This window comes from Catellatospora paridis, assembly GCF_009720365.1.
Taxonomy (GTDB): domain Bacteria; phylum Actinomycetota; class Actinomycetes; order Mycobacteriales; family Micromonosporaceae; genus Catellatospora; species Catellatospora paridis.
Genome location: NZ_ML769322.1, coordinates 172,952 through 229,898, shown reverse-complemented (window position 1 = coordinate 229,898; position 56,947 = coordinate 172,952). Strand labels below are relative to the sequence as shown.

The window sequence follows — 56,947 nt, the reverse complement described above, 5'->3', positions numbered from 1 at the left end:
GACGAGCCGCCCACCACTGCGGCGTTGCGGCAGGTGCTGGACGGCGCCGCGCAGGTGGTCGTCGTCGAGGCGTCCCCGGACGAGGTCGACGCACCGGACGCGGCCCGGATCGAGTTGTCCGGCGAGGGCATCGCCGAGCTGGCCCGGCTGCTGGCCGTCGTGGACGGCGGCACGGGCGACCGCTGCCGCTGCCCGGGCTGGCCGACGATCCTCGTGCGTGACGCGTCCGGCCGTGACATCGCCCAGTGGACCCTGCACCACCAGACCGGCCTGCGGGGCGTGGGCGACGGCGACGCCGACCTGCGGGACGGCCCCGCACTCTCGGACTGGCTCGCCGCCCGCGGCCTGACCGGCTCCCGCGAGACGCAGCAGTTGCTGGCCGAGTACGAGGCCCAGGAGGAGCACCGCCGGGTCGCCTGGGTGCGGGCCGCGCCGCCGGGCCTCACCGAGGTCGCCGAGGCCGCGTCGCGGCGGGAGGACGACGGGGAGGAGCGGCTCGCCGAGCTTGCCGTCCGGCGGTATCCGGACCCCGCGGAGCGGATCGCGCTGCTGCTGGCCTGGGCGGGCTTTCCGGCGCACGCGCCGCCGGTGCCCGGGGGCGGCACGCCCGCGTACGAGCTCGCGCCGGAGCAGATGCTGCTGTCCGAGCCCGCCGAGTCGATCTTCGAGGTGCTGGCCGCAGCACCCACCGCGGCTCAGCTCGACGGGGCCGCGGACCTGTTCACGGCCCTCTCCTGGAAGAAGAAGCGTCCGGACCCGCCCGAGCCGCTGCGGGCCGTGCTGATCGCGCACGTTTCGGCGACCGGGACCGATGAGATGCGATCCCGGATGCGCCACGGGTACGGCCGGCCGGGCTGACGGCATCAGGTCCAGCGGCGGACGTACTCACCGTCGGGGTCAAAGCGTGCGGCCTGCCGGTCGGGGTTGAAGCGGCGGTACGGCTTGGTGTCGGTGCCGGTCCCGGCCACCCACTGCCAGTTGCCGTAGTTGTTGGCCACGTCGGCGTCGATGAGCAGCCGGTTGAACCAGGCCGCGCCGTCGCGCCAGTCCAGCCCGAGGGTCTTGGTCAGGTAGGACGCGGTGACCAGCCGGGCCCGGTTGTGCATCCAGCCCTCGGCGGCCAGCTGCTTCATGCCCGCGTCCACGATGGGCACCCCGGTCTCACCGGCCTGCCACGCCTGCAGCGCCACCGGGTCGTCCTGCCACTGCTCCTGCGCCCCCGCCCGGAAGGCCTGCGTGCCGAGCTTCGGGAACGCGGCCAGCAGCTGGTGGTAGAAGTCGCGCCAGCACAGCTGCCGCAGGTACGCCTCGGGCATGCCGTCGGTGGTGGCCAGGGCGAGCGGGGACAGGCAGCCGAAGTGCAGGTAGGGGCTCAGTCGGGAGGTGGCGTCGCCGGGCAGGTCGTCGTGCCGGTCGGCGTACGCGGCGGCTTTGGTCTGCCAGGTCTTGACGCGGCGCAGGGCCTCGCTCTCGCCGCCGGTCATCGGGCTGGGCGACTCGCTCTTCGCGTCGCCGAGCACCGTGCGCGGGTCGTCGCCGGTCACGCCGTCGGGCAGGTTGATCTTCCGCGGGGTGGCGACGGTGCCGCGCCAGCGCCGTGCCTGCCAGGCCCGCCAGTACGGGGTGAACACCCGGTAGTGGTCGCCGCCGGTCGACGGGGTGACCTCGCCCGCGGGGACGATCGTGACACCGGGGAACAGTTTGAGCGCGAGCCGCTCGCGCGCGCAGGCTCGGGCGAGCCGCTCCTGGCGGCGTGCGGCGTATCCGGAGACGTCGGCGGTCAGCGCGATGCCCTCGGCCGCGACCTCCCGGGCCGTGCGCACCGCCTCGGCGACCGGGTCGCCCGAGCGCACCAGCAGGTCGCCGCCGCGCCGGCGCAGGCCGTCGCGGAGATCCTGCAGGCTCTCCAGCAGGAAGCGGCGGCGGTTGTCCGGCACGCCCAGCGCCGGGTCGGCGACGAACAGCGGGACCACCCGTTCTGCGTTGGCGCAGGAGGCGGCCAGCGCGGGATGATCGTGCACGCGCAGATCACGGGTCAGCAGTACGACGACGGTTTTCATGATCATCCCCAGGCGTCGGCGGGAGATAACGATGCAGCAATCAACGCAACTGTACGCCGCGATAGGCTCCTGACGTGGCAGGCGAGGACGAAGGGCTGAGCGCGGGCGCCGTCGCCCGGCGGCTCGGCATCGCCGTCACCACGCTGCGCACCTGGCACCAGCGCTACGGCCTCGGCCCCAGCGGCCACGACCCCGGCCACCACCGCCGCTACGACGCCGACGCGCTGGCCCGCCTGGAGACCATGCGCCGGCTCACCGCCCAGGGCGTGCCGGCCGCCGAAGCCGCCCGCGTCGCCCGCTCCGCCGGAGCCGACGGGATCGCCCAGCTGACCGAGCAGCGCCCGCACACCCGCGACGGCGGCGGCCACACCATCGCCGTCGGCCGGGCCGGCGCGCAGGCCCGCGGCCTGGCCCGAGCCGCCATGCGGCTGGACGCGCTGACGGTGCGCCACCTGGTGGAGGAGTCCGTCGCCGAGCACGGCGTCGTCGACGCCTGGCAGGACCTGCTCGTGCCCGTGCTCGTCGGCATCGGCACCCGCCATGCCGCCACCGCGCGCCTCATCGACGTCGAACACCTCGTCTCGCGCTGCGTCAGCGAAGTCCTCGGCGGCGTGCGCCGCCCCGCCCCCGGGTCGCCGGTGCCGGTGCTGCTGGCCTGCGCCGACGAGGAGCAGCACAGCCTGCCCCTGGAGGCCATGGCCGCCGCGCTGGCCGAACGCGGCATCGCCGCCCGCCTGCTCGGCGCCCGCGTCCCGCCACGCGCCCTGCTCGACGCCGTACGCCGCACCGGCCCGGCCATCGTGGTCGTGTGGTCGCACCTGCCCGAGACCGCCGACCTCGCCACGCTGCGAGCCTTGCTGGAGCTGCCGCGCCGCCCCGCCGTGATCGCGGCGGCGGGCCCCGGCTGGCCCGACGAGCTGCCCGCCGGTGTGCTGCGGCCGCGCACGCTCGACGAGGCGCTCACGCTCGTCGCCACGGTCAGCCCGGTGCGCTGACCGCCGGCCTGCCGCCATGTGCGCGGGCACCACCGGCGGGGGCCCCTTTCGTCGGCCGCCACCATCACCCGGACCTCGCCCGGCCATACGCTCGGGGACATGACGAGCCGGAACATCCTGGGCTGCATTCGTACCGACGCCTCCGCCGGGCAGGCCCATCGCGGGACGGCATGATCGTGCCTACGGTGGAGAAGGCGGCGCGCTCACGGCACGCCCGGCTGGGAGAGTGGGGCGACGTGACGCAGCAGATCACCGTGGACACGGTGGTGCAGGCCGAGGAGCTGGCGCGGGCCGCGGCCGACCGGCTGGGCGTACGCATGCGCGAACTGTCCACCGTGGCCGAACAGAACCGGGCGGCGGACCTGCTGTGCCGGGTCTGGCGGGCCGACTCACCCGACCAGCTCATCAACGGCGGCATGCTGCGCGCGCTGGAGCACTCCGGAAACTACGTCGTCGGGGCATACCGCGGCGACGACCTGATCGGCGCGGCGGTCGCCTTCTTCGGCGCGGGCCACCTGCACTCGCACATCGCCGGCGTGGACCCGGCCCGGCAGAGCGGCGGCGTCGGGTTCGCCCTCAAGCAGCACCAGCGGGCCTGGGCCCTGGCGCGGGGGATCGGTGAGGTGTGCTGGACCTTCGATCCGCTGGTGCGCCGCAACGCGTATGTGAACCTGCACAAACTCGGCGCGACGGCGGCGGACTACCTGCCGGACTTCTACGGCGAGATGAACGACGGCATCAACACCGGCGAGGCGACCGACCGCATCTACGTCCGCTGGGAGCTGCTGTCCCCGGCCGCAGTGGCCGCCGCCCGAGGCGAGGTGCACGAGGTCGACCTGCCCGCGCTGCGCGCCGCGGGGGCGGCCGAGCTGCTGGGCCGCACCGAGCGCGATGCGCCGGTCCTGCCCGCGGCCCCGCCGCCCGCGGACGGCAGGGTGCTGCTGGTCGCGGTGCCGGGTGACATCGAGCGGCTGCGGGTGGAGAACCCCGTGGGGGCGAAGGTGTGGCGGCCCGCGGTGCGGGACGCGGTCTGCGGAGCGCTGGAGGCCGGCTACCGGATCACCGGGATGAGCCGTGACGGATGGTACGTGTTGGAGGAAAAGTCGTGAAGGTGACCGGGTTCGAGCTGCGTCGGATCGCGATGCCGCTGGTCAGTCCGTTCCGGACCTCGTTCGGGGTGGAGCACGACCGCGACGTGCTGCTGGTGCGCGCGGTCACCGAGGACGGGGCCGAGGGCTGGGGCGAGTGCGTGGCCATGTCCGAGCCGCTGTACTCCAGCGAGTACGTCGACGGGGCCGCCGAGGTGATCCGGCGTTTCCTGATCCCGGCCGTGCTGAGCCTGCCGGACGCGGATCCGTACCTGGCCGAGGTGCCGTTCGCGAAGATCAAGGGTCATCCGATGGCGAAGGCGGCGGTGCAGACGGCGCTGCTGGACGCGAAGCTGCGCACGGCCGGGCTGCCGCTGGCGGCGCACCTGGGCGCGGTGCGCGACCGGGTGCCCGCGGGCGTCTCGGTCGGCATCATGGACTCGATCCCGGAGCTGCTGGAGGCGGTCGAGGGCTACCTGGCCGAGGGCTACCTTCGGATCAAGTTGAAGATCCAGCCCGGCTGGGACGTCGCGCCGGTGCGCGCGGTGCGCGAGCGCTTCGGCGACATCCTGCTCCAGGTCGACGCGAACACCGCGTACACCCTGGCCGACGCCCGTCACCTGGCCAAGCTGGACCCGTTCGACCTGCTGCTGATGGAGCAGCCGCTGCCTGAGGACGACATCCGCGGTCACGCCGAGCTGGCCAGGCAGGTGCGCACACCGATCTGCCTCGACGAGTCGATCACCAGCGCGCGGGCCGCGGCCGACGCGATCGCGCTCGGTGCGACGTCGGTCGTCAACATCAAACCCGGCCGGGTCGGCGGCTACCTGGAGGCCCGCCGCGTGCACGACGTGTGCGCGGCCAACGGGGTGCCGGTCTGGGTCGGCGGCATGCTGGAGACCGGCATCGGCCGCGCCGCGAACGTGGCCCTGGCCGCGCTGCCCGGCTGCGTGCTGCCCGGCGACACGTCCGCCTCCGACCGCTACTTCCGCCGCGACGTCACCGCCCCGTTCGTGCTGGCCGAAGGCCACCTGGCGGTGCCCACCGGCCCGGGCATCGGGGTCGACCCCGATCCCGACGCCCTCGCCGAGGTCACGACCGCCACGGAGTGGATCGCCCGATGACGCGGCAGGCCGGTATGCCCTGGTCGGGCTGTTGGTCGTGCCGGTGGGGCCGTCGTCGGCGACAATGACGGGGTGGCAACGCGTACCCGACCAGGTGTCGACTGGCTGGCACTCGTCGTCGCCCTGCTGTGCCTGGGGTCGGCGGTCGGTTATGTCGTGCTCGCCATGGGGCAGGGCGACGTGCCGGTGCTCTGGTTCGTGGGCGGCCTGCTGGTCGCGGCGGCGCTGACGCTGCACGGGTCGGTCCGCTCGCGGCGGTTCCGGGCTCCCGCGCTGCTGGCGTCCGGGGTGCTGCTCTGCGCACTCGGCGCGCTGGCCCTGTTCTCCATCGGCCTGCCGATCGTGGCGGCCGGACTCATCGCCTTCACCGCCGCGGCCCGCGCCCGCGTCGCCTGACCTTCCCGCCGCGGATCCACCCCCTCGACCGGCGCACGCTGTGCGAGCCGGTCGGCCCCACCCTGTGGAGGAATGACACCATGCACGACCTGGTGCTGCGCGGCGGCACGGTGTACGACGGCCTCGGCGGCCCCGGTGCCGCCGCCGACGTGGCGGTCACGGGCGACCGCGTGGTCGCCGTCGGCGCGGACCTGGGCCCGGCCCGGCGGGAGATCGACGTGACCGGCCTGGCCGTCGCGCCCGGCTTCATCGACGCGCACAGCCACTCCGACCCCGTGCCGCTGATGCCCGAGCCGCAGCCGTTCAAGCTGTTCCAGGGCGTCACCACGGAGATCGTCGGCAACTGCGGGTTCTCGTTCGCGCCCCTGGACGACGCCACGATCGAGGCCACCGGGCCGCTCTTCGCCGAGCTGGCCGGGGGCGTGCCGGTCGTGCCGCGCGACTTCGCGGGCTACCTGGCCGACATCGCGGCCGCCGGGCCGACGAACCACATCGCGGCCCTGGTCGGGCACAACACGCTGCGGGCGTACGCCAACGGCATGGACGAGCGGTTGCGCCCCGGCGCGCTGGAGCAGATGTGCCGGCTGGCCGACGACGCGTTCGCGGCCGGGGCGGTCGGCCTGTCCAGCGGCCTGATCTACCCGCCGGGCAGCTACGGCGACACCGCGGAGCTGGTCGCCCTGGCCCGGGTCGCGCACCGCTGGAACCGCCCCTACACCACCCATATGCGTAATGAGGACGACCGGCTCGGCGAGGCGCTGGACGAGGCGATCGCCATCGCCACGCAGGCCCGGGTGCGCCTGCAGGTGTCGCACTGCAAGGTCGCCGGGCAGGCCAACCACGGCAACGCCAAGCTGTTGCTGGCGAAGCTGCACGAGGCCCGCCTCGCGGGGGTCGACGTGCGCGGCGACCAGTACCCGTACCGCGCGGGCGGCACATTCCTCAACGCGCTGCTGCCCGGCGCGGCCCTGGTCGGCGGCACCGACGCGATGCTGGCCCGGCTCGGCGACCCGGCCGACCGGGCCCGGCTGCGCGCCCTGGCCGAGGACCTGACGCAGCCCAACGGCTTCTGGGCCCGGGTCACCCCGGCCGACGTCCTCATCACCACCCACGCGACCCGGCCCGAGGTCACCGGGCGCACCCTGGCCGAGCTGGCGGGCGCCGGCGACGCCTTCGACACGCTGTGCGAGGTGCTTTTCGCCGACCCGGGCGCGGGCATGGTGATCACCCTGATGGCCGAGGACGACGTCGAGACGATCATGGTCGATCCGCTGGTCGGCATCGGCTCGGACAACGGCCCGCCGGTCGGCCTGCAGCACCCGCGCACCTGGGGCTGCTTCCCCCGGGTGCTGGGCGAGTACGTGCGCGAGCGCGGCCTGCTCACCCTGCCCGAGGCGGTCCGCAAGATGACCTCGGCGATCGCCGACCAGTTCGGACTCACCGGGCGCGGATACGTCGGCGCGGGCGCGGTGGCGGACCTGGTCGTGTTCGACCCGGCGACGATCGGCCACGACGGAACCTACGCGGTGCCCGACGTGCGGCCGACCGGCGTCGAGCACGTCGTGCTGGCAGGTCACGTGGTCGTAGAGGCGGGGCGGTTCACCGGAGAGCGGCGCGGCCACGTGGTGCGCGGCTGACGGCGCCGACGGCGGGTCCGGCCCGAGGCGGAGCCCGCCGGGTGCCCGCGAGCTGCTGTGCGTTCGCTGAGAACGTTGAGAGGGCGCTGAGAACTGCTGCGTGATCGACCCTTGTGATCAGCAGGGGTCGATGCGACGATGCATCTACTCGTGTGGAGCCACACGCGGAACGGGCGGCCGAGGGCAACCGGTGGGACCGGACGGCGCCTGGTTGGCCGCTGCGCGGCCGCCGCGTGTCCGTCCCGTCCACGGCCCGATCCGGGACAAGCGGCCGGCACCCGCTCCACGAGGAGAGCTCATGAGTTTCCGCACGTTGAGGCGTCGCGTCGCGCTGGTCGCGGTCGGCGCCATGGTCGTGGTCACGGGGGCGACGATCGCGTCCCCGGCCCACGCCGCCGTGTCCTGCCAGGTGACCTATACGAAAGCCTGGGACAACGGCAGCGGCTTCGGCGCCAACATCAACATCACCAACACCGGCGACCCGCTGACCAGCTGGTCGCTGACCTGGACCTGGCCCGGCAACCAGGGCGGCATCCAGGGCTGGTCGGCCAACTACAGCCAGTCCGGGCAGAACGTCACCGCGACGAGCCTGTCCTACAACGGCAACCTGGCCACCGGCGCGTCGACCGGCATCGGGTTCAACGCCTCGTACAGCGGCACGAACACGAACCCGTCCAACTTCGCGATCAACGGCACCTCCTGCGGCGGGACCACGCCGACGGTGAGCCTGGTCGTGTCGCCGACGTCGGTGAGCGTGCCCGAGGGCGGCACCGCGACCTACGCGGTACGCCTGTCGGCCCAGCCGTCCGGCAACGTCACGGTCGCCACGACCGCGGGTTCCGGTGACGCCAACCTCACCGTGTCGTCGGGTGCGAGCCTGACGTTCACGACGAGCAACTGGAACACCAACCAGATCGTCACCCTGGCCGCGGCCGAGGACTCCGACACGAGCAACGGCACCAGGCCGTTCACGGTCGCGTCCAGCGGCCTGACGACGGTGACGGTCAACGCGACCGAGGCCGACAACGACACGGTCACGCCGCAGTCGCTGGTGGTCTCGTCGACCAGCGTGAGCGTGCCCGAGGGGTCCACGGCGACCTACACGGTGCGCCTGGCCGCGCAGCCGTCCGGCAACGTGACGGTCACCAACACGGCCGGCTCCGGCGACACCAACCTGACGGTGTCGTCCGGCGGCAGCCTGACGTTCACCACGAGCAATTGGAGCACCCCCCAGACGGTGACCCTGGCCGCGGCCGAGGACTCCGACACCGCCAACGGCACGAGGCCGATCACGGTCGCGTCCAGCGGCCTGACCTCGGTCACGGTGACCGCGACCGAGGCCGACAACGACACGGTCACCCCGCAGTCCCTCGTCGTCACGCCGACCAGCGTGAACGTGCCCGAGGGCAGCACCGCCGTGTACGCGGTGCGCCTGGCCGCGCAGCCGTCCGGCAACGTGACGGTCACCAACACCGCGGGTTCCGGCGACACCAGCATCACCGTGTCGTCCGGCGCGAGCCTGACGTTCACGACCGGCAACTGGAACACCACGCAGAACGTCACCCTGGCCGCGGCGCAGGACAGCGACAGCACCAACGGCACCCGGCCGATCGCGGTCGCGTCCAGCGGGCTGAGCTCGGTGACCGTCACCGCGACCGAGGTCGACGACGAGAACACCGCCAACTCCTACATCACCGAGTTCACCACGCAGTACAACAAGCTCAAGGACCCGGCCAACGGCTACTTCTCGCCGGAGGGCATTCCGTACCACACCATCGAGACCCTGCTCGTCGAGGCGCCCGACCACGGCCACGAGACGACGTCCGAGGCGTTCAGCTTCTGGATCTGGATGGAGGCCCAGTACGGCCGGGTCACCGGCAACTGGACCCCGTTCAACAACGCCTGGAACATCACCGAGCAGTACATCATCCCGTCCGCGGCCGCCCAGCCGGGACAGAGCACGTACAACCCGAGCGACCCGGCCGACTACGCGCCCGAGTCGTTGCAGCCCAACGGCTACCCGGTGGCGCTGAGCACCAGCGTGGTCGCCGGCCAGGACCCGCTGGCCAACGAGCTGCAGAGCACGTACGGCAACCGCAACATCTACGGCATGCACTGGCTGCTCGACGTGGACGACGTGTACAAGTACGGCACCGGGCGCACCGGCGCCGAGTGCGGCGACAGCACGCAGCGCGTCACCTACATCAACACGTTCCAGCGCGGGCCGCAGGAGTCCACCTGGGAGACGGTCGCGCACCCGTCCTGTGACACGGGCCGGTTCGCGAACTTCCCGTCGCTGTTCATCGCGGGTTCGGGCACCAACCAGTGGCGGTACACCAACGCCCCGGACGCCGACGCGCGTGCCGTCGAGGCGGCGTACTGGGCGCTGCAGTGGGCCACGGCCCAGGGCAACCAGTCGCAGATCTCGGCGACCATCGCCAAGGCCGCGAAGATGGGTGACTACCTGCGGTACGCGATGTACGACAAGTACTTCAAGACCCCGGGCTGCACCTCCACCTCCTGCGCGCCGGGCAGTGGCAAGAGCAGCTCCAACTACCTGATGTCCTGGTACTACGCCTGGGGTGGCGACATCGGCGGGGCGTGGTCGTGGCGCATCGGCTCCAGCCACAACCACCAGGGCTACCAGAACCCCCTCGCGGCGTACGTGCTCGGCTCGTCCGGCCCGTCGGCGCTGCGCCCGCAGTCGCCCACGGCGGCGACCGACTGGGACACCAGCCTCACCCGGCAGCTGGACTTCTACCTCTGGCTGCAGTCGGCCGAGGGCGCCATCGCCGGTGGCGCGACGAACAGCTGGAACGGCAACTACTCGGCGCCGCCGTCCGGCACACCGACGTTCTACGGCATGGCGTACGACGTCAAGCCGGTCTACCACGACCCGCCCAGCAACCAGTGGTTCGGTTTCCAGGCATGGTCGCTGCACCGGGTGGCGGAGTACTACTACGTCACCGGCAACGCCAAGGCCAAGCAGATCCTCGACAAGTGGGTCGCCTGGGCGGTCGCCAACACCACGCTCGGCTCGGGCTCGGCGTTCACCATCCCCGGTGACATGACCTGGTCCGGCCAGCCGTCCGGCAACTTCAGCGGCGGCGGCACCCCGGCGGCCAACCCCGGCCTGCACGTCACGGTGTCCAAGACCAGCAACGACGTCGGTGTCGCGGCGGCCTACGCCCGTACGCTGACCTACTACGCGGCCAAGGAGAACGGCTCGACCCTGGGCAACTCCGCCAAGGCGACCGCCAAGGGCCTGCTGGACCGGATGATCCTGCTCAAGGCGAACGACACCAAGGGCATCGTGGTGCCCGAGGTCCGCGAGGACTACAACCGGTTCGACGACGTGTGGAACTCCACCACGCAGACCGGCATGTACGTCCCGTCGGGCTTCAGCGGCACCATGGGCACCGGCGTGCCGATCAACTCCAGCTCGACCTTCATGTCCGTCCGCCCGTTCTACGCCACCGACCCGGCCTGGCCCGCGGTCCAGGCGTACATGAACGGCACCGGCCCGGCCCCCACCTTCACCTACCACCGCTTCTGGGCACAGTCGGACATCGCCATGGCGTTCGCCGACTACGGCAGCCTGTTCCCCGCAGGCTGACCACCCACCCCGGGCGGGCCACCCGGCCCGCCCGGCCCCTCCCTATCCCGCTGATCATGAACTTATGGGCAGGTTCGACGGCGTGTCGCCGCCCTGGCACCGTGATCGACATCGGTGCCGGGGCGGGACCGTCGGACGGATGTGGGAGAGTGCCTGCCGTGGATGTGGGGGAGTTCTGGGGGCTCATCGAGCGTGCGGTGCGGGAGGATCCCGGCCGGGCGCGCCGTGCCGGCTGGATCCAGGCGCAGCTCGCGGCACGTGAGGTCGACGAGATCCTGGAGTTCGAGGCGCACCTTGACGACGCGTCCGACCGCGCCATGACCTGGCTGATGTGGGGCGCGGCGTACCGGATCTTCGGCGGCTGCTCGGACGACGGCTTCTGCTACTTCCGCACCTGGCTGATGAGCCTGGGCCGGGACGCCTTCGAGCGCCTGGTCGACGACCCGGACGCGCTGGCGCACCTGCCGCAGGTCCGCAGCCTGGCCGGGCGCGTGCGCGGCGACTGGCGCGCCGAGGAGTGGCCCGAGTGGGAAGAGCTCAACTACGCCGCCTCCGAGGCCTTCGAAGGGGTGCGCGGCCACGGCGCGAACATCTACCGCGCGGTCGAGGAGCACCGACGCAAGCCCCGGCTGCAGACGCTGCAGGACGAGCACTGGAACTTCGACGACCCGGCCGAGACGGTCCGCCGCCTGCCCGAACTCGCCCGGCTGTTCCCGGACCCGCCGGCCGGGCCGCTGCCGCCCGTGCCCGCAGTGCCCGGTGGGCCACCCGCCCCGTCCGACGAACCGGACGACGCCCGGGGCAGCGGTCCGGTTCCGGAGATTCCCGGGCAGCTGACGATCCCCGGCCTGCCTGAGTGACCGGCCCGCGACGATTCCCGGCCCACCGGAACGACCGGGCCGTGACGATCCCCGGCCCACCGGAGTGACCGGGCCGTGACGATCCCTGCCCACCGGAGTGACCGGGCCGTGACGATCCCTGCCCCACCGGAGTGACCGGGCCGCACGCCTGAGCCCGCCACCGGCGGGTTGACGGCGTATGGCATGGTTCGAGCCGGCCCGGGTATCGGGTTGCCCGACAGTGGGGAGGCCATCGTGACGGACGACAGGGACACCGACCGGCCCGTCGAGGACCCGGGTGGGGACGGTGCCGAGGCGGCGGGCGAGGACTCGGGCAGCGCGCTGGCGCTGGGCATCGCGCTGGGCGTCGCGCTCGGCGCGGCCTTCGGCATGGCGCTGGGCAACCTCGCCATGGGCGCCGGCATCGGCATGGCCATGGGTGTCGCGCTCGGCGTCGCCATCCAGGCGCAACGCCGCAACTCCAAGCCCTGATCCCGCCCCGTCCTGCCGCACCTCCAGGTGATCATGAAGTTGTGCACATGACACGCCGTCGAGCCGTGCCATAAGTTCATGATCAACCCGGAGGGGGTGGTCAGGGCTGGTGGTGCAGTTCCAGGACGAAGGCCTCCGCGGGGCGCAGCGGGGGAGCGAGCAGGCCGTGGCCGGCGAGCGCTGCGCCGGTCAGCACCAGGTCCGGCTGCCACGGGCGGCCGTGCAGTTGCGGGCCGGGCAGCTCGGGCAGCAGGGACACCCGGTAGGACGCCGCCGGGTCCAGGCCGGGCAGCCGCAGCCGGGTGGCGCCGTCGCGGGCGCTGGAACCGAGCTGGGCGTACGCGTACAGCGCGTGCCCGCCGTCCGTGGCCACCACGCCGTGCAGGAACGCCGTCGGGTCGGGATGGTCGGCGCGCACCGTGCGTCCGGTGTGGAGCAGCCCGCGCAGCCGCCGGTATGCCGCGATCCAGGAACGCAGGGCCGTCCGCTCGTCGTCGGTGCAGCCGGTGATGTCCCATTCGATGCCCGCGTGGCCGAACAGCGCGGTCGCGCAGCGGAACGCGAGCGAGGTGGCGCGGCCGTTGGTGTGCGAGACGGGCGGGCCGACGTGGCTGCCGACCAGCTCCGGCGGCAGCAGCAGGCCGGTCCAGCGCTGGATGTGCTGGCGCTCCAGCGGGTCGTTGTTGTCCGAACCCCACACCCGGTCGGTGCGGGCCAGCACGCCCAGGTCGACGCGGCTGCCGCCGGACGAGCACGACTCGATCTCCAGGCCGGGGTGCCGCGCGCGCAGCGCGTCGAGCAGCCGGTACACGGCCTCGGTCTGCGCGTGCACCCCGGCCGCGCCGTCGTGCACCGCCTCGACCAGGTCGCGGTTGTGGTCCCACTTCAGGTACGCCGGGCGGTACTCGGTGACCAGCGCGTCGAGCCGTTCCAGCAGATGCTCGAAGACCTCGGGGCGGGCCACGTCGAGCACGTGCTGCCAGCGCTGCTCCTCGGGCAGCCGGCCGGGCGCGGCCAGCACCCAGTCCGGGTGCAGCTCGGCCAGCCGGGAGCGCGGGTTGACCATCTCCGGCTCGACCCACAGCCCGAACTGCATGCCGAGGCGGGTCACCTCGTCGACCAGCGGGTGCAGCCCGTCCGGCCACACGTCGGCGTCAACGTGCCAGTCGCCGAGGCCCGCCTTGTCGTCGCGGCGGCCCAGGAACCAGCCGTCGTCCAGCACGAAGCGCTCCACGCCCAGCTCGGCGGCGGTGCGCGCGAGCGCGGTCAGCTTGCCCAGGTCGTGGTCGAAGTAGACCGCCTCCCAGGTGTTCAGGGTCAGCGGCCGGGGCGAGACCGGGTGCGACGGGCGGGCGCGCAGCCAGCCGTGCACGGCCGCGGACAGCCCGTCCAACCCGGACGCCGAGTAGGCGAAGTGCGTCCACGGGCCGGTGTAGGTCTCGCCCTCGGCCAGCCGCACCTCCCCGGGTGCCAGCAGTTCGCCGCCGCCGAGCACGCCGTCGCGGTCGGGCAGGCGCTGGGCGAGGTGCTGGTGGTCGCCGGACCAGCCGACGTGCACGCCCCACACCTCGCCGGTGCGGAAGCCGAAACCGGGGGTGCCCGCGGTGAACAGCGACGGCGCGCCGAAGCCGGTGCGCCCGCGGCGGCTCTCGTGGGCGATGGTCTGGTCGCCGAACGCGCTGCGCTGCGGCGCCCGCTCGCGGGACCAGCGGCCGGTGAAGTCGAGCACCTCGGCAGCCTGGGCGGGCACCGGCAGCAGGCAGAGCAGGCTGTCGACGTGCCACCGGCCCGGAGCGGCGTTGGTGACGGCGTGGCGCTGGCGGATCAGGCCCTGCGGGGTGAGCTCCAGGTCGGTGCGCACCGCGATGCCCGCGACCTCGTCGTGGGACGTGGCGGTCACCGTACCCCCGCCGGTCGGATCGATGGCGACCGTGACCGGCTCGGTCAGGCTGAGTCGCAGGTGGCCGGGCCCGCCGTCGCGGTGGCCGGACAGGCCGGGGCGACCGGCCCAGCGGTCGTGCTGGGTGGGCAGCAGCGGTGCGGTGGGCGGCAGCGCGTTGCCGCCCGCGTCCTGCGCGGCGGCCAGCTGCTCGAGCAGGTCGGGCCGGGTCTCGCCGAGATCGGCACCCCAGTGCAGCACCTGCGGCACGCCGGGACCGGCCACGTCGAGCACCAGCGACACCCCGGCGGCGCGCAGCGCCACCAGCTCCGAACCGCCCACTGAATTCCACCTGTTCCAACGAAATCCAACATCACCGGACGGCGTCGAGCGTAGGAGCCGGGGCGTCGTCCGTCAACGAGCAGTGAAGGTGAACTCGCCGTACTCGGCCGCCGGGGTGAAGCCGAGGCCGGTGTACAGCGCCCGCGCCGCCGCGTTGTCGGCCTTGACGTTCAAGGTCACGTGGTCGACGGTGTCCCGCAGCAGCCGGCACAGCGCGGACACCGCGCCCCGGGCCAGGCCCTCGCCGCGCGCCTGCGGATACGTGGTGACGTTGCCCAGCGCCGCCACCCGGTACTTCGGCGACCACACGTGCACGCCCGCCACCGCCAGCAGCTCGCCGTCGCGGCGCACCCCGACGTACTGCCCGGTCTCCAGCATCCGCGGGTCGAACCAGTTGCCGGGGTACGCGACCTCGTACAACGCCAGCAGTTCCGGCAGATCGGTGGGGGTCAGCACAGCGCCGAGCGGGGCGGCGAGCGCGGCCGGGTCGGTCAGCGCCATCTTCAGGTGCGGGCCGCCCGGCGCGGCGTCGAAGTCCGCGCCCAGCACTTGCTCTGCGCCGGGGGACAGGTGCGCGTAGAAGCGCCGCGGCAGCAGCGGCACGAGCCCCGCCAGCAGTCCGTGCGACGCCCCCGGGCGGTGGTCGAAGGCCAGCAGCGTGGGCATGCCGCCGCCGTGGTAGACCAGTGCGACCGCGTCGCCGTCGCGATACCAGGCGGTGTACGGCCAGAAGAAGTCGTCGAGATCGCCGAGCTGGTACGCGTGCAGTGCGGGATCGCCGCCCAGCAGCCGCGCCAGCTCGTCCCGGTCGTGCACACTCGTCACCGCCACCGCTCGATGATCACACGAGGGTTTGGTCGGGCCGGTGCCGGGTGACACTGGAACGGTGATCGTCGTCGGCACGTCCGGCTGGCAGTACGCCGACTGGCGCGGCCCGTTCTACCCCGCAGGGCTGCCACAGCGCCTCTGGCTGCGGCACTACGCCGAGCACTTCCCGACCGTCGAGGTCAACAGCGTCTTCTACCGCCTGCCGCCGCGCGAGACCTTCGCACAGTGGCGCGAGCAGCTGCCCGACGGTTTCGTGATGGCGGTCAAGATGAGCCGCTACCTCACCCACATCAAACGCCTGCGCGATCCGCAAGAGCCGGTCGACCGCTTCCTCGGCGTGGCAGGCGCGCTCGGCGACCACCTCGGCCCGGTGCTCCTGCAGCTCCCGCCGACCCTGCGCGCCGACCCCGCAGCCCTGTCCGCGGTGCTGGCCTGCTTCCCGCCGCACGTCCGCGTCGCCGTGGAACCCCGCCACCGCTCCTGGTGGACCGACGACGTCCGCGCCGTCCTGGCACACCACCACGCGGCCCTGTGCTGGGCCGACCGCCTCGGCCGCCCGATCACCCCGCTCTGGCGCACCACCGACTTCGGCTACCTGCGTTTCCACGAGGGCCGCGCCAACCCCCGCCCCCGCTACGGCCGCGCCGCCCTCGACACCTGGCTGGCCCGCCTCGCCGACACGTTCCCCACCAGCACCCCCGTCTACGCCTACTTCAACAACGACTCCCACGCCGCCGCCATCACCGACGCCCAAGCCCTCACCGCCCGTACGAAAGGAAGGGCATCGTCGGCTCGCGTCAGCGAGACGAGCGGCAGCTCTGCACATCGCCCTGCGTAGAGGAAGGGCACCTTCTTAACGCCAACCTGGGGGCGAGCCGGCTTGTCGGGGCACGAACACAGTGCCGCCGCCCCGGGCCGCAGGTGCGGTCCGGGGCGGCGGTCGGTGGGATCAGGCCTTGGCGCTGCGCAGCTTCAGCGGATCGGACGGGGCCTTGCTCTTGGCCGCCTCCATCTTCGCGCCCAGCTCCTTGAGGTCACCGCGGCTCATCGCCTTGCGGACCTCCGGGAACCACTCCTGCTCCTCCTCCTTGACGTGGTGGCGGACGTTCTCCATCAGCACCGTCATCTTGGCGTCGAAGCGCTCGTCATGCGGGTCGGTGCCCGCCAGCTCGGACAGCATCCAGGCCACCACGTGGTGCTCCTCGACGCTTTCCAGCACGTGCTCGCCGGTCTTCGGAGCCGCCTTGCGCGCCGTCGGGTAGAACAGGGTCTCCTCGATGTACGCGTGCGTGGTCAGCTCGCTGATCACCTGGTCGACGATCTTGCGCTTCTTGGCGTACGCGGAATCGCCGGCCTTCTCGAACTCCTTGAACAGCTTCTCGACGACCTTGTGGTCGTCCTTCAGCAGCGCGATCGCGTCCTGGCCCACGGCGGCCGCCGGCATGGACTTCTTGCCCTGCGAGGTCTTGGCCGCGGACTTGGGGGCGGTCTTGGCGGTCGTCTTGGCCATGGTCTTGGTGGCCTTGGCTGCCTTCTTCGCCGGGGTCGTGGCCTTGCGCTGGCGGGTGGTGCTCGCCGTCTGGCTCATGGTTCCTCCCGAAGGTCCGATTAGTCGTCCTTTCGTTGTCTACCCGAATTGGGGTGCTGGTAGTCCTGGATCCGCAGATTCGCGGCGGCCGGTAGGGTGGCCGCGTCGGCGGGCGGGCCGCGGACGTGCCGAACGGGGAGAGACGCCGTGACCGTGGGCTCGGGGCCGGCCTGGCTGAACGACAGCGTGCTGTACCAGATCTATCCGCAGACCTTCGCCGACTCCGACGGCGACGGCATCGGCGACTTCGCGGGCGTCGAGCAGCGCCTGGAATACCTCCAGTGGCTGGGCGTGAACACGGTGTGGTTCAGCCCCTGCTTCACCTCGCCGTTCGGTGACGCGGGCTACGACGTGGCCGACTACCTCGCCGTCGCGCCGCGCTACGGGACCAACGACGATCTGGTGCGCCTCGTTGACGCCGCTCGCGCCCGCGGCATCCGGATCATGCTGGACCTCGTCGCCGGACACACCTCCGACCAGCACCCCTGGTTCCTGCACTCGCGCGACGACGCCGCCGACCACCGATACGTCTGGGCCGGCGACGAGGTCGCGGGCCAGCCGGGCTGGGTTCCGTCGCAGGGCCGGCGCTCCGGCCACTACCTGCAGAACTTCTTCGACATCCAGCCCGCCCTGAACTTCGGTTACGCCCGCCTCGACGCCGCCGAGCCGTGGCGGCAGCCGGTCGACGCCGCAGGCCCGCAGGCCAACCGGGCGGCGCTGCGCGAGATCATGGCGTACTGGCTGGATCGCGGCGTCGCCGGCTTCCGGGTCGACATGGCGTCCTCGCTGGTCAAGGACGATCCAGGGTTCGTGGAGACGTCGCGGCTGTGGCGCGAGATGCGGGCCTGGCTCGAGCGCGCCTATCCCGACGCCGCGCTGCTGTCGGAGTGGAGCGACCCGGCCACCGCCGTCGCCGCGGGCTTCCACGCCGACTTCTTTCTGCACTTCCGCGGACGGGCGTTCGGCTCGCTGTGGAACAACCTGACGGGCACCCATGACCCGGCCTGGGGCGACGGCCCGTGCTACTTCGACGCCGAGGGCGCGGGGTCGGTCGCGGAGTTCCTGGCCGAGTGGCGGCAGGCGGCCGACGCCGTCGGCGGAGCCGGGCACATCGCGCTGCCCAGCTCCAATCACGACTTCTCGCGCCTGGCCTGTGGGCCGCGCACCCGCGACCAGCTGGCGCCCGCGTTCGCGCTGCTGTTCACCTGGCCGACGATGCCGACGGTCTACTACGGCGACGAGATCGGCATGCGGTACGTGCCCGGCCTGCCCGACCAGGAGGGCAGCGTGCTCGGCGAGACGTACAACCGGGCCGGGTCGCGCACGCCGATGCAGTGGGACGGTGGCGACGGCGCCGGGTTCTCCACCGCGCCCGCCGAGCGGTTCTACCTGCCGCTCGACCCGTCGCCGGACCGGCCGGACGTCGCCGCGCAGCGCGCCGACAGCGGGTCGCTGCTGCACACCGTGCGCCGCCTGGTCGCGTTGCGGCGGGACACGCCCGCGCTGCGTACCGGTGGCGAGGTGGAGGTGCTGCACGCCGGGTACCCGTTCGTCTACGTGCGCGGCGGCACCCACCTGGTGGTGGTGCACCCGCGCCGCGAGCCCGCCGCCGTGCCCGTGCCCAACCTGGCCGGAGCCCGGCCGGTCGACGTGCGTGGGGTCGAGGCCGACGGGGCGGGCGTCACCGCGGGCCCGTTCTCCTACGGGATCTTCCTGCTGGACCCGGCTTCCTGAACCGCCGGGAGCTGTCACCGGAGCCGACGCCTGGTCGGGTGGCGGTCAGACCGGGACCGCGGCCAGCGCGCCGGCGGGCACCGGGACGAGCTTGCGCAGTGGTTCCCACAGCTGCGGCAGCAGCCGGGTGGTGGCCGCCACGGTGGCGTCGGTGTCGGCGAGCATCGCGAGGTGGCGGCAGGCGTGCGCGGCGACGGCGTCGAGGTCCACGGTCGCGGGGCTGGGCGCCAGCGGATGCGGGCCGGAGGTCGTCGCGTCGACGCGCACCGGCCGGGTGTGCCGCGGGTCCAGGTCGGGCAGGGCGGCGTAGGTCAGCACGACGGCCCCGTCCTCGACCCGCCAAGAGGTCGAGTGCAGCAGCCCGCCTTCGGTGCACGGGGACAGGCCCGCGAGCTGCCGGGCGACGTCGTCGGGGTGCGCGCCGCCGGTGACCGCTGCGCGACGCTGGCGGAAGCACAGGCCGCCGTCCCGCGCGGAGAGCAGGATGGCCTCGACGACGACACCCGGTGACGACACGTTTCGCAAGGTATCCGCTGTTGCCATGAATGTGCAACAAGCCGCTCCGGTGCCGACCTGCGAGATCCGGCCGCTGCCGCGTACCCGACCCGCAGGCGAGGCGTAGTCCCAGGTCAGATCGGGTGAGCTGTCAAGAAGGTGCCCTTCCTCCACGAAAACCGTTAAGAAGGTGCCCTTCCTTCGTACAGGGTGTGGAGGTCGATGGTGCGGTTCAGGTCGGCGGGGGAGAGGAGGCCGATGAGGGTGCCTTGGTCGATGACGAGGGAAGGGAGTCGGCTGGAGAGGATGCGGCGGGCGGCTTCCTCGAGGGGTTCGTCAGGGGACAGGACGGTCAGGCGGTCCAGGGGGAAGCGGACGTCGCGGAGGGTCTTGTCGGTGCGCTGGGCGGGGCTGAGGCGGGCCAGGGAGAAGAGGGTGACCAGGCCGGCGGGGCGGCCGTCGGGGTCGAGCACGGGGTAGGCGTCGGCGGGGCGGTGCGCGGCGGCGACGGCGATGAAGTCGTCGAGGCGCTGGGTGACGTAGCCGGCCACGGATGGCGGGACCATCGCGTCGCGGACCAGGACGCCGGACAGGGCGGTGCGCAGCCGGGCGTCGGCCTGCTCGGCCTGGCCGGCGAACAGCAGGAACCAGCCGAGCAGCACCAGCCACAGGCCGCCGATGTCGGCCAGCAACAGGACCTGCAGCGTGCCGCCCGTGATCATCAGGATGCTGACCACCATCCCGGCCCGTGCCGCCGTGCGGGCGGCGAAGGCCCGGTCGCCGCGCCACCACCACAGGGCCGCGCGCAGCACCCGTCCGCCGTCCAGGGGCGCGCCGGGCAGCAGGTTGAACACCGCGAGCACCGCGTTGACCAGGGCGAGCCAGGCCAGCGCGACCCAGGCCAGCGGGGCGATCCCGGTCAGGTAGAGGCCGCCGGCGGCCGCGCCGAACAGGGCGGCCGCGGCGAGACTGGCCAGCGGCCCGGCGAGCGCGACGAACAGGTCGGCGCGGGCGTGCGGCGGCTCGGACTCCAGCTCGGCCATGCCGCCGAGCAGCCACAGGGTGATCCGGCGGACGCTCACGCCGTAGTGGCGGGCCACGATCGCGTGGCTCAGCTCGTGCGCCAGCAGCGAGCCGAGGAACAGCACGGTGACCGCGAGGGCGACGATCCAGTACGCCCCGGCGGAGCCGCCCGGCGCGCCTGCGGGCAGCACGGCGGTCGCCAGCCCCTGGCCCAGCAGCAGCATGATCAGAAGCACCGACCAGTGCACGCCGACCGGGATGCCGGCGATGGTGCCCAACCGCAGAGTGGGTCGCATGGCCGTCCTCCTGTGCCCCCATCATCCCTCGCCGCGCCCACTGTCAGGAATCTTGTCCGAACAGCCGGATTTCGAGGAGTATGCGAGCCCACAAGATCGCGAGAGGAGCACAATGAGGGCGTGAAGCTCGTGCTGGCGGGGGACACGATGCTCGGCCGGTCCGTAGGGGACCGGCTCACCCTCGGCCACGCGGCGTACGAGGAGATCTTCGCCGAACAGGTGCAGCAGCTCACCGCCGCCGCGGACCTGTGCGTGGTCAACCTGGAGTGCTGCATCTCCGAGCGCGGCGAGCCGTGGCCCGCGCCCGGCAAGCCGTTCTTCTTCCGCGCCCCGCCCCGCGCCGCGGGCCTGCTGGCGTGGCTGGGCGTGGACTGCGTGACCCTGGCCAACAACCACGCCCTGGACTTCGGACCGGTCGCGCTCGCCGACACCCTGGACCACCTGGAGCGGGTCGGGGTCGCCGTGGTGGGCGCGGGTCCCGACCAGGCTCGGGCGCGGGCGTGGCGGCTGCTGGAGGCGGACGGCGTACGCGTCGGCGTGCTCGGGGTCACCGACCACCCGCAGGACTACGCGGCGACCGAGGACTGCCCCGGGGTGGCCTTCGCCGACCTGCGGCACGGCGTGCCGGACTGGCTGACCGCGCTGGTCGGCGAGATGGCGGCGCAGGTCGACGTGGCGCTGGTGACCCCGCACTGGGGGCCGAACATGACCAGCGGCCCGGTCGGGCACGTACGCGAGGCCGCGACGCAGTTGCTGGCGGCCGGGGCGACGCTGGTGGCCGGGCACTCGGCGCACGTGTTCCACGGCGTGCACGGGCCGGTGCTGTACGACCTCGGCGACTTCGTCGACGACTACGCCGTCGATCCCGGCCTGCGCAACGACCTCGGGCTGCTGTTCGAGGTCACCATCGACGAGCAGGGGCCGGTGTCGGTCGAGGCGGTGCCGCTGGCGCTGGACTTCACCCGCACCCGGCCCGCCGCGCCGCACGAGGCGGAGTGGATCGGGTGGCGGTTCGGCAAGGCCTGCGCGGAGCTGGGCACCCAGGTGACCGTCACCGACCAGGGCCGACTGCTGGTGGCGCTGCGCTGAGGTTTGCGCTCATGCGCATGTGGACATCCCAGTGTCAGGCAACCCCTCTGACATAACTGGAGTTTCGATGTTCGCCATCATCGCCGCGATCTGCTTCGGGCTCGCCCTGCTGCTCGACCTGCTCGGCGAGGGCGTCGAGCCGCTGTTCACCGTCGGCACGCTGACCCTGCTGGGCTTCCTGTTCGTCGCGCTGCACCTGGCCGGCTTCGCCGCCGCCGTGCGCGGCCGCAACTGGCGCCGCCGGTAACACCCGGCCCGCCTCATGCGGGCCCATGAACGCCCGCCTGCGCCGGTCAGGGGCGCAGGCGGGCCCTTTTCTGCCTTCGGTCAGCGGCCGAGACGGGCGCGCACGATCAGGTCGTGCAGCGCGTCCTGGGCGGTCGGCGACGCGGGCAGCCCGGTCGCCGCCTTCGCCTCACGGAGCTGCTCGCGCAGCCGGTACGTGTCAGCGAGGATGTGCTCCGGGCCGGGCAGGCCGGGGTCGACGCCGAGCCGCCGGTGCTCACCCTGCCGCTTGGCCGCGATCAGCTCGGGCACGTACGGCAGCTTCGCGTCCTCGTGCAGCAGGGTCAGGTCGGCCACGACCTCGCCGGTGCGCATCAGGTGCAGGCCGGTCGCCAGCACCCGCAGCAGGTACAGCGCGGGCTTGAGCTTGCCGGTGCTCGCGAACAGCTTCTCCGACGAGATCGAGAAGCCCAGGTAGTGATCGGCGTACCCGGCGTTGAGGCAGCCCGGCACCAGCGACAGCAGCTCGGCGTGCAGCGGCGTGCTGCGCACCACCAGCGGCGAGGTGACCTGCTCCAGCACGTCGCCGCTGCGGCCGAGCAGCAGCTTGGCGCACTTGGCCAGGTCGTGGGTGACCAGGTCGAGCTCCACGCCGTGCCGGTCGCCGATGTGGTTGATCGTCGCCGGGCCGTGCCGCAGCCCGACCAGCTCCGCGGCGGGCAGCAGGTGCGCCCCGCGCAGGTCCACGTCGGAGTCGACCGAGGCGAAGCCGTACAGGTGCGCGCCGCTGACGGTCGCGAAGACCAGCGGGTACGGCTGCTCGTCGGCGACCTGGCCGGTCCAGTCCGGGATGGTGACCGTCATCGCAGCGCGAGGGCGTGCAGCTGCCCGGCCCGGGTGCCGACGTAGATCACGCCGTTCCAGACCGCGGGCGTCGACTCGATGCAGGCGCCCGGCTTGACCTTCCACAGCAGCTTCGGCGCGACCGAGGTGTCGGCGACGTCGTAGGCGTACAGCCAACCGGCGTTGCAGTCGCCGATGACCAGCACGTCGTCGACGATGACCGGCGAGCCGTGGCCCATCCCCGGCACGTGCTGCCGCCAGCGCTCCTTGCCCGTCTCGCGGTCCACGCCGACCAGGTCCATCGCGTGCGTGCCGAAGATGACGACGTCCTTGTGCAGCGCCGCGGTGCTGTACGTGCCGCCGTTGCGCTCGTCGATCTTCCAGACCAGCGGGTCGTCGGGCTTGCTCGGGTCGAGCTTCATCAGCTGCCCGACCGTCTTGGACCGGGCGTTCTTCTTCTCGTACTCCGAGCCGACGTACAGCATGCCCTGCTCGTCGGAGACGATCGAGCCGTCGGTGTCGTCGCCGGTCCAGAAGCGCAGCACCCGCTTGGGCTTCTGGCCGCTCTTGAGCCCGCTGATGTCCCAGCCCTGCACGAGGCCCGCCGAGTTCGCGAAGTAGATGGTGTTGCCGGAGACGTTGACCGAGTTCTCCACCGAGAACGTCTTGTGCCCGGCCTCCTTGATCAGCTTCTCGTCCCAGCTCGGGGTGTTCCAGATCAGCTTCGGGTTGACGGTGACCTTGCCGTTGGCGTCGTAGCCCCGGTTGAGCTTCACGATGTGGAACTGGCTGTTCTCGCCGCCCTCGAACAGGTAGTCGTCGATGATGATCGCCGAGCTGTCCCAGTCGTTGTTCCACAGCGTCGGCTTCACCGCGTACGCCGAGAGCTTCCACAGCTCCTTGGGCTTGTCGCCGTCGATCGCGATGATGCGGAAGTAGTCGTCGCGCGAACCGGTGTAGACCAGCGGGAAGCCGTCCGGGTCGATGGTCACCGAGCCCTTGATGATGTCGTTGGTGGTGAAGTCGGGCAGGATCCGCTCGCCGTTGGTGGCGTCGAGGAAGTGCACCTTGCCGTCGTACGCCCCGAACACGATCCAGGTCTTGCCGTCGCGCTCGAACACCGCGGGCTGGCCGGTCCAGCCCATGCCGCACCAGATCCGCTCGCCGTGCTCGTCGACCGACGGCCGGCACATGTTGCCCGTCTTCGGGAAGCGCCACAGCTCCTCGGGCTTGGTCTTCGGGAGCGGCCCGGAGCCGTGGAACGTGCGCGTCGGGTTGCCCCGGAACGTCAGCAGGCCCTTGACCTTGTCACCCCACGGCTTGCCGGTCTGCGCGGGGTCGTGCCAGCCGGCGAACGCGGCCGGGGCCGGTTCGGGCGCCGTCGAGGCCGACGCGGCGGCACTCGGCGGCACGAACGCCGGGTCGTCGGGCGCGGAGTCGCAGGCGGCGGCGGTCGTGGCGATGAGCGCGGCGCAGAGCAGCGCGAGGCGGCGGCCGAGGGGTCTGGTCACCGGGCAAGTATCCACAACGCTGATACGCCGCCGTAAGGCCACCCGATCGGCCGCCGTCGTCACCGAACGGCCGAGTCCAGCCCGTCCTCGCGTACCCCCAGCAGGAACTTCTCCACCGCGGCCCGGTCCGGCCCGGCCGGCAGCACGGTGTCGGCCGCCGCCTTGGCCAGGTCCGCGGAGCGGGCCTCGGCCAGCGCCGAGACCTCGGTGAACGGCACCTCGCCGCGCTTGACCGACAGCAGCAGGTCGCGCTCGTCGGACACGTCGACCAGCACCTCGCCGGTCCGCAGCACATGCGCCCCGGCCCGCAGCAGCCGCAGCATGTGCATGGCCTGCTTCCAGCGCACGTCGCCGGTGCGCTCGCGATGCGCGCGCAGCTTGGCGAACTGGTCGGCGGCATACCGGCCGTAGGTCTCCGCCGCGCGGCTCGACAGGAACGCCCCGCGGACCGCGAGCAGCCGCTCGCCGGTCGGCGTGCGCAGCTCGACCAGCGGCGACCACAGGCACTCCAGCACCGTCGGATTCGCCGTCAGGGCGAGCGTGCACAGCCGCTCGACCTCCCACGAGAACTGCTCCTCGGCCGGGCCGTCCACGTGCGTGGGCGGTTTGTCCAGGCCCCAGAACAGTCTCGTGGGCGCGACGAACACGCCGCGGCGGTCGGTGTCGGAGGCGGGGCCCGCGAGGCCGTACGCCCGCGAGCCCACCACCACCGACAGGATGCTGTGCTCGGTGACGAGCCGGTGATCGTCGAGCACTAGACGACGATCTCCGCCTCGGTGGCGAACTGGTCGATCTCGGTCAGCTCCTCGGCGGCGAAGTCGAGGTTGCCCAGCGCGGCGATGTTGTTCTCCAGCTGGGCCACGCTGGACGCGCCGATGACCAGGCTGGTCATCCGCTCGTCGCGCAGCGCCCAGGCCAGCGCCAGCTGGGCGAGGGACTGCCCGCGCCGCTTGGCGATCGCGTTGAGGCCCTCGACCTTCACCCGGTTGCTCGGGGTCAGCGCGTCCTCGTTGAGGAAGCGGCTGGTGCGGATGCGCGAGTCCGCGGGCACGCCCTGCAGGTAGCGGTCGGTCAGCAGGCCCTGGGCCAGCGGCGAGAACGAGATGCAGCCCGCGCCGACCTCTTCGAGGGTGTCGAGCAACTGGTCGCGCTCGGTCCAGCGGTTGATCATCGAGTACGACGGCTGGTGGATCAGCAGCGGCGTGCCGAGCGACTTCAGGATCGCCGCGGCCTCACGCGTCTGCGCCGAGGTGTACGACGAGATGCCGACGTACAACGCCTTGCCCGCGCGCACGGCCGCGTCCAGCGCGCCCATAGTCTCTTCCAGCGGGGTGTCCGGGTCGAAGCGGTGCGAGTAGAAGACGTCGACGTAGTCCAGGCCCATGCGCTGCAGCGACTGGTCCAGCGAGGCGGTCAGGTACTTGCGCGAACCCCACTCGCCGTACGGGCCCGGCCACATGTCGTAGCCGGCCTTCGTCGCGATGACCAGCTCGTCGCGGTAGGGCTTCAGGTCGGTCGCCAGCATCCGGCCGAAGTTCTCCTCGGCCGCGCCCGGCGGCGGGCCGTAGTTGTTGGCCAGGTCGAAGTGGGTCACGCCGAGGTCGAAGGCGCGGCGCACGATGTCGCGCTGGCGGTCCCACGGACGCTCATGGCCGAAGTTGTGCCACAGCCCCAGCGAGATCGCGGGCAGTTTCAGCCCGCTGCGGCCGCTGCGCCGGTAGATCATGGAGTCGTATCGCTTCGGGTCTGCCACGTACGTCATACGGACCACCCTAGTAGCCACCAAGATCCCGCCTCCGGCGTGCCCACGGTCTCGTGGCCCGGCAGTTTCGGGGAAACTGCACCCACCGCGGCGGCGATTGCTGCAGTTTCCCCGAAACTGCGAGGTAGCTCGGGGCGGCCGTGCCGCCTGTCCCTGCTGCTTGAGCTGTCAGGCCACGTCGTAGCCGAGCATGAGTACGCCGGTGCTGGTCGGGGTGGAGTCGACGAGGCGCAGCCGCTGCGGGCGGGGCAGCTCGCGGAACAGCCGCTTGCCGGTGCCCAGCAGCAGGGGGTGCAGGAACAGCCGGTAGCCCTCGACGAGGTCGGCGGCGATCAGCTCCTGCACCAGGACCCCGCTGCCCAGCACGGCGATCACACCGTCGCCTTCGGCCTTCAGGCGCTGCACGGCCGGAACCAGTTCACCGTCGAGCACTCGCGCGTTCGGCCAGTCGAGGCTGGTCAGGGTACGTGTCGCCACGTACTTCGGGGTCGCGTTGAGGTGTGCGGCCATCGGGTTCGAGTCCGGCTGGGTGGGCCAGAACGCGGCCATCTTCTCGTAGGTCCGCCGCCCGAACAGGTACGCCGTGGTGTCCTTGCGCCCTTCGCCCGCGGCCGACGCCTGGGTCTCGTCGAAGTACGGCGCGGACCAGCCGCCGTGTTCGAAACCGCCGTCGCGGTCCTCGTCGGGCGATCCGAGGCCCTGCATGACCCCGTCCAGCGTCACGAACTCGATGACCATCAGCTTGCGCATGCATCTCTCCTGCCCGGCGGCGGCCGGTTCCATGCCGGCCCGTCACCCCCTATACGAACGAGCGGCCGCAGGATCGACAGCCGGCCGGAGTCCAGGCGACTGGGTCGGCCCGCCACCGGATCCCGACGGCACGAGCAGCTTCAGCGCCTCGGTGCTCTCGACCGATGTGGATGGACCGCCCTATGCTCCCCGGGTATGAGGTCCAGAACCGCGGTGGCCGCCTTCATCGCGGCCGTGGGGATCGTGATCGCCGTCGGGGTCTTCCTGGCCACGCGCGACACCCCCGGCCAGGCGACACCGGAGGCGGCAGTCACCGAGTACGTGGCCGCGCTCCACGCCGAGGACCGAGCCCGGTTGCGCCTGCTCGCCCATCCGCGCAGCGACGCCGCGGCCGAGATCGACAGCAGGCTGGCACAACTCGGCGGACCTGCGCTGACCGTCACCCAGTCGAAGATCGCCGACACGGAGTCCGACGCGACCAAGGCCGCGGAGCTGTCGGGGACTCTCGACGGCGCGCCGTACCGCACGACGATCTGGCTCCAGGACTGCGACGGCCGCTGGTGCGTGACCATGGGCCCGTCCAAGGACGGCAAGCCCAAGCCGTGATCGCCTGGCGGATTCAGGCGAGATGATCCGCCGGCCACTGGGTGCCGACGACGCCGAGCAGCTTCAGCGCCTCGGCGGTCGGGCTGCCGGGCGCGGCCGTGTAGACGATCAGGCGCTGCCCGTGCCCGGCGACGTCCAGCACCTCGCACTCCAGGGTCAGCTCGCCGACCACGGCATGGCGGACCTGCTTGGTGGTCGAGCCGCGCCGCACGTACACCCGCAGCTGCTCCCACCGCCGGACGAACTCCGGGCTGGCCGCGCGCAGCCGGGCGATCAGGCCGTGGATGCCGGGGTCCCGGGGGTACTGGGCGGCGGCCGCGCGCAGCTCGGCGACGCACTCGTCGGCGAACGCGGACGACTGCGGGTCGGCCAGCGCGATGGCGCTCAGCTCGCTGCCGAACATGTTCCACACCATGTTGCGGCGGCCGGGCGGCCACGTCGTCGGGTCGCCGAGCAGGGCGGCGGCCATCGGGTTCCAGGCCAGGATCTCGTACTTGACGTCGATGACGTAGGCGGGCGTGTCGTCGAGCCGGTCCAGCAGGTGCAGGATGCCCGCGGGCACGTCGGGGCTCGGGCCGGTCGGCGGCGCGGGCAGCTCGCCGACCAGGTGGTACAGGTGGGCGCGCTCGTCGTCGGACAGTCGCAGCGCGCGGGCCAGCGCGGACAGCACCTGGCGGGACGGGCGCGGCCCGCGTGCCTGCTCCAGCCGGGTGTAGTAGTCGACGGAGATGCCGGCGAGCCGGGCTGCCTCCTCGCGCCGCAGGCCGGGGGTGCGGCGCCGGGTCCCGGCGGGCAGCCCCACGTCGCCGGGCTGCACGCGGGCGCGTCGGCTCTGCAGGAACTCGGCGAGCTGGCGGCGATCCATGCCGCCATCATGCGCCGGGCTTACGCCGCCCATCCAGGGACCGCCGATCCCTGGATGCGCCGTGCTCTCCTCACGGCGGCGGAAACGCCGCAGGCTCGGCGGCATGAGCGAACCGAAGATCGCCCTCGTGACGGGGGCCAACAAGGGAATCGGGTACGAGATCGCGCGGGGGCTCGGCCTGGCCGGGGTGACGGTGCTGGTCGGGTCGCGGGACGCGGCGCGGGGCGCGGCCGCGGCGGAGAAGCTGGCCGCGGAGGGGATCACCGCGACGGCGCTGGAGCTGGACGTGACCGACCCGGTGTCGGTGTCGGCCGCCGCGGCACGGATCGAGCTGGTGCACGGACGGCTCGACGCCCTGGTCAACAACGCGGGCATCCTGCTCGAGCGCGGTCAGCGGCCGAGCACGATGCCGGTGGAGGTGCTGGAGCGGACCTTCGCCACCAACGTGTACGCCGTGGTGCGGGTGACCAACGCGCTGCTGCCGCTGCTGCGGCGGGCTCCGGCGGGGCGGATCGTCAACCTGTCCAGCGGGCTGGGCTCACTGACGCTGACCAGTGATCCGGACGGCCCGTACGCGCCGTTCCCGCTGCTGGCGTACAACGCGTCGAAGAGCGCGCTGAACGCGGTCACCGTGGCCTTCGCCAACGAGCTGCGGGGTACGGCGGTCAAGGTGAACGCGGCCGATCCGGGCTACTGCGCCACGGACCTCAACGGGCACGCCGGACCGCGTACCCCGGCGCAGGGTGCGGCCGTCGCGGTGCGGCTGGCGACGCTGCCCGAGGACGGCCCGACGGCGGGCTTCTTCAGCGAGGACGGCGCCGAACCCTGGTGACGACCGGTCAGCCGGCGATCGAGTACTGGACCGGGCCGACGCGCAGGATGCCGTCGTCGAGTGGGGTGCAGCGGATGCCGCCGCGGCCGCGCAGGGCCCGCCACGCGCCGGGGGCGATCATCACGTCCATCCAGGCGCAGGGGTTCGCGGGCCGGTTGACGCGCAGCCGCACCGGCCCGTCCCCGGAGTCCAGCACCAGCACCGAGCCGACCAGGTCGTCGACGGCGATGCCGCTGGTCAGGATGTTGCGCCGAACGTGGGTCAGGTCCGCGCCGGGCGGCAGCGACTCCTGCGCGATCACGGTGATGCTGGCATCCCGGTGGGCCTGCCGGCCGAAGTACCGGTCGCCGACGATACCGAGCTGCGCCCGGACCCGCACGTGCTCGACCAGCTCGTCCGGCGGCGCGGGCGACGGCCCGTCGGTCGGCCGCCCCTGAAACCGCCGCACCGGCGAGGCCAGCAACTGCACGATCTCCGCCACGCCCCCATCCTACGAACCACCCGGCAGACCTCCCCGCCGTCGACGTGGCGGAGCTGCTGCTTCGGGGAAAGTGCAGCAATCGGGTCGCCGGTTCCTGCGCTTTCCCCGAAAGTGCAGCACCCCGACCGGCCGTTTGGATCATGACGGGGGCGGGCGGGGCGGTTAGGGTGGCCGGCATGGCGTTCGACATCGCGCGGGCTCGCGCTGCATACCCGGCGTTGGGTGAGGGTTTCCGGCACTTCGACGCGGCCGCGGGTTCGCTGGTCGCGGAGCCGGTCGCGGTGGCGGTCGACGCCGTCTACCGCGGCGCGGTGGCCAACCGCAGCGACGCGTTCGCGCCCGGCCGCCGCGCGATCGGCATCGTCGCCGACGCCCGCCGCGCGGTCGCCGACCTGCTCGGGGCGGACCCGGCCGGGGTGGTGTTCGGCAACAGCGCGACGTCGCTGGTCTACCTGGTCGCGCGCACGCTGGCGCAGTCGTGGGGCCCGGGCGACGAGGTCGTCGTGTCGCGGCTGGACCACGACTCGAATGTGCGCCCGTGGGTGCAGGTGGCCGAGGAGCAGGGCGCGACGGTGGTCTGGGCCGAGTTCGACCCGGCGACCGGGGAGCTGCCGACCGACCAGTACCGGGACCTGATCAACGAGGCGACCCGGCTGGTCGCGGTGACCGCGGGCAGCAACGCGATCGGCACCCGGCCCGATGTCGCCGCCATCGCCGCGCTGGCGCACGCCGCGGGCGCGCTGGTGTTCGTCGACGGGGTCCACGCGACGCCGCACCAGCCGACCGACGTCGTCGCGCTCGGCGCGGACTTCTACGTGACCAGCGCGTACAAGTGGTCCGGGCCGCACCTGGCTGCCTGCGTCGCCGACCCGGCGCTGTGGGCCGGGATGTTCCCGGCGAAGCTGCGCCCGTCCAGCGACGCGGTGCCGGAGCGGTTCGAGTTCGGCACGCCGAGCTTCGCGTCCCTGGCCGGAGTCACCGCCGCCGTCGACCACCTCGCGAGCCTGGACCCGGCCGCGACCGGCACCCGGCGCGAGCGCCTGCTGGCGTCGCTGGCCGCGGTACGCGACTACGAGGCGGACCTGTTCGCCCGGCTCGTCGACGGGCTCGCCGCGATCGACGGTGTGTCCCTGTGCGCGGCCCCGGCCGATCGGTGCCCGACGGTGTCGTTCCGGATCGGCGGCCAGCACCCGGCCGAGACGTCCCGGCTGCTCGGCGACGCCGGGATCTGCGCTTTCGCCGGGGACTACTACGCGTGGGAGTACTTCCACACGATGGGCCTGCGCGAGTCCGGCGGCGCGGTGCGGGCGGGCATCTACCACTACACGACCGCCGAGGACGTGGACGTGCTCCTCGACGCGGTCCGCGCGCTGGCGAAACAGGCCGCCGGAGCTTGACTTCGAGTGTGCTTGAGCTTCTAGCGTCGTCGGCATCCGACGCACACCAGGAGCGATCATGCACGCCATCCGGCAGTACGAGTTCGGCCCGGCCGAGAACCTGCGCTACGAGCAGGTCCCCGACCCGATTCCCGGCGAGGGGCAGGTGCTGATCGAGGTCGAGGCGGCCGGGGTGCACCTCATCGACACCACGATCCGCTCCGGCACCCCCGGGCCGTTCCCGCCGCCGCGGCTGCCGATGACCCCGGGCCGGGAGGTCGCCGGCCGGGTGGGCGGCACCGGGCCGGGCGTCGACCCGGCCTGGCAGGGTCGGCGGGTGGTCGCGCACCTGGGCATGATCAGCGGCGGGTACGCCTCGCGAGCGGTCGCCGCCGTCGCCTCCCTGCACGAGATCCCCGAGCCGCTGACCGCCCCGGCCGCCGTGGCGATGATCGGAACGGGCCGGACCGCGGTGGGCGTGCTGCGCCTGGCGCAGCTGCGCGAGAGTGACGCGGTGCTCGTCACCGGCGCGGCCGGGGGCCTGGGCACGCTGCTGGTGCAGGCGGCGCAGCGGGCCGGGGCGCTGACCGTCGGCGCGGCGGGCGGGCCCGACAAGGTGGCCCTGGTGCAGCGCAACGGGGCCGATATCGCCGCCGACTACCGCGAGCCCGGCTGGGCCGAGAAGGTGCGCGCCGAGCTCGGCGACCGGGACCTGACCGTGGTGCTCGACGGCGTCGGCGGCACGGAGGGCCGTGCGGCCCTGGAACTGCTCGCCCCGCTGGGCCGCTTCCTGATCTTCGGCGGTTCGGCGGGGACGCCGACCCAGCTCACTACGCAGGACCTGTACGCCCGCGGCATCGTCGCCTCCTCGGCGATCGGCCCGGCCATGATGAAGGTCACCGGCGGCCTGCGCCCGCTGGAGGAGCAGGCCCTGCGCGACGCCGCCGAGGGCTGGTTCACCCCGGCGATCACCACGTTCCCGCTCGCCGAGGCTGCCCGCGCCCACACCGCCCTGGAAACCCGCGCCACCACCGGCAAGGTCGTCCTCCTGCCCTGACGCAGGGGAGGGGCGGCGGTGGGAATCGACATGGGGGTGTGAGTGGCCTGGGTTACGGTGCCGGAACACACGTGCTGGTAGCGTGGGCAGTGCCGGCACACCCGTGTGGGAGAGTCCGCGTAAAGCGGCGCCGAAGGGGCAATTCCTCCCCGGAACCTCTCAGGCACCCGGACCACACGGGCATGGCGACTCTGGAGCGGCGCGACCGCCGTGGCGAGGCTCACGAGCGTCGTCCGTGACAGAGGGGGAGGACTTCCATAGTCCTCGACCCCGGAGTCTCACATGAGCGCCTTCGTAGACCGTCACATCGGTCCCGGTTCTGAGCAGACCGAGCGCATGCTCGACGCCGTCGGCTACTCCTCGATCGAGGAGCTGATGGACGCCGCCATCCCCGAGGTGATCCGCTGGCACGGCGCGCTGGACCTGCCCGCCGCCGCCACCGAGGCGGAGACCATCGCCGAGCTGCGCGCCTTCGCCGCCCGCAACACCGTGGCCACCTCCATGATCGGCCTGGGCTACTACGGCACCCACGTGCCCGGCGTGATCAAGCGCAACGTGCTGGAGAGCCCGGCCTGGTACACGGCCTACACGCCGTACCAGCCGGAGATCAGCCAGGGCCGGCTGGAGGCCCTGCTCAACTTCCAGACCGTGGTCACCGACCTGACCGGCCTGGCCACCGCGAACGCCTCGATGCTCGACGAGGGCACCGCCGCCGCCGAGGCGATGACGCTGGCCCGCCGGTCGTCGAAGAGCAAGAGCGACGTGTTCGTCGTCGACGCGGACACGCTGCCGCAGACCATCGACGTGATCACGACCCGGGCCGAGCCGCTCGGCATCGAGGTGCGGATCGTCGACCTGGACACCGAGGAGCTGCCCGAGCAGTTCTTCGGCCTGCAGCTGCAGTACCCGGGCGCGTCCGGCGCGCTGCGCGACCACGCCGCCCTGATCGAGGCGGCGCACGCCCGCCAGGCCCTGGTCTCCGTGGCCGCCGACCTGCTGGCGCTGACCCTGGTCCGCGCTCCGGGCAGCATCGGCGCCGACATCGCCTGCGGCAGCGCCCAGCGCTTCGGCGTGCCGATGGGCTTCGGCGGCCCGCACGCCGGTTACCTCGCGGTGCGCACCGGCCTGGAGCGCTCGCTGCCCGGCCGCCTGGTGGGCGTCTCCAAGGACGCCGATGGCACCCGCGCCTACCGGCTCGCCCTGCAGACCCGCGAGCAGCACATCCGGCGCGAGAAGGCGACCAGCAACATCTGCACCGCGCAGGTGCTGCTCGCCGTCATGGCCAGCATGTACGCCGTCTACCACGGCCCGGACGGCCTGCGGAAGATCGCGCGCCACGCCCACGAGAGCGCGAGCCGCCTGGCGGTCAGCCTGCTCACCGGCGGCGTCGAGGTCGCGCACACCGCCTTCTTCGACACCGTAACCGCGGTCGTGCCGGGACGCGCGCAGACCGTGGTCGCCGCGGCCGAGCGCGACGGGATCAACCTGCGCCTGGTCGACGCCGACCGGGTGAGCGTCTCCTGCGACGAGACCACCACGGTCGCGCACCTCAAGGCGGTCTGCGCCGCGTTCGGCGTGGCGCTGGCCGAGCCGCGCCAGGCCACCGCGATCCCGGCGGCGCTGGCCCGCGACACCGAGTTCCTGACCCACGAGGTGTTCTCCAGCCACCACAGCGAGACGGCCATGCTGCGCTACCTGCGCCGCCTGTCCGACCTGGACTACGCGCTGGACCGGGGCATGATCCCGCTGGGCTCGTGCACCATGAAGCTCAACGCCACCACCGAGATGGAGGCCGTCACCTGGCCCGAGTTCGGGCAGCTGCACCCCTTCGCGCCGGAGCACCAGACGGCCGGCTACCGCGACCTGATCGGGCAGCTGGAGACCTGGCTGGCCGAGCTCACCGGGTACGACGCGGTCAGCGTGCAGCCGAACGCCGGGTCCCAGGGCGAGCTGGCCGGCCTGCTGGCGATCCGGGCCTACCACCGCGCCAACGGCGAGGTCCACCGTGACGTCTGCCTGATCCCGTCCAGCGCGCACGGCACCAACGCGGCCAGCGCGGTGATGGCCGGCATGCGCGTGGTCGTGGTGGCCTGCGACGACTCGGGCAACGTGGACCTGGTCGACCTGGACCGGGCGATCGAGAAGCACCGCGACGACCTCGCCGCGATCATGGTCACCTACCCGTCGACGCACGGCGTGTACGAGACCGGCATCGCCTCGCTGTGCGCCAAGGTGCACGAGGCCGGCGGCCAGGTGTACGTCGACGGCGCGAACCTCAACGCGCTGGTCGGCTTCGCCAAGCCGGGCAAGTTCGGCGCGGACGTGTCGCACCTGAACCTGCACAAGACGTTCTGCATCCCGCACGGCGGCGGCGGCCCCGGCGTCGGCCCGGTGGCCGTGCGCGCGCACCTGGCCCCGTTCCTGCCGGGCAGCTCGGACGTGTCGGCGATCAGCGCGGCCCCGCACGGCAGCGCCGGCATCCTGCCCATCCCGTGGGCGTACCTGCGCATGATGGGCCCCGATGGGCTGGCGGCCGCGACCGGCACCGCGGTGCTGGCGGCCAACTACGTGGCGGCCCGCCTGCGCGACCACTACCCGGTGCTCTACAGCGGCAACAAGGGCCTGGTGGCCCACGAGTGCATCCTCGACCTGCGGCCGATCACCAAGGCCACCGGCGTGACGGTGGACGACGTGGCCAAGCGCCTGATCGACTACGGCTTCCACGCGCCGACGATGTCGTTCCCGGTCGCCGGCACCCTGATGGTGGAGCCGACCGAGAGCGAGGACCTGGGCGAGCTGGACCGCTTCGTGAGCGCGATGATCTCGATCCGTCGCGAGATCGACAAGGTGGGCGCGGGGGAGTGGCCGGCCGGGGACAACCCGCTGGTCAATGCGCCGCACACGGCGTCGATGGTGACCGGTGACTCCTGGGAGCACGCCTACCCGCGAACGGTCGCGGCCTACCCGGGTCTGGTGAGCGCGTCGGAGCGCGCTGGAAAGTACTGGCCGCCGGTCCGGCGCATCGACGGCGCGTTCGGGGACCGGAACCTGGTCTGCTCGTGCCCGCCGCCGGAGGCGTTCGCCTGAGGTCTGCTGCCGCCGGCCCGGGGAGGCGTCCTACGACGCGGGCTTCGGGCCGGCTCGGCGGGTGTGACAATGAGATGATCTTCGGGGCGCTTCGTCGCGCCCCCTGGTCCTCGCCGTTAGGGTCAGGCCATGGCGTGCACCGCGGGACCGCGGTGCGGGGCGATGCTCGACCCGTCGGGGAGCAGCTCGCCGGTGTCCTCGAAGACGATGACGCCGTTGCAGAGCAGGCTCCAGCCCTGCTCAGGGAAGGACGCGACGACCTTTGCGGCGTCGTGGTCGATCGCGTCGGCTGAGGGGCAGACCGGTTGGTGCTGGCACAACATCGGGGTTCTCCGCGATTCGGTTAGGGGTGGTGGCGGTGGAAGCTCGATCTGAGACCGTCCGTCGCCGGTGTGCTGTCGATCACAACAGTGACGCACGCTACCAAGCCGAACGAGCCTTTTACGAGCAGGTAACGCAGGGCCTTTCTAGATATCAACCTTTCGGACGAGCGGAATGAAGCCAGTCGGTCTAGCCCCCACCCACGGGATGGCCAGGGATATTCCCGGCATACCGGTGACCTGCCGTGACCAGGCGTGGGAACGCTCCCGGCTGGAGTGGCGTGTGGGCGACCCGGGCGATCCGGCCACGCTGGTGGAGAACTTCCTGGCCCGGCATGGTCTGCCGGTCGGCGACCTGTCCGGGCCGTCGCTGGCGGGGCTGGCCCATGAGGTCTGCGGCGCCGCGCTGTTCGTGTCCGCGGCGGGCGGAGCCGCCATGATCGGCGGCTGCCTCGGGGCGCCCAGCCCCGCGCCGGCCGTGCCGGACGTCGTCGTCGTGGTCTACGAACACAGGGCAAACCTACGCCTCCAGGAGCCCTCGGGTGGCGACCTCGGCCGAACGGTGGGGGCGTGGCGGCTCGGCCCGTGGCGGCCCTCCTGGAGCCCTTCGCGCCATGCCGAGGCCGTGCAGGCGGTCCGCGAGGCGATCGCCCGAGGGGACGTTTACCAGGTCAACATGGTCGGCCATGCCGCCGCGGAGTACCACGGCGACCCGCTGCCCGCGCTGCGCCGGGTGACCCGGCTGCCCGGTGCCCGGTACGCCGGGATCCTCCAAGGCGACGGCTGGACGATCGGCTGCGCCTCCCCGGAGACCCTGCTCGAGGTGCGCGGCGGGCACGCCGTCACCCGGCCCATCAAGGGCACCGCGCCCGCGACCGAGGCGGGCCGGGCGGACCTGCTCGGCTCGCCCAAGGAGCGCGCCGAGCACATCATGATCGTCGACCTCCAGCGCAACGACCTGTCCCACGTCGCGGTGACCGGGACGGTGCGGGTGCCGGAGCTGTTCGCCGTACGCCGCTGGGCCGACCTGTGGCAGGCCGAGTCGGAGGTGAGTGCGCGGCTGCGCCCCGGCACCGGCCTCGCGGAACTGCTGCGGGCGATCTGCCCCGGCGGCTCGGTCACCGGCGCGCCCAAGTTCGCCGCGCTGCGCGAGATCGCCGCCCTGGAACCCGTCGGCCGCGGGGCGAGCATGGGCGCGCTGGGCTGGATCGGCCCGGACGGCATCGACCTCGGCCTGACCATCCGCACGGTCGTCGCCGACGGCCGTCGGCTGCACGTCTGGGCCGGCGGCGGCATCACCATCGACTCCGACCCCGCCGCCGAGGTCGCCGAGGCCGCCGCCAAGGCCGCCCCCGTCCGCGCCGCCCTGCACGGCCTCATCTGACCCAGACCCGCCCGGCCATGGTCCGCAACTTCCAAAGACTCGCGGCCTCAGGACAGTCCTGAGGCCGCGAGTCTTCAAAAGTTGCGCGAGGGGGAGCGGCGGGCCGCCCGGCTGGTTACTGGTAGTCGAAGATGGCGGCGCGCAGGACGCTGCCGATGTCGTACGAGCGCTCGGAGCTGTAGGTGCTGACACCCGTGGCGGCCGAGATCTTGGCCAGTGCATCGCTGTTGGACGGCTTGCCCAGGGCGATGGTGACCACCTTGACCGGGCGCTCCTTGTCCGCGCCCTTCATCTTCTCGATGAGCTGGTCGAGCTTGAGGCCCTGCAGCTGGTCGTCGTCCGCGCCGTCGGAGAGCAGCACGATCATGTTCGTCGCACCCGGCACGAAGTTCTTCTGCATGGTCTGGTACGCCGCCCACACCGTGTCGTACATGCCGGTCGCGCCGCCCGGCTCCAGGCTCTTGAGCTTGGCGGTGAGCTGGTCGCGGCGAGCCTTGCCGGCGACCTCGTCGGTCAGCTTGCCGAGCGGGACCAGCTCCTTGTACGCCTTGTTGCCGGCCTGCTTGGACGAGAAGCTCCACAGGCCGACCTGGGCGTCGTCGCCGAACATGTCGACGGCTTCCTGTGCGCCCGACTTGGTCAGGTCGAGCTTGGTCTGGCCGTCGGTGCCCCGCACCACGCCGCCCATGGAGCCCGACACGTCGAGCACCAGCAGCATGTTGGTGGGGCGGGTGAGCGCCGTCCACGTCTCCGTGGTCTTGGTGATCGACTCGGTGAGCAGCACGCCGCCGGGGAGCGCGGTGAGCTTGCTGATCACGCCGTTGGCGGGGGACAGCTGCGGGCCGGGCTGGCGGTTGGAATCGCGGTAGCCCAGCTTCTGCACCTCGCTGCGGGCGGCGTCGCCGCGCAGGTAACCCAGGAACGCCTCGGCCGCGCCGACGCGCTGCGGGTTGGTCCAGCCGGCGTTCCTGAGCACCAGGTACGGGTTGTCGGCCTCGGTGGTGGCGTTCTGCGGGTAGACGGCCACCAGTGGCAGATCGGGGTGCTCGGTGTTGTGCCGCACCACGTCCTGCTCCAGGGCCGGGAACGCGTTGACCGACTTGCCGCCGCTGCTGACGTACTCGGCGAACAGCTCCTCGGTGCTGGTCTTGTAGAGCGCCATGCGCTGCTCCAGCGCGAAGACGCGGCCCAGCTCGGTGGGGTCGACCTCGGTGTTGTCGTCGGCGTCGATGATCGCCGACAGGGCCAGCAGACCGGCGGTCGAGGCTCCCGGGTCGCTCATGCCGACCTTGACCGAGCCGTCCTGCGCGAGCTTGTCGAGCAGGTCCTTCCAGTCCAGCTTGGCGTCGGGCCAGCCGAGCTTCTCGGCCGCGGCCTTCGGCATGGCGATGACGACGGGTGTACGCGCCACGCTCGGCAGCAGGTCCGGCAGTACCTTGTCGGCTGCCTCGCTGGTCGCGGCGGCTGCCTTGACCCAGGCGCTGGACGGCGGGACCCACACGTCGGGAGCCGGGCCGGAGACGGCCGTGTCCCACTCGCGGGTCAGCGCCCGCACGGTCGCCGCGGTGTCCTGCTCGCCGATCGTCACCGAGGCGCAGACGCCGTCGACGGACGGGTTGGTCTCGGCCCACTTGCCGGCCAGGGAGCGCAGCAGGGTGGCCGTGCCCGGGGCGGCCACGACGGTGGCCTCGGTGCTGCCACTGCACGAGTCCTTGATGACGTACACATAGCCGATGGTCACACCGGAACCGATCAGCACGAGCGCCGTCGGGATGACGATCCACGGCGCGATGCTGCGGCGACGGCCACCACCGCGCCGGTGCGATCGGACCGTGGAGTTACGGCCGTTCGGCATCGGGGCCTCCGCTTTCGAGGGGTGTCGAGGGGGGGTGAAAGGGGGGTGTTACGCACCACAACTCGTGGTGGACCGGCACAGTCTAGGGCGTTGTCAAGCCAGGTCGAACAGGGCGGACCATCTCGTGATCATCCGATTCGCTGGGTAGACGTGAGATCACGCTGCGCGTTCAGAGGACGAGGAAATCCGGTTCCGGGTGACGCAGGAACGCATGATGCGAGATGTCCCAGCCATATGCCCCGGTACGCCCGAAAACCAGCAGATCGCCGACCCGCAGCCGGTCCACGCGCTGCCCGCGGCAGAGCACGTCACGCGGCGTGCACAGCTCGCCGACGGCGTCCACCGCCACACCTGCGACCTCGGGCCGGGGCCACGGCCAGTCCCACCGCTGCATCGGCAGCACGGTGAACGGGTGGTCGTATCCCCACGCCGCGGGCAGGCGGAAGTGGTGGGTGCCGCCGCGCAGCACCGCGAACCAGCGCCCGTGCGTGCGCTTGAGGTCGAGCACCTCCGCGGCGTACCAGCCGGTGTCGGCGGCGAGCCACCGGCCCGGCTCCACCACCAGCTCGACCCCGTCCGGCACGCGCACCCGCAGCTCGTCCAGCGCGAACACCGCGTTCCCGGCGTAGTCCACGCCGAAGCCGCCGCCCGCGTTGACCGTGCGCAGCGGCACGCCGAGCCGCCGGGACGTCTCCGCCGACCAGCGCAGCGCCTCGGCGAGGAAGGCCGAGTGCGCGGCCGCGTCCAGGTTGTTGGAGACCGCGTGCAGGTGCCAGCCGGACAGGTCGAGGCCGGGCAGTGACCTCGCCAGCGCCACCGCCTCGGGCAGCTGCGCCTCGTCGACGCCGAACGGGGTCGGCGCGCCCGTCATCGCATGCGTGCCGGGCAGCCCCGCGTCGGCGCGGTTCACCCGCAGCGTGATGGCCGCGGTCGTGCCCGCCCGTTGCGCCAGCAGGCTGAGCCGCCGCAGTTCCAGGGTGCTCTCCACGTTGACCGTCGCGCCCAGGCGCAGCGCGTGGGCCAGCTCCGCCTCGGTCTTGGCCGGGCCGCCGAACACGATCCGCGCCGCCCCGGCCGCTTCGGCCAGCGCCAGCTCGCCGCCCGAGGCGACCTCCAGGCCGTCGCAGGCCTCGGCCGCCGCGGCCACGATCGCCGGGTGCCCGTTGGCCTTCACCGCGTAGCAGACGGTCACACCCGGCAGCGCCCGCCGCAGCTCGGCGACCCGAGCCCGCAGCACACCCGGGTCGTAGACGTAGGCGCAGACGGGCCCGTCGAGTCCGCGCAGCGCCACCGTGACCCGCTCCGGGATCACGTGCCGGGCCGCCGCCGCAGCCTCGGCCGAGGTCGCCGGTCCCGCTGTCGCGGAGTCCGGGGCGGTTCGGCGCGCGTCGCGGTGCGGGGGGTGCTGATCAGAGGCCATGCAGCGGATTCTGCACCGGTACGTAGAGGTCGCCCGCGCCGGCCAGCCGCATGCGGGTCAGCGCCTTGTGCGGCACCGTCGCGGCCGTGTAGAAGGCGTGGTCGGGGTGCCCGCGCAGGCTCTCGTCCACCACCTCGCGCACGATCGGCCAGGCTTCGTCGGCGGCCAGGCCGTGCGACTGCCCCAGCCGCAGCACCAGCTCGCCCAGGTGCGCCTGGAACGCGGTGTAGGCCACCTTGGACAGCAGCACCGTGTCGTCCTCGGTGCCGATCACCGAGCCGGGCCACAGCTGCAGCCTCGCCCCGGAGGCGGCCAGCCGCGGGTGGTGCACGCGCAGGCCCGCCAGATCCCGCAGGCCGAGCCGGTGGGGGACGCCGTCCAGGAAGGTCGGGACGCAGTTCTGCAGGTGCGCCTCCAGGCCGATGCCGTGCCGGGCGGCCAGCGCCAGCACCGGCGGCAGCAGCAGCCCGGCGTACTCGCGCAGGAAACCCGCCGCGGCGGTGCGCGGGCCGGCCAGGGCGCGGGCGACCGCATACCGGTCGACCAGGCCGGACAGCAGCGTCCGCCCGCTGACCGGGTCGAGCGCGGCCAGCGAGCTCGCCGGGACCGGCTGCTCGCCCGCGGCCAGCCGGCCGCCCAGCCCGTCGCGCACGATGGTGCTGAGCTGGCGGCCGTCCTCCAGCAGCCCGGCGACGCCCGCGGGCTCGGTCATCAGCAGCACCCGCCCGCCACCGGGCACCAGCTCCAGCAGCTGCCCGAGCACCGTGCTGAGCGCCGGGCCGTTGCGGGTGGAGGCGATGGAGATGCTGCGCCGGGTCGAGGTGACCTGGATGTCCAGCGACAGCTTCAGGTAGGTCGAGCCCGGCGGCAGCACGGTGCGCAGCGCCGCGGTGGGCCGGGCCGGCAGCACCTCGTCGAGCACCCGCAGCGTGCCGTCGGCGAACAGGTCCGGGTGCCGGCCGGTCAGGTGCCGCAGCTGCCAGATGTGCACCGGCAGCAGCCGCCGCCCGCCGGGGGCCGCGACGCCGAGCCGCTCGGACAGGTCGTCGCCCAGCGCCAGCTCCGGCGGCACGGCCAGGAAGCCGATCGCGGTCGACTCGCTCTCCAGGTCGTGCGCGATCAGGTCGCCGGTGCTCCAGCCCAGCCGGGTGCGCCCGCACGGGTGCAGGTTGTGCCCCTCGACCGCGAGCTGCTCCAGCCGGGCGGTGCGCTCGTCCGGCGCGCTGCCGTCGAGCAGCGCGAGCATGTCGGGCGCGCCCGCGACCGCGGCGGCGGCGCGGTGCCCGGGGTCCATGGACGCGCGCCGGGCGTACGCCAGCGCCAGCCCGTGCACCGCGCTGTCCAGCTCCGCCCGCAGGCCCTCGTGGGTCACCAGGGTGACCGGGTCCACGTCGACCGGGTCCAGCAGCACCCGGTCGAAGCCGTGCCGTTCGCCGCGGAAGCGGACGCGCGCGTCGCCGATGTCTTCGCGCCACAGCGCCTCGGCCAGCCGGGTGGCCACGGTGACCCGGGCCCGCGGCAGCGCGTCGAAGTAGCCGTGCAGCAGCTGCGGGGCCAGGTCCGCCAGCTCGGCGGCGATGGGATCGGTGAGCGGGCGCATCACGCGGCCAGGGGATTGGGCAGCTGCGCCCAGACGTCGTCGAGCGGGTCGTCGGCCAGCCGCATCGCGGTCGTCGCCTTCAGCGGCAGCGGATCGCCGAGCACGGACCGCGCGTCCGCGGCGGCCGACGGCGGCAGGCTGTCATACGCCTGCTCGACCCGGTCGCGGACCAGCCGCCACAGCTGCTGCGGCTCGATGCCGTACTCCCGCGACAGCACCGCGATCGGCTCGCCGAGCGCCACCGCGATGCCCGAGCCCAGCGCCTTGGCCCGCAACTGCACCGGGTCGTCACTGGCCAGGTCGCCGTGCAGGGCGGGGACGTCCACGCCGTGGCGGCGCAGCCGGGCGGGGCTCAGGCGCACCCCGCCGACGTCGCGGTAGGACAGCCCGGTCGGCCGCCCATGGGTGAGCGTGACCAGCAAGTTCTGCCCGTGCGCCTCGAGTGCGACGCCGCGGTGCAGCAGCGTCAGCAGCACCGGCACGATCAGGGCGGCCAGGTCGGCGAGGAAGCCGGCCGGGTGGCCGCCGTAGCCGAGCAGGACCGCCTCGCGGATCAGCGGGCGGCCGTCGGCCGGTGACGGCGCGGCCAGCGCCGCGACCGGCAGGATCACCTCGTTCGGGCCGGGTCTGGGGGCTCGCCGGACCACCACGGCCAGGCTGCGCAGCGGCGTGCCGTCGGTGTCCAGCACCGCACCTCCGGCGAGCTCGGGCCACACCTGCAGGCCGAGGTCGGCGGCGACGACGGCCAGCAGCTTCGACACCACCGGGCCGTTGCGCACCGCGGCCGGGGACACGATCCGCACCGCGCTGGTCATCTGCACGTCGACCGCGGTCTTGTAGTGCCGCGTCGGGTCGGCGACCGCGGCCAGGGTGCGCAGCGACATCAGCGGCATGGCCGCGATCCGGGCGCCGTCGGGTTTGAGGAAGGGGTACGCCGACAGCACGTGCTCGCGCTGCCACGGGTGCACGGGCAGCCGCGGCGCGAGCCCCGCGCCGGTGGTCAGCCAGCGCTTGGCCGGCACGGTGAACACCTCCAGCTCCACCGTGGGCCGGTGCTCGGGCGCGAACCGCAGCACGTCGGCCTGCGACATGCCGATCCGGGTGCGGCAGCACGGGTGCAGCGGGTGACCGTCCACCACGGACTGCTCCAGCAGCGCCAGGCCGTCCGGGCGGCCCGCGAGCACGGTCAGCGTCGGCTCGCCGCCGGGCCGGTACGGCTGACCGGCCCGTGCCAGGGCGAGCCCGACCACGCTGTCGGCGACCTCGGTGGTCAACCGCGCGACGTCACCCGGCAGGCGCAGCGCGCGCAGCAGCTCGACCGGGTCGTCGAACGCCCCGGCGTCGGTGACGACGCGCATGCCCTCGGGCGGGACCGCGAACGGCTGGGCCAGCGCCGCCGACCCGATCAGCCGCTGGCCGCTCGTCAGGGTGATCCGGGTGTCGCCGCCGTACGCCTGCCGTTCGACGACGCCCGGCAGCGGCTCGCGGACCAGCGCGCCCCACAGCCTGGCGAGGATCGCGGCGCGGGCCCCGGGGAGTGTCTCGCTCACACTCGGCACGCTGTTGATGGTCCACTCCCTCGTCCGACGGGCTCGGCAGAGATCCAGTGTGGACCACCGGGGCCGCCGCCTGCCACTGCCCGTCTCAGCCTAGCGTCCTAGGATCCGTTAGGGGCAGTGCCTGCCACCACAGCCAACGGCATCCGGGCCGGGGATGGGGCGCAGCGTTGCCCGGGGCTGCTGAAATGGCACTCATGGCACACGGGGACTTGGAGGCGCGGCTGGCGGCGGCCGCCGAGGCGAAGCGCGAGCGGCAGGCCGTGCAGGCGCGGCAGGGCGAACTGCGAAGGCTGATCGAGGAGGCCGAGGCGCGGGTCGGCGAGTTGTCGAGCGTCCGCGACCGGGAGGCACGCGACGTCGTCCGGCTGGAGACGATGACGCTCACCCGCGTGCTCGCCGCGCTGCGGGGGACCCGCGACGACGCACTCGCCCGGGAACGGGCCGAGGCCGACGCGGCGGCGTACCGGCTGACGCGAGCCGGCAACGAGGCGGACACGCTACGGCGGGAACTCGAAGGTGTCGACGCCCGCCTCACCTCGCTCCGGCACGCCCCGGCCGAGTATGCCGCGGTGCTCGACGAGAAGGAGCGTGCCCTCGCGGCGACCGAGGACTCCCGGGCGCGGCGGCTGCTCGAACTGGCCGAGGCCCGCGGTGTGGCCGAGGCGGAGGTCAAGGAGATCACGGAGGCGCAGCGGGCGGCCGCTGCCGCGTCGGCGGCGCTGCGCACGCTCACCGGGCTGCTCGACAGTGCGGGCAACTGGTCCACGTATGACACATTCTTCGGCGGGGGTGCCATCGCCAGCGCGTTGAAACACGATCGCCTCGACGAGGCGGCCGCTGCGGCGGCGATCGCGGACCACCTGATCGGCAAGCTGAACACCGAGCTCGCCGACGTGCCCGGCGGTGCCGGTACGGCGTCCACCGTCGCGGTCGACGGCCTGACCCGGTTCCTGGACGTGTGGTTCGACAACATCTTCACGGATCTCGCCGTACGGGACCGGATTCAGCAGGCGCAGGCTCGCGCCCAGCAGTGCGACCAGCAGGTGGCCCGGATCGGACGGCAACTCGACCGGCGGCTCGCGCAGACGCAGGCCCGGCTCGCCGAGATCGCCGCCGAGCGAGAGCAGACCCTGACCGCTTCGTGACCAGGTCCGATGGCCGCGAGGCCCCGGTGACGTTTCAGCGGTGGCCGGAGCGTTGGGCGCCGATGCCGGCGGCGACGACGAAGGCGACTCCGGCGACCTGGAGTGGGTGCGGGGTCTGGTGGAGCAGGGTGGCGCCGACGGCGAGGGCGAAGGCGGGTTCCAGGCACATCAGGGTGCCGAAGGCGGCGACGGTGAGGCGGCGCAGGGCGAGCAGTTCCATGGCGAACGGCAGTACCGGCAGCAGCATGGCCAGCCAGGCGGCCTGGGCGATGATGCCCCAGGTCAGGTTGGGCAGGGCCTGGGGTGCGCCGATGACGGCGGCGGCGACGGCGGAGACGGGCATCGCGATGGCCAGGCCCTTGACGCCGCTGAAGCTGTCGCCGACCCGCTGGGTGAGGACGATGTAGCCGGCCCAGCCCGCGGCCGCGACCAGGGCGAGCGCGACGCCCACCAGGTTGATGTCGCCGCGCCAGGGCCTGGTCAGGGCGAGCACGCCGGCCAACGCGAGGGCGGGCCAGAGCAGTCCCCAGCGGCCGCTGCGGCGCAGTACGGCCAGGGACAGCGGGCCGAGGAACTCCAGGGCGACGGCGGTGGCCAGCGGGATGCGGGCGATGGATTCGAAGAAGGCGACGCTCATCGCGGCGCTGACCACGCCGAGGCCGACCGCGCCGAGCAGGTCGTGGCGGGACTGGGCGCGCAGCCAGCGGGGCGAGGGGCGGGCGATGAGCACGAAGGCGAGCGCGGCCCAGCAGCCGCGCAGCCAGGCGGTGCCGGCCGGGCCGATGTCGTCGAACAGGCGGGTGGAGGCGGCCGCGCCGACCTGCACGGAGAGCATCGAACCCATGATCAGCCCGATGGCCGGGGCGGTGCTCTGTGGGCGGGAGGTGCTGGTGGCGATGTCGACGGCGGTCACCACTCCATGTCACCGGACAAAGATCACGCCGTCCACCACGGGTCTGCGGACGGACCGTCCGCGATTCGCGGATGATGGGGGGCGTGGACACCAGGCTGCTGCGCGTGCTCGTCGAGTTGTCGGATCGGGGCACGCTGCGGGCGGTCGCCGAGGCCACCGGGTATGGCACGTCGGCGGTGTCGCAGCAGTTGGCCACGCTGACCCGGGAGGTCGGTGCGCCGCTGGTCGAGCGCACGGGGCGGACGGTCCGGCTGACTCCGGCGGGGCGGCGGCTGGTGACGCACGCGCGGCCGATCCTGGCGGCGGTGGACGCGGCTCGTGCGGCGCTGGCGCGGGGTGGGGAGCCGGGCGGGGCGGTGCACGTGGCGGCGTACGCGTCGGTGCTGTCGGGGGATCTGATCCCGGTGGTGCGGGAGCTGGCGGTGTCGCATCCGGGGTTGCAGCTGCTGCTGCAGGAGCAGGAGCCGCCGGAGGTGGTGCGGCTGCTGGAGGAGGACCGGGTGGACCTCGGGTTCGTGTACGACTACGACCTGGTCCCGCGCGGTTATGACGGGTACACGGTGCGGCAGCTGTGCGAGACGCCGATGGTGCTGGCCGTGCCCGCGGGGCGGGCGCTGCCCGACGTGATCGACGAACCGGGGCGGCTGTGCGCGCTGGCGGGGCAGTCGTGGGTGGTGAACTCGCGCGGCCCGGCCGACGACGAGTTGGCGGTGCGGGTGTGCGCGCTGGCGGCGTACCAGCCGATGATCGAACATCGGGCGGACAGCATGGATCTGGTGCTGGACCTGGTGTCGGCGGACCTGGGGGTGGCGTTGGTGCCCGGTCACCTGCCCGAGCATCCGGGCGTGCGGTACGTGCCGATGCCGGGGGTGCCGGTGCGGCGGCGCATGTTCTCGATCACCAGGCCGGGCCGGGAGCACTGGCCGGCGGTCAGCCTGGTGATCGAGCGGGTCGCCGCGCACGCGCTGGCGGAGCGGTGGCGGTCAGGCCAGCCACTGGTCGTAGGAGAGCCGGGCGATCAGGGCCAGCACGACCACGAGTAGCACGATGCGGACGAACCCGGACCCGCGTTTGATGGCCATCCGGGCGCCGATCTGGGCGCCGATGATGTTGCAGACGGCCATGGCCGCGCCGAGCTGCCACCACACGTGCCCGCCCGCGGCGAACACGATGAGCGCGCCGAGGTTGGTGCCCGCGTTGACGATCTTGGCCATGGCCGAGCCGTGCAGGAAGTCCGCGCCGATGACGGTGGTGAAGGTGAGCACCAGGAACGTGCCGGTGCCGGGTCCGATCATGCCGTCGTACAGGGCGATGAGGCCGCCGGCCAGCGCGACGGCGAGGGCGGCGCGCTGACGGGTGCGGCGTTCGGGGTGGGCGTAGATGCCGTTGTTCGGGCGGAACGTGACGAACAATGCGACGGCGACCAGGATGCCCAGCACGACGGGGCGGTACACGTCCTTGTTGGGGGTCAGCGCGATGGCCAGCCAGGCGCCGATGCCGGAGACGACCACGGCGATCGCCCCGGCGGGCCCGGCGACGCGCCAGTCGATGCGGGTACGCCGCGCGTAGGTGATCGCGGCGCTGGTGGTCCCGGCGATCGCGGTCATCTTGTTGGTGCCCAGGGCGGTCGCCAGCGGCACCTGGGGCAGGCCGATGAGCAGGGCTGGGAGCAGGAGCAGGCCACCTCCGCCGACCACGGCGTCCACCCACCCGGCGGCGGTGGCGGCGGTCAGCAGCAGGCTGAGGCTACCGGCGTCCACGAGCCGGCACGGGGGTGCTGTGGATCATGATTGGCGGCGCTTGGTGGCGAGCCACATCCCGATCGCCCCGATGGCGATGAAGAGCAGCATGAAGCAGACGAGGGCCTTGAACACCCGGCAACCATAGCGACTGCGCCGCCGGTGATCGAGGGCGGCGGTGAGACGGTCTCGGCGAACCTCGCATCGCACGGCGCGGGGCCGGCGTAGGTTGGGTCGTGGTCGACCCCCGGGCCTTAACCGGAATGGGAGGAGTCGACCATGTCGGGTCGCAGCAGGTTCCTGGGCGTCCTCGCCCTGTCCGCCGCCACGGCGCTCGCGGTCGTGGCCACACCGGCGTCAGCAGCGCAGAAACAGACAAAACCGACGATCGTACTGGTGCACGGCGCGTTCGCGGACTCGTCGAGCTGGAACGGCGTCATTCCGATGCTGCAGGCGCAGGGGTATCCCGTGGTGGCGGTGCCGAACGAGCTGCGCAGCGTCAAGGGCGACGCCGCCGAGGTCGCCGCCGTGCTCAAGAGCATCACCGGGCCGATCGTGCTGGTCGGCCACTCCTACGGCGGCAGTGTGATCTCGAACGCGGCCGAGGGCAACCCGAACGTCAAGGCGCTGGTGTACGTGGCGGCGTTCGCGCCCGAGGTGGGCGAGTCGGCGGCGGCGCTGTCGGCGAAGTTCCCGGGCAGCACGCTGGGGCCGGCGCTGGCCAAGCCGGTGGCGCTGCCGGGCGGCGGCAACGACCTGTTCATCGACCAGGCGAAGTTCCACGATCAGTTCGCCGCGGACGTGCCCGCGGCGGAGGCCGCGCTGATGGCGGCGGGCCAGCGGCCGATCACCGAGGCGGCGCTGAACGAGGCGTCGGCGAACGCGGCGTGGAAGAACATCCCGTCGTGGTTCGTGTACGGGTCGGCGGACAAGAACATCCCCGCGCAGGCGCAGGCGTTCATGGCGCAGCGGGCCGGGTCCAAGGAGACGGTCGTCGTCGACGGCGCATCCCACGTCGTGATGGTCTCCCACCCGGACCAGGTGGCGAAGATCATTCAGAACGCCGCCGCCACCGCGACGGAGTAGCCGGTCACGCACGCGGCCGCCGCCCGGGTTCGGACGGCGGCCGCGGGTGCTGCGGCTACTCGTCGCCGAAGCCGAAGTCCATGTCCATGTCGAAGACCTCCTCGGCGACCTCGCCGGCGACCATGCCGCCGAGGAAGCCGGCGGCCGCACCGGCGGCGACGCCGCCCATGCCGTGGCCGCGGTGGCTCTGGTGACCACCGTGCCCGCCGTGGAAGCCGTGCCCGCCGCCATGGCCGTAGCCACCGCCGTGGCCGGAGCCGTGGCGGTCCAGCGCCCCGCGGATCCAGCCGTCGACGACGGCGGGCCAGTCGGTGCGGCCGGCGTCGGCGTGGCCGACGTGGTGGCGGCTGAACGTGTCGTGCGAGCCGAGGAAGCCGCGCTTGTCGAACTCCAGGATCACGTCCATGCCCTGCGGGCTGGTCACGAAGGTCAGCTCCAGCTGGCGCATGCGGCCCGCGTACGCCTGGGACGGGTGGAACTCGATCTCCTGGTAGAACGGCAGCGTCTGGTGCACCCCATGGATGCGGCCGCGCTCCAGGTCGGCGCGGGTGAAGTGGAAGCCGAGCCGGGAGAACGCCTCCATCACCGCGGCCTGCAGCGGCAGCGGCTCGACGCCGACCGGGTCGATGTCGGTCTTGTCCACGGACTTGGCCACCGACAGCTCGGTGCGCACGCCCATGGTCATGCCGTGCAGCGGCGTGCCGTAGAACCGGGTGACCGGGGTCTCCCAGGGCACCTCGATCGAGAACGGCAGGGCCTGCTGCGCACCCGCGGCCAGGCTGAACGAGCCGGTCAGGTGCACCCGGTGGAACTCCACGGTGGTGTCGTACTCGCTGTCGTGGCCTTCGACCTCGACCCGGGTGACCAGGCCGATGGAGACGTATTCGATCAAGGTGTCGTGGTCACCGCCGCGGATGTGCACGGTGCCGCTGAGCGTGCCGCCTGGCTGCACGACGGGGGTCGCGAGCACGGTGTCCACCGACGGGCCGCCGACGCCGAAGGCGGCGAGCATCTTCTTGAAAACCACGGAACTGATCTCCTCTGGGGTGCGGGTCCACTCGACCTGCGCTCATACCTTCCTAGCAGACGAGGTCCAGCGTCGCGCCGCACCAGTGGCGGCGCAGCCAGCGGTCGTGGCTGGCGACCACGATCGCGCCCGGCGCGCGGCCGAGCGCGTCCTCGAGTTCGTCGGCCAGCGCGGGGGACAGGTGGTTGGTGGGTTCGTCGAGCAGCAGCAGGTGCGGCGGGTCGGCGATGAGCAGGGCGAGGGCGACGCGGCGGCGCTGCCCGACGCTGAGCGCGCCGACGGGCCGGTCCAGGTCGCGCGGGGCGACCAGGCCGAGGTCCGCCAGCGGTACGGCGGCGTGGCAGCGCTCGTACAGCGCCCGGGGTGTAGCGGCCGGGTCGTCGAACCGGTCGTCCTGGGCCAGCAGGCCGATCCGCAGTCCGCGGCGGCGGGTGACGCTGCCCTGGGCCGGGCGCAGCTGCCCGGCCAGCACCGACAGCAGCGTGGACTTGCCCGCGCCGTTGGGTCCGGTGATCAGCAGGCGCCCGTCGGCGGGCAGGTCGAGGCGGTCCAGCCGCAGCCGGCCGGGCACGTGCACGTCGCGCAGCGCCAGCGCGGTGTCCTCGGCTGCGGCGGAGGTCAGTGCCGGCGCCTGGAAGTGCAGCAGTGCGGGCGGCTTGCGGATCGGGTCGCGTTCGAGCACGGCCAGGCGCTGGTCGGCGTTGCGAACCCGCCGGGACACCTGGGACTGCACCCGTGCCCCGTGGAAGTTGTAGCCCATCTTGTCGCCGTCGCGCGGGGCCCGGCCCGGGGCGACCTGGCGGGCCGTCGTCGCCGCGGCGGCCCGCAGCGCCTCGACCTCGGCCTGCCGGTCGGCGTACGCGCGCTCCCAGCGGGCTCGCTGCGCCCGTTTGGCCTGCACGTACTGCGTGTAGGCGCCGCCGTAGCGGACCAGGCCGCCGGGGGCGTCGGCGGCGGGGTCCAGGTCGACGATGTCGGTGCAGACCTCGTCGAGGAACACCCGGTCGTGGCTGGCGACCACGACCGCGCCGGGCAGCTGCCGCAGCTGCTGCTCCACGAACGCCACGGCCTCGTCGTCGAGGTGGTTGGTGGGCTCGTCGAGCAGCAGCGCGGCCGGTCGGCGTACCAGCAGCGCGGCCAGGGCGACGCGGGAGCGCTGGCCGCCGGACAGCGTGCCCAGGGTGCGTTCGCGGCTCAGTTCGGCCAGGCCGAGGCCGTGCATGACCAGCTCCGCGCGGCGTTCGGCGTCCCAGGCGTCGAGCTGCTCGGCCCTGGCCAGGGCTTCGCCGTACGCGGCGAGCCGGTCCTCGCCGGTCAGGTCGCGGGCCAGCTCGTCGAGCCGGGCGAGCAGCTCGCGGCTTTCCCGCAGCGCCTCGGCGAGCACGTCGCCGACGGTGTGGCCGGGGGTGTACGGCAGCTCCTGGTGCAGCAGGCCGGTGTCGTCGGGGCGGGTGACCGTCCCGCCGTCGGGGGTGTCGGCGCCGGCGAGCAGGCGCAGCAGCGTGGACTTGCCGGCCCCGTTCTCGCCGACCAGGCCGACGCGGCGGCCCGGGGAGACGGTCAGGCTGACGCCGTCGAGCACGCGTCGGTCACCGAAGAACCTGACAAGATCGACAGCAATGAGGGTTTGCGCAGGCATGAACACCACCGAGAGGTTTTCGGGAGAAGCCTGCCGGGCGTGTGCGACGGCCCCGCGGACGCGGTCGGGCGGGTCGCAGCCTCAGGTCACAGGCCGGTCGGTGATGTCACAGCTCCATAGTGGGGCCAGCTTAACGGCCGGCCCCACTGCGCGGCCAGTGATTTACGCCCGCTCGATCAGCGGCAGGTACTGCGGGTTGTCCTGCACCCAGCGGCGTACGAACGAGCACTGCGGCACCACCTGCACGTCGTCGGCGGCGGCCCCGGCCAGCGCCGCCGCGCACAGCAGCGCGCCGATGCCGCGCCCGCGCGCCTCCGGCTCGACCCCGGTGTGGTCGAACACGATCGACCCCGGCTTGCGGTGGTACGTCAGCACGCCCAGCAGGCGGCCGCCTTCACGCGCCTCGTACCGGCTGCTCTCGGGCACCTCGATGACCTCGACCTGGGTCACGACCGTCTCCTTCGCACCTGATGTCACAGCGTGGGCAGCGGCGCGAGCTTGTCCAGCTCGGCCAGCTCCGCCGCGGTCGGCTCCCAGTCGGCCGCGGCCGCGTTCGCGGCGATCTGCGCGGGGCTGGTCGCCCCGGCGATGACCGACCCGCAGCCCGGCTGCGCCGCCAGCCAGCCGATCGCGACCTTGCCCAGCTCGTGGCCGTTGGCCTCGGCCCAGCCCGCGAGCGCCTCGACGGTGTCCATGCGCTCGGCGGTGATGAACCCGGCCTGGTCCTTGGCCAGCCGGCTGTCCGACGGCGCGTCCTGACCCCGGCGGACCTTGCCCGTCAGCAGGCCGTTCGCGAGGGGGAAGAACGGCAGCACCCCCAGCCCGAAGTGCCGCGCCGCGGGCACGACCTCGAGCTCGCTGCCGCGCTCCAGCATCGACCAGTGGTTCTGCGCGCTGACGAACGGCGTCACGCCCATCGCCTCGGCCAGCCGCGCCGCGTCGGCGATCTGCCAGCCCGCGAACTGCGAGCTGCCGATGTATCGCACCTTGCCCTCGACGACCAGCTCGTGCAGCGCCGCCAGGGTCTCCGCCAGCGGCGTCTGCGGGTCCGGCGTGTGCAGCTGGTACAGGTCGATGTGGTCGGTGTTCAGCCGCCGCAGCGACTCCTCGACCGCCCGGCGGATGTACTTGCGCCCGCCCTTGGCGCCCGCGGCCGGCCCGTAGCCCATGTCCGCGCCCTGGTGGCCGAACTTGGTGGCCAGCACCACCTGGTCACGGCGTCCCTTGAGGACGTCGCCGAGCATCGACTCCGACGCCCCGATCGCGGTCGCCCGGCCGTAGATGTCCGCGGTGTCGAAGAACGTGATCCCCGCGTCGATCGCGGCGTCGACCACGGCACGCGTGCCGTCCAGGTCGAGCCGCCATCCGAAGTTGTTGCACCCCAGCCCGACCGCCGAAACGACCAGCCCCGACTTTCCCAGTGCCCGATAACGCATGATCGCCACACTATCTCGCTCGGCCGGGGTCCCCACCTGGGCGTCCGGGCGTGCCACGGCGTCAGGGGGTGAAGCGGGACAGCAGGTCCTGGGCGGCGCGGTCGACGGCGTCGCCGTTGCCGGGGTCGGGGACCTTGATCTGCGCGCCGGTGACGGTGTACCACTCCTCGGCGCCCTTGTACTGCGCCCGCAGCCGCACCGTGCCGTCGGACCCGATCTTCGGTTCCAGCGTCAGCTCACCGGTGATCGTCCCGACCTCGTCGGTCATCACCCCGCCGGGGGGCGCCACCACATCCTTCGTCATGCCGTTGCCCATACCCGGCCGTCCTCGGCCGAACCCGCCCGGCGTGAGGGCGGGGCGTCGGCGCGGGACGGGAGCGTGGCTCACCTCTCGTTATGCTCCCGCGGTGCCGTTGACCTTTCCCTCGCATCTGGCACCGGTGCTGCCGCTGAAACTGTGGCGGCCGCGCTGGTTCGACGGCGTGGCACTGGCCGCGGGCGCGGTCGCGCCCGACGTCGCCTACCTGGCGCTGGACGCCGACGGCCGACTGTTCGCCGACACCCACACGTGGCAGGCGCTGCTGTGGTGGTGCCTGCCGGTGGCGCTGGCATACACGTGGGCGGTCCGGCGCACGATCGCCACAGTCGCCGTGCACCTGCCCGACAGCCGACGTTTCACCTGGCGGGCGTACGCGGAACTGGCCCACCACCGCCACCGGTGGCCGATCACCGCCGGTTCGTGCCTGCTCGGCGCGGCGAGCCACGTCGCGTGGGACCACCTCACCCACACCGACGGCTGGATTCACGTCGTGTTCGGCGTGCGCTGGGCGGACGTCAGCCCGATCCCCTGGTGGACGGTGTCCGACCTGACGAGCACGGTTATCGGCGCGGCCGTCGTGGTCGCCGTCGCGGCCCGTGCGGCCCGGCGCGACCGGACCGCCGCGACCGTGGCGGCCGGCCCGGACGTCAGCGCCGGAGGCGGCATGACCAGCGGTTCCGCGCTGCCCGAGGCCAGGCCACGGATCTTCTGGACGGCGGCGGCCGTGGCAGCGGCAGCGGGCCTGGCCGCGGTGCCGTCGCTGCCGGGCGCGGGGGTTCCGGCAGCCACGGGGGTACGGCTGCTGCACGTCGCCGCCGCAGCCCTGCTGCTCGGGGCACTGGCCGTGCGGGTCTCGACCCGGCGGCGCAGCGCGCCACCACGGCCCGGGTCGGCGCACCTTGACCCGGCAGGCCCGCCGCGCAGCTGACGGAGCGGCTGCTCGATGGACGCCGCGATGCGGAACAGGTCAGACGATCTTGCAGATCCCGGTGGCGGTCGCGATCACGATCTTGACGGTGGACCCGGCCGAAACGACGGTGCCACCAGCGGGCGTCTGCTCAAGCACGTGGCACTTGTCGGGTGTCGACCGGTACGTGATGTCCGCCGCCAGGCCGAGGCGCCGCATCGCCTCCGTCACCTCCACCTCCCGCCAGCCGAACATGCCCGGCACGGTCCGGGTCGTGGACTGCGGTTGCGGCGAGGCGGCGGGGCTCGCGGGGACGGCGGGGTCCGGTGCGGGCGAGTTCGCGGGGGCGTCCGAGGGTTCGGTCGCGCCCGCGCTGGTCGGTCGCGCCTGGTGCGTCGGCGTCGGCCCCGCCGAGGGGCCCGCCGCCTGCGTCGTACCAGCGACGGCAGAGCCGGACGCGGCCACCGGCGGGGAGCCTTCGGGACTGCGCGCCTGCGGGTCCTCGGCACCGCCCCGGGTCAGCGCGAAGGCGACCAGGGCCACCAGTGGCAGCGCGGCCGCGGCGGCGACCGTCACCTGCCTGCTGCGGCGGGCGCGGGTGACCACGGCAGGAGTGCCCTCGGTCGCGACCTGGGGGAGCGCCGGACCCTGCGTCCCGGCTGCGGCCTGGCCGCCCACCTCGCTGATCGCCGCCGAGGCGGCCTGGGACAGTGCGGCCGCGCTGGGCCACCGCTGCGCCGGGTCCTTGGCCAGCGCCCGCATCACCACGGCCTGGACCGGCTCGGGAACACTTGGCGGCAGCTCCGGCGGCAGCTCGTGCACCTGCTGGATCGCCACCGCGAACGGCGTCTCCCCGGTGAACGGCCGGCGCTGCGTCAGCATCTCGTAGGCGACCACACCCAGGGCGTACACATCGGTCGCCGGGCCGATGTCCGCGCCGGTCACCTGCTCCGGGGCCAGATAGGACGCGGTGCCGAAGATCTCCCCGGCGGCGGTGAGCTGGTCGGCCGCGACGATCCGGGCGATGCCGAAGTCGGTCAGCGCCAGCCGCCCGTCCGGGCGCAGCAGCAGGTTCGCCGGTTTCACGTCACGGTGGACGATTCCCTGCAGGTGCGCGGCGTGAATGGCGTCGGCCGCCTGGGCAAGCAGCCGCATCGCCTGCGCGGGCTCCAGCGGGCCGGCCCGGCGCACCAGCGACAGCAGCGATTCGCCCTCGACGAACTGCATCACCAGGTAGGCGATGCCGTCGGCCTGGCCGTAGTCGTAGATCTCGACGATGCCCGGATCGCTGAGCGCCGCCATCGCCTGCGCCTCGGCCCGGAACCGGGCGGCGAAGCCGGGATCGGCGGCCAGGTTCGGCAGCAGCACCTTCACCGCCACCCGGCGGGCCAGCACCGTGTCCTCGGCGCTCCACACCTCACCCATGCCGCCGCGGGCGATCAGCGTCTTGAGGGTGTACCGGCCGCCGAGCGTCGTCCCCGGATCAAGCATGAGGGGAAGCCTTCGGTATCGGCCACCGTCAGTCAAACCTCCTGGTCATTCGGCGAGAGCCGCCAGGGCGTCGTCGGTGACCCGGTACACGGTCCAGTCGTCCATCGGCTTGGCGCCGATCGAGCGGTAGAAGTCGATCGCGGGAGTGTTCCAGTTCAGCACCCACCACTGCAGGCGGGTGTAGCCGCGCTCGTTGCAGATGCGGGCCAGTTCGCGCAGCAGGGCCTTGCCGTGGCCCCGGCCGCGGGCCGCCGGGCGCACGTACAGGTCCTCCAGGTAGATGCCGTGCACGCCGTGCCAGGTGGAGAAGTTCAGGAACCACATCGCCATGCCGACCGGCTCGCCGGTCTCGTCGTCGACGGCCAGGTGCGCGAACGCCGCCGGGTGCGGGCCGAACAGCGCCTCGTGCAGCTGCGCGGGTGTCGCCTTGGCCTCCTGCGGGGCCTTCTCGTACTCGGCCAGCTCGCGGATCAGGTCGATGAGCACCGGGACGTCGGCCGGCACAGCGGGGCGGATCATGGCGGGGACGATACTCGGTGGCCGTCCGGGCGAGGCCCACTAGGCTGGCCGGATGGGCACCGTACTCTCCGTGAACCTGGGCAAGGCCCGGCACTGCGACGCCGCCGACGTCGGCGTCACCGCGATCGACAAGCACCCGGTCGCCGGGTCGGTCGAACTGCGCGCGCCGGGGCCGAAGGAGGGCGGGCTGGGCAGCGGCGTGGTCGGTGACGAGATCTGCGACCAGCGCCACCACGGCGGCGACGACCAGGCCGTGTACGCGTACGCCCGGGAGGATCTCGACGGCTGGGCGGCGGAACTGGGGCGGGACATCCCCGGCGGCATGTTCGGGGAGAACCTGACCACGTCCGGCATCGACGTGAACGGGGCGCGCATCGGCGAGCGGTGGCAGGTCGGCGATGAGGCGGTGCTGGAGGTGGCGCTGCCGCGTATCCCGTGCCGCACGTTCGCCGACCAGATGCGCGAGCAGGGCTGGATCAAGACGTTCACGCAGCGCGCCCTGCCGGGGGCATACCTGCGCGTGGTCGTGCCCGGCCGGGTGCGGCAGGGCGACCCGGTCACCGTGCTGCACCGCCCCGACCACGACGTGACCGTGGCGCTGACCTTCCGCGCGCTGACCCTGGAGTCCGAGTTGCTGCCGCAACTGCTGGCCGCCGACGCCCTGCCCGAGAAGGTCCGCGAGAAGGCCCGCCTGCGTACAGCTCGGTGACGGCGGCGTCGAACCGGCATAGGCTCCCCGGGTGACCGCCGAGTTCGCCGCCAATCAGGCCGATGACTCTGCAGATGGGTCGCGGGCTTGCGACGAGGGCACCGCAAGCCAGGTCCGCGAGGCGACCCGACGCGCACTGGCGGCGGTCGGTGTCGAACAGGTGCCACTTGACGAGTACGAACGCATAGCGCGTTCGGTCTTCGAAGCAGACGTACGGCGCTCCGACCCAGACCGGCGGCGTCGGCTCGACGAACGTCTGGCCGAGTACACGCGGCGGTGAACTAGAACTGATCAGGCGTGCAGGGTGCCGTCGAGCACGGTGACGGCGCGGCCGGTCAGTTCGACGCGGTCGCCGCGCAGTGCCGTGCGGACCAGCCCGGACCGGGCCGAGGCCTGCAGGCCGACCAGCTCGTCGCGGCCGAGCCGTGACGCCCACAGCGGCGCGAGCGCGGTGTGGGCGCTGCCGGTCACCGGGTCCTCCGGGACGCCGACGGCCGGGCCGAAGAACCGTGACACGAAGTCGTATCCCGACGCCGGGTCGGCGGCGGCCGCCGTCACGATCACCCCACGGGTGGCCAGCGCCGCGACCCGGCTCAGGTCCGGCCGCAGGCCGCGGACCGTCTGCTCGTCGGCGACCTCGACGAGCAGGTCGCCCAGCGCTGGGCCGGTCTCGTACGCGGCGAGCACCGGTGCGCCCAGCGCCTCGGCGACCCCGACCGGCTCGACGGGGGTCAGCGGCGATACCGGGAAGTCCAGGGTGATGTCCCCGTCCTCGGCGACGGCGGTGGTCAGGATCCCGCTGCGGCTGTCGAACGCGACCACGTCGCCGATCAGCTTGTCCTCGACCAGGGCGTGGGCCATGGCCAGGGTGGCGTGGCCGCACAGGTTCACCTCGCACAGCGGCGTGAACCAGCGCAGCGCCCAGTCCTGCCCGCCGCGCGGGTGCGCGAACGCGGTCTCGGC

The 56,947-nt window shown here is 73.0% G+C and carries 53 protein-coding genes and 1 riboswitch (2 of these 54 cut by a window edge); of the genes, 25 read left to right on the top strand and 28 right to left on the bottom strand.

The features are described 5' to 3' along the window. A protein-coding gene (locus F9C41_RS25955; protein WP_155389445.1) for a hypothetical protein crosses the window boundary here: on the top strand, positions 1–858 show its 3' portion. It extends 54 nt beyond the left edge of the window; the window shows 858 of its 912 coding nt (coding positions 55–912); its start codon lies off the left edge, out of view; its stop codon occupies positions 856–858. A 5-nt stretch (positions 859–863) separates the two neighbouring features. Here the strand turns inward: F9C41_RS25955 and F9C41_RS25950 are convergent, their stop codons facing one another. Further along, the gene (locus tag F9C41_RS25950) at positions 864–2,066 is read right to left on the bottom strand and encodes a cryptochrome/photolyase family protein (RefSeq protein ID WP_155389444.1); all 1,203 of its coding nucleotides are present in this window, start codon (positions 2,064–2,066) and stop codon (positions 864–866) included. Positions 2,067–2,134: 68 nt separating this feature from the next. Between F9C41_RS25950 and F9C41_RS25945 the strand changes: the two genes are divergently transcribed. From F9C41_RS25945 to F9C41_RS25910, 8 genes are all read left to right on the top strand, one after another. Further along, positions 2,135–3,055, top strand: a complete 921-nt coding sequence (locus tag F9C41_RS25945; protein ID WP_155389443.1) for a MerR family transcriptional regulator — start codon at positions 2,135–2,137, stop codon at positions 3,053–3,055. Between the two features lie 170 nt (positions 3,056–3,225). After that, positions 3,226–4,164, top strand: a complete 939-nt coding sequence (locus F9C41_RS25940; protein WP_155389442.1) for a GNAT family N-acetyltransferase — start codon at positions 3,226–3,228, stop codon at positions 4,162–4,164. Beyond that, positions 4,161–5,267, top strand: a complete 1,107-nt coding sequence (gene menC / locus F9C41_RS25935; protein WP_155389441.1) for an o-succinylbenzoate synthase — start codon at positions 4,161–4,163, stop codon at positions 5,265–5,267. The genes F9C41_RS25940 and menC overlap by 4 nt, the downstream gene beginning before the upstream one ends. Before the next feature lie 72 nt (positions 5,268–5,339). After that, positions 5,340–5,663, top strand: coding sequence for a hypothetical protein (locus tag F9C41_RS25930; RefSeq protein ID WP_155389440.1), 324 nt, complete (start codon positions 5,340–5,342; stop codon positions 5,661–5,663). Positions 5,664–5,743: 80 nt separating this feature from the next. Then, the gene (locus F9C41_RS25925) at positions 5,744–7,300 is read left to right on the top strand and encodes an N-acyl-D-amino-acid deacylase family protein (RefSeq protein ID WP_155389439.1); all 1,557 of its coding nucleotides are present in this window, start codon (positions 5,744–5,746) and stop codon (positions 7,298–7,300) included. Positions 7,301–7,598: 298 nt separating this feature from the next. Beyond that, entirely contained in the window at positions 7,599–10,916 is a 3,318-nt protein-coding gene (locus F9C41_RS25920) for a glycoside hydrolase family 48 protein (protein WP_230690018.1), read from the top strand. A 149-nt stretch (positions 10,917–11,065) separates the two neighbouring features. Continuing rightward, positions 11,066–11,776, top strand: a complete 711-nt coding sequence (locus tag F9C41_RS25915) for a DUF4240 domain-containing protein (protein WP_196279948.1) — start codon at positions 11,066–11,068, stop codon at positions 11,774–11,776. A 234-nt stretch (positions 11,777–12,010) separates the two neighbouring features. Beyond that, positions 12,011–12,247 (top strand): hypothetical protein, encoded by a 237-nt coding sequence (locus tag F9C41_RS25910; protein WP_155389437.1) that lies wholly within the window; start codon positions 12,011–12,013, stop codon positions 12,245–12,247. A gap of 100 nt (positions 12,248–12,347) precedes the next feature. On the opposite strand, the gene F9C41_RS25905 is transcribed toward F9C41_RS25910, so the two are convergent. After that, a complete protein-coding gene (locus F9C41_RS25905; RefSeq protein ID WP_196279947.1) occupies positions 12,348–14,468 on the bottom strand; it encodes an alpha-galactosidase in 2,121 nt (706 codons plus the stop codon). Between the two features lie 72 nt (positions 14,469–14,540). Next, positions 14,541–15,299: a GNAT family N-acetyltransferase gene (locus F9C41_RS25900; protein WP_196279946.1), complete on the bottom strand. Its 759-nt coding sequence runs from the start codon at positions 15,297–15,299 to the stop codon at positions 14,541–14,543. A 55-nt stretch (positions 15,300–15,354) separates the two neighbouring features. On the opposite strand from F9C41_RS25900, the gene F9C41_RS25895 reads away from it, so the two are divergent. Next, entirely contained in the window at positions 15,355–16,134 is a 780-nt protein-coding gene (locus F9C41_RS25895) for a DUF72 domain-containing protein (protein WP_155389436.1), read from the top strand. A 111-nt stretch (positions 16,135–16,245) separates the two neighbouring features. Here F9C41_RS25895 and F9C41_RS25890 read toward each other — a convergent pair whose 3' ends face one another. Then, positions 16,246–16,884, bottom strand: coding sequence for a hemerythrin domain-containing protein (locus tag F9C41_RS25890; RefSeq protein ID WP_230690017.1), 639 nt, complete (start codon positions 16,882–16,884; stop codon positions 16,246–16,248). Positions 16,885–17,031: 147 nt separating this feature from the next. On the opposite strand from F9C41_RS25890, the gene F9C41_RS25885 reads away from it, so the two are divergent. Further along, entirely contained in the window at positions 17,032–18,618 is a 1,587-nt protein-coding gene (locus F9C41_RS25885) for an alpha-amylase family glycosyl hydrolase (protein WP_155389435.1), read from the top strand. 45 nt (positions 18,619–18,663) lie between these two features. On the opposite strand, the gene F9C41_RS25880 is transcribed toward F9C41_RS25885, so the two are convergent. After that, positions 18,664–19,134: a hypothetical protein gene (locus tag F9C41_RS25880; protein ID WP_155389434.1), complete on the bottom strand. Its 471-nt coding sequence runs from the start codon at positions 19,132–19,134 to the stop codon at positions 18,664–18,666. Positions 19,135–19,295: 161 nt separating this feature from the next. Beyond that, on the bottom strand, positions 19,296–20,432 hold the full coding sequence (locus tag F9C41_RS25875; RefSeq protein ID WP_155389433.1) for a site-2 protease family protein: 1,137 nt from the start codon (positions 20,430–20,432) through the stop codon (positions 19,296–19,298). Between the two features lie 120 nt (positions 20,433–20,552). Between F9C41_RS25875 and F9C41_RS25870 the strand changes: the two genes are divergently transcribed. Then, on the top strand, positions 20,553–21,521 hold the full coding sequence (locus tag F9C41_RS25870; protein ID WP_155389432.1) for a CapA family protein: 969 nt from the start codon (positions 20,553–20,555) through the stop codon (positions 21,519–21,521). Between the two features lie 67 nt (positions 21,522–21,588). Beyond that, positions 21,589–21,768 carry a hypothetical protein gene (locus F9C41_RS25865; RefSeq protein ID WP_120315464.1) on the top strand — a complete coding sequence of 60 codons (180 nt, stop codon included), beginning with the start codon at positions 21,589–21,591 and terminating at the stop codon, positions 21,766–21,768. An 80-nt stretch (positions 21,769–21,848) separates the two neighbouring features. Here F9C41_RS25865 and F9C41_RS25860 read toward each other — a convergent pair whose 3' ends face one another. From F9C41_RS25860 to F9C41_RS25840, 5 genes are all read right to left on the bottom strand, one after another. Then, positions 21,849–22,610 (bottom strand): nucleotidyltransferase domain-containing protein, encoded by a 762-nt coding sequence (locus tag F9C41_RS25860; protein ID WP_155389431.1) that lies wholly within the window; start codon positions 22,608–22,610, stop codon positions 21,849–21,851. Next, positions 22,607–24,100 carry an outer membrane protein assembly factor BamB family protein gene (locus F9C41_RS25855; RefSeq protein ID WP_155389430.1) on the bottom strand — a complete coding sequence of 498 codons (1,494 nt, stop codon included), beginning with the start codon at positions 24,098–24,100 and terminating at the stop codon, positions 22,607–22,609. The genes F9C41_RS25860 and F9C41_RS25855 overlap by 4 nt, the downstream gene beginning before the upstream one ends. A gap of 59 nt (positions 24,101–24,159) precedes the next feature. Then, positions 24,160–24,855, bottom strand: a complete 696-nt coding sequence (locus tag F9C41_RS25850; protein WP_155389429.1) for a nucleotidyltransferase domain-containing protein — start codon at positions 24,853–24,855, stop codon at positions 24,160–24,162. Continuing rightward, entirely contained in the window at positions 24,855–25,862 is a 1,008-nt protein-coding gene (gene mgrA, locus F9C41_RS25845) for an L-glyceraldehyde 3-phosphate reductase (RefSeq protein ID WP_155389428.1), read from the bottom strand. Before mgrA ends, F9C41_RS25850 begins: the two co-directional genes overlap by 1 nt. Before the next feature lie 168 nt (positions 25,863–26,030). Beyond that, on the bottom strand, positions 26,031–26,612 hold the full coding sequence (locus tag F9C41_RS25840) for a dihydrofolate reductase family protein (RefSeq protein WP_155389427.1): 582 nt from the start codon (positions 26,610–26,612) through the stop codon (positions 26,031–26,033). Positions 26,613–26,807: 195 nt separating this feature from the next. Between F9C41_RS25840 and F9C41_RS25835 the strand changes: the two genes are divergently transcribed. After that, a complete protein-coding gene (locus F9C41_RS25835) occupies positions 26,808–27,218 on the top strand; it encodes a hypothetical protein (protein WP_155389426.1) in 411 nt (136 codons plus the stop codon). A gap of 13 nt (positions 27,219–27,231) precedes the next feature. On the opposite strand, the gene F9C41_RS25830 is transcribed toward F9C41_RS25835, so the two are convergent. Next, the gene (locus F9C41_RS25830; protein WP_155389425.1) at positions 27,232–28,083 is read right to left on the bottom strand and encodes a helix-turn-helix transcriptional regulator; all 852 of its coding nucleotides are present in this window, start codon (positions 28,081–28,083) and stop codon (positions 27,232–27,234) included. A 103-nt stretch (positions 28,084–28,186) separates the two neighbouring features. Here F9C41_RS25830 and F9C41_RS25825 point away from each other — a divergent pair, with 103 nt between their 5' ends. Beyond that, the gene (locus F9C41_RS25825; RefSeq protein WP_155389424.1) at positions 28,187–28,915 is read left to right on the top strand and encodes an SDR family oxidoreductase; all 729 of its coding nucleotides are present in this window, start codon (positions 28,187–28,189) and stop codon (positions 28,913–28,915) included. A gap of 7 nt (positions 28,916–28,922) precedes the next feature. Here the strand turns inward: F9C41_RS25825 and F9C41_RS25820 are convergent, their stop codons facing one another. Continuing rightward, a complete protein-coding gene (locus tag F9C41_RS25820) occupies positions 28,923–29,396 on the bottom strand; it encodes a molybdenum cofactor biosysynthesis protein (protein ID WP_155389423.1) in 474 nt (157 codons plus the stop codon). 176 nt (positions 29,397–29,572) lie between these two features. Between F9C41_RS25820 and F9C41_RS25815 the strand changes: the two genes are divergently transcribed. The 3 genes from F9C41_RS25815 to gcvP all read left to right on the top strand — a co-directional run bounded on the left by F9C41_RS25815 (position 29,573) and on the right by gcvP (position 34,916). After that, the gene (locus F9C41_RS25815; RefSeq protein ID WP_155389422.1) at positions 29,573–30,793 is read left to right on the top strand and encodes a cysteine desulfurase-like protein; all 1,221 of its coding nucleotides are present in this window, start codon (positions 29,573–29,575) and stop codon (positions 30,791–30,793) included. A 58-nt stretch (positions 30,794–30,851) separates the two neighbouring features. Then, positions 30,852–31,829, top strand: a complete 978-nt coding sequence (locus F9C41_RS25810; RefSeq protein WP_155389421.1) for a zinc-binding dehydrogenase — start codon at positions 30,852–30,854, stop codon at positions 31,827–31,829. Between the two features lie 96 nt (positions 31,830–31,925). Continuing rightward, positions 31,926–32,014: riboswitch (glycine riboswitch) on the top strand. Between the two features lie 97 nt (positions 32,015–32,111). Further along, positions 32,112–34,916, top strand: a complete 2,805-nt coding sequence (gcvP, locus tag F9C41_RS25805) for an aminomethyl-transferring glycine dehydrogenase (protein ID WP_155389420.1) — start codon at positions 32,112–32,114, stop codon at positions 34,914–34,916. A gap of 122 nt (positions 34,917–35,038) precedes the next feature. On the opposite strand, the gene F9C41_RS25800 is transcribed toward gcvP, so the two are convergent. Continuing rightward, positions 35,039–35,236: a DUF5999 family protein gene (locus tag F9C41_RS25800; RefSeq protein WP_120321268.1), complete on the bottom strand. Its 198-nt coding sequence runs from the start codon at positions 35,234–35,236 to the stop codon at positions 35,039–35,041. A gap of 208 nt (positions 35,237–35,444) precedes the next feature. Between F9C41_RS25800 and F9C41_RS25795 the strand changes: the two genes are divergently transcribed. Further along, on the top strand, positions 35,445–36,620 hold the full coding sequence (locus F9C41_RS25795; RefSeq protein ID WP_155389419.1) for a chorismate-binding protein: 1,176 nt from the start codon (positions 35,445–35,447) through the stop codon (positions 36,618–36,620). Between the two features lie 115 nt (positions 36,621–36,735). On the opposite strand, the gene F9C41_RS25790 is transcribed toward F9C41_RS25795, so the two are convergent. The 4 genes from F9C41_RS25790 to F9C41_RS25775 form a co-directional block, all read right to left on the bottom strand. Beyond that, the gene (locus F9C41_RS25790; RefSeq protein ID WP_155389418.1) at positions 36,736–38,475 is read right to left on the bottom strand and encodes a substrate-binding and VWA domain-containing protein; all 1,740 of its coding nucleotides are present in this window, start codon (positions 38,473–38,475) and stop codon (positions 36,736–36,738) included. 169 nt (positions 38,476–38,644) lie between these two features. Next, positions 38,645–39,895 (bottom strand): alanine racemase, encoded by a 1,251-nt coding sequence (locus F9C41_RS25785; RefSeq protein WP_155389417.1) that lies wholly within the window; start codon positions 39,893–39,895, stop codon positions 38,645–38,647. Then, positions 39,885–41,495 (bottom strand): IucA/IucC family protein, encoded by a 1,611-nt coding sequence (locus F9C41_RS25780; RefSeq protein ID WP_155389484.1) that lies wholly within the window; start codon positions 41,493–41,495, stop codon positions 39,885–39,887. The genes F9C41_RS25785 and F9C41_RS25780 overlap by 11 nt, the downstream gene beginning before the upstream one ends. Continuing rightward, positions 41,495–43,045, bottom strand: coding sequence for an IucA/IucC family protein (locus F9C41_RS25775; protein WP_230690016.1), 1,551 nt, complete (start codon positions 43,043–43,045; stop codon positions 41,495–41,497). The genes F9C41_RS25780 and F9C41_RS25775 overlap by 1 nt, the downstream gene beginning before the upstream one ends. 203 nt (positions 43,046–43,248) lie before the next feature. Here F9C41_RS25775 and F9C41_RS25770 point away from each other — a divergent pair, with 203 nt between their 5' ends. Beyond that, positions 43,249–44,199, top strand: coding sequence for a hypothetical protein (locus F9C41_RS25770; protein WP_155389415.1), 951 nt, complete (start codon positions 43,249–43,251; stop codon positions 44,197–44,199). Positions 44,200–44,233: 34 nt separating this feature from the next. Here the strand turns inward: F9C41_RS25770 and F9C41_RS25765 are convergent, their stop codons facing one another. Then, on the bottom strand, positions 44,234–45,112 hold the full coding sequence (locus F9C41_RS25765) for an EamA family transporter (RefSeq protein ID WP_230690015.1): 879 nt from the start codon (positions 45,110–45,112) through the stop codon (positions 44,234–44,236). An 83-nt stretch (positions 45,113–45,195) separates the two neighbouring features. On the opposite strand from F9C41_RS25765, the gene F9C41_RS25760 reads away from it, so the two are divergent. Continuing rightward, positions 45,196–46,155: a LysR family transcriptional regulator gene (locus tag F9C41_RS25760; RefSeq protein WP_155389414.1), complete on the top strand. Its 960-nt coding sequence runs from the start codon at positions 45,196–45,198 to the stop codon at positions 46,153–46,155. On the opposite strand, the gene F9C41_RS25755 is transcribed toward F9C41_RS25760, so the two are convergent. Beyond that, positions 46,096–46,872 (bottom strand): sulfite exporter TauE/SafE family protein, encoded by a 777-nt coding sequence (locus F9C41_RS25755; RefSeq protein WP_155389413.1) that lies wholly within the window; start codon positions 46,870–46,872, stop codon positions 46,096–46,098. The genes F9C41_RS25760 and F9C41_RS25755 overlap by 60 nt on opposite strands. A 258-nt stretch (positions 46,873–47,130) precedes the next feature. On the opposite strand from F9C41_RS25755, the gene F9C41_RS25750 reads away from it, so the two are divergent. After that, on the top strand, positions 47,131–47,937 hold the full coding sequence (locus F9C41_RS25750) for an alpha/beta fold hydrolase (RefSeq protein ID WP_155389412.1): 807 nt from the start codon (positions 47,131–47,133) through the stop codon (positions 47,935–47,937). A gap of 55 nt (positions 47,938–47,992) precedes the next feature. On the opposite strand, the gene F9C41_RS25745 is transcribed toward F9C41_RS25750, so the two are convergent. The 5 genes from F9C41_RS25745 to F9C41_RS25725 form a co-directional block, all read right to left on the bottom strand. Continuing rightward, entirely contained in the window at positions 47,993–48,964 is a 972-nt protein-coding gene (locus tag F9C41_RS25745) for a sporulation protein (RefSeq protein WP_155389411.1), read from the bottom strand. Between the two features lie 52 nt (positions 48,965–49,016). Continuing rightward, positions 49,017–50,603, bottom strand: a complete 1,587-nt coding sequence (locus F9C41_RS25740; RefSeq protein ID WP_155389410.1) for an ABC-F family ATP-binding cassette domain-containing protein — start codon at positions 50,601–50,603, stop codon at positions 49,017–49,019. 162 nt (positions 50,604–50,765) lie between these two features. Further along, on the bottom strand, positions 50,766–51,053 hold the full coding sequence (locus tag F9C41_RS25735) for a GNAT family N-acetyltransferase (protein WP_196279945.1): 288 nt from the start codon (positions 51,051–51,053) through the stop codon (positions 50,766–50,768). Between the two features lie 23 nt (positions 51,054–51,076). Beyond that, a complete protein-coding gene (locus F9C41_RS25730; RefSeq protein ID WP_155389408.1) occupies positions 51,077–52,039 on the bottom strand; it encodes an aldo/keto reductase in 963 nt (320 codons plus the stop codon). A 61-nt stretch (positions 52,040–52,100) separates the two neighbouring features. After that, positions 52,101–52,343, bottom strand: coding sequence for a hypothetical protein (locus tag F9C41_RS25725; RefSeq protein ID WP_230690014.1), 243 nt, complete (start codon positions 52,341–52,343; stop codon positions 52,101–52,103). A gap of 103 nt (positions 52,344–52,446) precedes the next feature. On the opposite strand from F9C41_RS25725, the gene F9C41_RS25720 reads away from it, so the two are divergent. Next, positions 52,447–53,286: a DUF4184 family protein gene (locus tag F9C41_RS25720; protein WP_196279944.1), complete on the top strand. Its 840-nt coding sequence runs from the start codon at positions 52,447–52,449 to the stop codon at positions 53,284–53,286. Between the two features lie 39 nt (positions 53,287–53,325). On the opposite strand, the gene F9C41_RS25715 is transcribed toward F9C41_RS25720, so the two are convergent. Next, on the bottom strand, positions 53,326–54,756 hold the full coding sequence (locus tag F9C41_RS25715; RefSeq protein ID WP_155389405.1) for a serine/threonine-protein kinase: 1,431 nt from the start codon (positions 54,754–54,756) through the stop codon (positions 53,326–53,328). Between the two features lie 45 nt (positions 54,757–54,801). After that, entirely contained in the window at positions 54,802–55,275 is a 474-nt protein-coding gene (locus tag F9C41_RS25710) for a GNAT family N-acetyltransferase (RefSeq protein WP_155389404.1), read from the bottom strand. Between the two features lie 52 nt (positions 55,276–55,327). Between F9C41_RS25710 and F9C41_RS25705 the strand changes: the two genes are divergently transcribed. Together F9C41_RS25705 and F9C41_RS25700 are read left to right on the top strand one after the other, a co-directional pair. Continuing rightward, positions 55,328–55,984 (top strand): MOSC domain-containing protein, encoded by a 657-nt coding sequence (locus F9C41_RS25705; RefSeq protein ID WP_155389403.1) that lies wholly within the window; start codon positions 55,328–55,330, stop codon positions 55,982–55,984. Between the two features lie 31 nt (positions 55,985–56,015). Then, positions 56,016–56,264, top strand: a complete 249-nt coding sequence (locus F9C41_RS25700; RefSeq protein ID WP_155389402.1) for a hypothetical protein — start codon at positions 56,016–56,018, stop codon at positions 56,262–56,264. 11 nt (positions 56,265–56,275) lie between these two features. Here the strand turns inward: F9C41_RS25700 and F9C41_RS25695 are convergent, their stop codons facing one another. After that, positions 56,276–56,947: the 3' portion of a PhzF family phenazine biosynthesis protein gene (locus F9C41_RS25695; protein ID WP_155389401.1), read on the bottom strand. 132 nt of this gene lie beyond the right edge of the window; the window shows 672 of its 804 coding nt (coding positions 133–804); the start codon falls outside the window, past its right edge; the stop codon is at positions 56,276–56,278.

Excerpts from the sequence above, each read along its gene's own strand:
- F9C41_RS25715 (WP_155389405.1), bottom strand. The coding sequence starts at position 54,756 with ATGCTTGATCCGGGGACGACGCTCGGCGGCCGGTACACCCTCAAGACG.
- F9C41_RS25810 (WP_155389421.1), top strand. The coding sequence starts at position 30,852 with ATGCACGCCATCCGGCAGTACGAGTTCGGCCCGGCCGAGAACCTGCGC.
- F9C41_RS25865 (WP_120315464.1), top strand. The coding sequence starts at position 21,589 with ATGTTCGCCATCATCGCCGCGATCTGCTTCGGGCTCGCCCTGCTGCTC.
- F9C41_RS25710 (WP_155389404.1), bottom strand. The coding sequence starts at position 55,275 with ATGATCCGCCCCGCTGTGCCGGCCGACGTCCCGGTGCTCATCGACCTG.
- F9C41_RS25860 (WP_155389431.1), bottom strand. The coding sequence starts at position 22,610 with ATGACGGTCACCATCCCGGACTGGACCGGCCAGGTCGCCGACGAGCAG.
- F9C41_RS25925 (WP_155389439.1), top strand. The coding sequence starts at position 5,744 with ATGCACGACCTGGTGCTGCGCGGCGGCACGGTGTACGACGGCCTCGGC.
- F9C41_RS25920 (WP_230690018.1), top strand. The coding sequence starts at position 7,599 with ATGAGTTTCCGCACGTTGAGGCGTCGCGTCGCGCTGGTCGCGGTCGGC.
- F9C41_RS25825 (WP_155389424.1), top strand. The coding sequence starts at position 28,187 with ATGAGCGAACCGAAGATCGCCCTCGTGACGGGGGCCAACAAGGGAATC.
- F9C41_RS25750 (WP_155389412.1), top strand. The coding sequence starts at position 47,131 with ATGTCGGGTCGCAGCAGGTTCCTGGGCGTCCTCGCCCTGTCCGCCGCC.
- F9C41_RS25835 (WP_155389426.1), top strand. The coding sequence starts at position 26,808 with ATGAGGTCCAGAACCGCGGTGGCCGCCTTCATCGCGGCCGTGGGGATC.
- F9C41_RS25770 (WP_155389415.1), top strand. The coding sequence starts at position 43,249 with ATGGCACACGGGGACTTGGAGGCGCGGCTGGCGGCGGCCGCCGAGGCG.
- F9C41_RS25705 (WP_155389403.1), top strand. The coding sequence starts at position 55,328 with ATGGGCACCGTACTCTCCGTGAACCTGGGCAAGGCCCGGCACTGCGAC.
- F9C41_RS25725 (WP_230690014.1), bottom strand. The coding sequence starts at position 52,343 with ATGACGAAGGATGTGGTGGCGCCCCCCGGCGGGGTGATGACCGACGAG.
- F9C41_RS25950 (WP_155389444.1), bottom strand. The coding sequence starts at position 2,066 with ATGATCATGAAAACCGTCGTCGTACTGCTGACCCGTGATCTGCGCGTG.
- F9C41_RS25830 (WP_155389425.1), bottom strand. The coding sequence starts at position 28,083 with ATGGATCGCCGCCAGCTCGCCGAGTTCCTGCAGAGCCGACGCGCCCGC.
- mgrA (WP_155389428.1), bottom strand. The coding sequence starts at position 25,862 with ATGACGTACGTGGCAGACCCGAAGCGATACGACTCCATGATCTACCGG.
- F9C41_RS25730 (WP_155389408.1), bottom strand. The coding sequence starts at position 52,039 with ATGCGTTATCGGGCACTGGGAAAGTCGGGGCTGGTCGTTTCGGCGGTC.
- F9C41_RS25795 (WP_155389419.1), top strand. The coding sequence starts at position 35,445 with ATGGCCAGGGATATTCCCGGCATACCGGTGACCTGCCGTGACCAGGCG.
- F9C41_RS25740 (WP_155389410.1), bottom strand. The coding sequence starts at position 50,603 with ATGCCTGCGCAAACCCTCATTGCTGTCGATCTTGTCAGGTTCTTCGGT.
- F9C41_RS25815 (WP_155389422.1), top strand. The coding sequence starts at position 29,573 with ATGGCGTTCGACATCGCGCGGGCTCGCGCTGCATACCCGGCGTTGGGT.
- F9C41_RS25890 (WP_230690017.1), bottom strand. The coding sequence starts at position 16,884 with ATGAGCCAGACGGCGAGCACCACCCGCCAGCGCAAGGCCACGACCCCG.
- F9C41_RS25840 (WP_155389427.1), bottom strand. The coding sequence starts at position 26,612 with ATGCGCAAGCTGATGGTCATCGAGTTCGTGACGCTGGACGGGGTCATG.
- F9C41_RS25940 (WP_155389442.1), top strand. The coding sequence starts at position 3,226 with ATGATCGTGCCTACGGTGGAGAAGGCGGCGCGCTCACGGCACGCCCGG.
- gcvP (WP_155389420.1), top strand. The coding sequence starts at position 32,112 with ATGAGCGCCTTCGTAGACCGTCACATCGGTCCCGGTTCTGAGCAGACC.
- F9C41_RS25875 (WP_155389433.1), bottom strand. The coding sequence starts at position 20,432 with ATGCGACCCACTCTGCGGTTGGGCACCATCGCCGGCATCCCGGTCGGC.
- F9C41_RS25790 (WP_155389418.1), bottom strand. The coding sequence starts at position 38,475 with ATGCCGAACGGCCGTAACTCCACGGTCCGATCGCACCGGCGCGGTGGT.
- F9C41_RS25780 (WP_155389484.1), bottom strand. The coding sequence starts at position 41,495 with ATGCGCCCGCTCACCGATCCCATCGCCGCCGAGCTGGCGGACCTGGCC.
- F9C41_RS25785 (WP_155389417.1), bottom strand. The coding sequence starts at position 39,895 with ATGGCCTCTGATCAGCACCCCCCGCACCGCGACGCGCGCCGAACCGCC.